The following is a 56317-nucleotide window of genomic DNA, read 5'->3' as shown; positions in this document are numbered from 1 at the left end:
CTGGAAGGCGGCGCGCTGCAGCTTCAATTCACTCAGGGCAAGACCGGTCAACGCGACTATGCCTGCGGCGAGATTCAGACGACCAAGCGTTTTGGTTACGGCACCTACGAGGCCCGCTACCGCACAGCAACTGGCCCCGGTCTCAATTCGGCGTTCTTCACCTATATCGGCCCGACTGACAAGCGGCCGCATGACGAGATCGACTTCGAGGTTCTCGGCAAGAATGCAGGGCAAGTCCAGGTCAATCAGTACATAGCCGCCAAGGGCGGTAACGAGAAACTGGTTCCGGTCCACGGCGGCGCCGATCAGGGCTTCAACGACTACGCCTTCGTCTGGGAGAAGGATCGGCTTCGCTATTATGTGAACGGCCAGTTGGTCCAGGATGTCACCGATCCTTCGAAAATACCGTCGCATGCCCAGAAAATCTTTTTCAGCCTCTGGGGCACGGACACGCTGAGCGGCTGGATGGGCAAGTTCGCCTATGGCGGCAGCCCGGCGACCATGCAGATCAAGCGCGTCGCCTTCACCGCGGAAGGCGACAAGTGCCAGTTCCCAGAATCGATCGCCTGCAAGCTGAACTGAAACAGTCCGGCTGCGAAGTAACTTTCGCGGTCGGGCAAAACGCTGTGATGCGACACCAACGAAACGCTGGGCTCCGGCCGGGCACGAAAACGGAAGTCTGAATGCTGCATATTCTCTACTTCGTCCACGATCTTGCCGACCCTGCCGTCCGCCGGCGGGTGTTGATGCTGCAGGCGGGCGGAGCACGAGTGACATTGGCGGGCTTCCGGCGTGACGCTAACGCGCTGGCGGCCGTGCACGGTATCGAACCGATCGAACTTGGACGGACGCGCGACGCGCAGTTCACGCATCGTATCGCGGCCGTTGCAAAATCCGCGCTGAAACTGCGCGGCTTGTTGCGTTCGATCCCAAAGCCGGATGTGATTATCGGCCGCAATCTTGAAATGCTGGCCTTGGCCAAGCGCGCGCGATCGATCTTCGGCGGCGAAATGCCTGTCGTCTACGAGTGTCTGGACATTCACAGGCTGCTGCTGCGCAAGGATGCTCTGGGCGGCGCCCTCCGTGGTGTAGAGCGGTATTTCGGTGTGGATGCCGCGCTGTTGCTCACCAGTTCGCCTGCTTTCGTCGAACGCTATTTCCGGCCTCGTTCCGGCCTCGATCTGCCGATCGTGCTTCTGGAAAACAAGGTCCTGGCGCTCGATGGCCTCGATGATACCGCTGCTCCCTCTCCCCGATTGCCGGCCAAGGGCGAACCCTGGAAGATCGGCTGGTTCGGCGCGCTTCGCTGCCGCAAATCGCTGGCGCTGCTCGACGAGTTTTCACGCCGGATGGACGGGCGTTTCGAGATTGTCCTGCGCGGGCGGCCGGCCTATTCGGAGTTCGACGACTTCGATGGCATCGTACGCGACGCACCTTTCATGCATTTCGCGGGACCCTATAAGAACCCGGAGGACCTCTCGACGATCTATGGCGAGGTACAGTTCTCCTGGGCGATCGACTTCTTCGAAGAAGGACTGAATTCGAGCTGGCTGCTGCCGAACCGTCTCTACGAGGGCGGCCTATACGGCGCCGTGCCGATCGCCATGGACGGTACGGAGACCTCGCGGTTCCTCGCGAGCCGGAAGGTCGGCCTGCTGCTCGACAAGGCGAATCCCGCCCATCTCGTCACGCTCATGAGCGACATGAACGAGGAACGCTATCTCGCCGCTTTCGACGCTGTGGCCGCGCAGGACCGCAGGCAATGGATGACCGATCGCGCCGACTGTCAGAGCCTGGTGCAGCGCCTGGCATCCCTGACCCGCACCAATGAGCAAACCGCCGAATTACAGGCACTCCCACAACTGCATCGCAATAGAGGTGGATTGCAATGAAAACTGGAGACCCCAAGCATATGCGTTGCCTGATCGTCATCCCCTGCCTCAACGAAGAGAAGCATATCGAGCCGCTGATCGCCAAGCTCGGCGGCGCTCTGGACGAGCTTGACGCCAGGATCGTGGTTGCCGATGGCGGCAGCACCGACGGGACGCGCGAGATCGTCAACGAGATCGCCAAGGCCGACCAGCGCGTTCTCCTGCTCGACAATCCGAAGCGGCTGCAGAGCGCTGCGATCAATCTCGCCGTCGAGACCTTCGGCAACGATTACGACTATCTCATTCGCATCGACGCCCATGGCGACTACCCCGCCGATTATTGCCAGAGACTGGTCGAGGAGGCCGACGCGACCGAAGCGGATTCGGTCGTCGTCGCTATGCGTACCCAGGGTTTCAGCGCCTTCCAGAAGGCGACGGCGGTGGCGCAGAACTCCAAACTCGGCAATGGCGGCTCGAAGCATCGCGAGGGCGCCAAGGGCCATTGGGCCGATCATGGTCATCATGCGCTGATGCGCGTCGTCGCCTTCCGCGCCGTCGGCGGCTATGACGAGACCTTCAGCCATAACGAGGACGCCGAGCTCGACTACCGGCTGCGCAAGGCCGGCTATCGCATCTGGCTCACCGACAAGACGACAATGACCTATTATCCGCGCGCCAGCATCCCAACGCTGTACCGGCAGTATCTCGGCTACGGTCGCGGACGGGCGCGCAACATCCTGAAGCATCGCAGCATGCCCAGCGTTCGTCAGATGCTGCCGCTGGCCGTGGTGCCGATCTTCATCGGCGCCTTCCTGGCTATCCTCAACTGGATCGCGGTAATCCCGGTCAGCCTCTGGGCCTTTGCCTGCATCGCCTATGGTTTCTGGATCGCGCTTGGCCAAAAAAATCCCTACGGACCGCTTGCCGCCATATCGGCCATGGTCATGCATTTCGCCTGGTCGATGGGCTTCTGGTTGGAAGTCCTGAAGTTCCGCGGACGCAAGGTGGTGTCATGACGCAAAGCGTTGATAACCCACAGGTAAAGATCGATATCGCGGTGTGCACATATCGGCGCGCCGAGCTTGACCAGACCTTGCTGTCGCTGGCGGTCCTGACCGTGCCGACCGGCGCCCTCGTCCGCATTATCGTTGCCGACAACGACGTGACACCGAGCGCGCGTGATCGGGTCGAGGCCATGCGCTCTGCCGTACCCTTCGAGATCGCCTATGTGCATTGCCCGGCCTCGAACATTTCCATTGCCCGCAATGCCTGCCTGGAGCATGCGAACGGCGATTTCGTCGCTTTCATCGACGATGACGAGACGGCATCGAAGGATTGGCTGACGGAACTTCTGGTGGCGGCGGATACGACCGGAGCCGACGCGGTCTTGGGACCTGTGCGCGCCGTCTATGCGAACGTGGCGCCGGGCTGGATGAGCCGTGGCGATTTCCATTCAACCCTACCAGTCTGGGTCGCGGGCGATATCCGCACCGGCTACACCTGCAATGTGCTTTTGCGACGCAAGGCGCCCTCGCTTGCCGGCCGCCGCTTCAACCTCGCGCTCGGACGCAGCGGCGGGGAAGACACGGAATTTTTCGCCCACATGCATCAGGCGGGTGGGCGCATCGCCTTTGCCGAGGATGCCTTGGTCTATGAACCCGTGCCGGGCGCGCGCGCCACGGTCTCTTGGCTGTCGAAGCGCCGTTTCCGCATGGGACAGACGCATGGACGGATGCTGTTGGAGGGAGCGGCGGGCCTTGGCCGTTGGAAGGCAATTGCCGTTGCAGGTACCAAATCCGCCTATTGCTTTGCCGCCGCCACGCTTCTTTCCCCCTTGCCGATACAGCGCCATCGCTACGGCCTGCGCGGCATCATGCATGCCGGCGTCGTCAGCGGCCTATTCGGCGTTCGTGAAATCGAGCAATACGGAAATCTGGAGAAGGCGCCGCAATGACGGATTTCATCCCTGATGTCAGTTTCGTCATCGCAGCCTACAATGCCGAGGAGACGCTCGAGCGCGCCATCGACAGCGCGCTGGCGCAGGGTGCAGTCAGCATGGAGGTTATCGTGGTCGACGATTGCTCCAGTGACAGCACCCCGGATATCGTCCGCAATCACCCGGACCCGCGTGTGCGCCTTGTTGCCATGCCCCATAACGGAGGCCCAGGTGCGGCGCGCAATGCCGGACTGGATGCGGCGCGCGGCCGCTGGGTGGCCGTGCTCGATTCCGACGATGCGCTCCGCCCCGACCGCACGGCGCGGTTGATTGCTCGGGCCGAAAAGGCCGAGGCGCAGGTCGTGATCGACAATCTCGATGTCATCCGGGGCGAGAACGAGGCCGTCGGCACCATGTTCCCCGAAGCCATGCTTGCGCGCATACCCTTGCTGACGCTCGCGAAATTCATCACGTCGAACATGATTTTCCAGTCCGAGCATAATCTCGGCTACACAAAGCCGGTCTTCGAGCGGGCTTTCCTGGAAAAACATCATCTGCGCTTCGAAGAAACCCTCCGGATCGGCGAGGACTACATCTTTCTTGCCTCAGCCCTGGCCAGGGGCGGCGTCTGCGCGGTCGAGCCGACCGCAGGCTACCTCTATTACATCCGCGACGGTTCGATCTCGCGGGTGCTGAAGCAGCAGCATGTCGAGGCGATGATCGCCGCCGATGCCAAGTTTTTTGCCGAACATCCTTTTGGTGCCGCCGCCCTCGCCGCACAGCGGCGACGGACGCGGAACCTGAAGGACGTACTGTCCTTCCTGATGCTGATCGACAGCCTCAAGGATGGCGCCCTACCGGCCGCGCTGAAGATTGCATGCCGCAATCCACGCGCGACTCTCCACCTGCGCATGCCGATTGCAGCTCGCTTTCGACGTCTCGCCACCTCTCTTCGGGGTCGTGGCGAAACGGCCGTCCTGACGGGCGGTGAAGTGGCGGCGGCCCCGCAAATCTCCTCCTCCCTCCCCAGTTTGGGCGCAGGCCCTCACTCTAACAAAGGATAGAGCCATGGACCGTAAGCTTCCTGTGAGAAAAGCAGTCATTCCGGTTGCCGGCAACGGAACCCGTTTTCTGCCCGCCACCAAGGCAATGCCGAAGGAAATGCTGACGATCGTCGATCGTCCGGTGGTGCAGTATGCCGTCGATGAAGCCATCGAAGCCGGCATCGAGCACATCGTCTTCGTCACCAGCCGCAACAAGACGTCGATCGAAGATCATTTCGACGACACGCCGGAGCTGATTTCCTCGCTGAACAGGGCAGGCAAGACAAAGCAGGTTTCCGAACTGGAGCGCCTTCTTCCGCGCGCCGGCTCCGTCAGCTTCACCCGCCAGCAGGCGCCGCTGGGCCTCGGTCACGCCGTCTGGTGCGCTCGCGACCTGATCGGCAACGAACCCTTCGCGCTGCTATTGCCCGACATGGTCTGCCATGGCCTGCGAGGCTGCACCGCCGGGCTGATGGATCTCTATAACGAAGTCGGCGGCAATGTCGTCGGTGTCGAGGAATGCTCACCGGAAGAAACGTCGAGCTACGGCATTATCGGCAGGGGAGCGCCGGTTCGCCATGGCTTCGGTGTGACCAAAATGGTTGAAAAGCCGCATCCTTCGGAAGCGCCTTCTAACTTTTACCTTAATGGTCGTTATATTCTACAGCCCGAAATCTTCGATATCCTGGCCCGGCAAGAGCGCGGCGCCGGTAATGAAATCCAACTCACCGACGGCATGCTGCGCCTGTCTGAAACACAGGGGTTCCATGCTCAGGCCTATAATGGACGGACTTACGATTGCGGATCGAAGCAAGGCTTCATCGAGGCGAACGTCGCCTTCGCGCTCGCGCGCGCCGATATTGGTGGTCTCGTCTATGACTCGATCCGAAACCTGGTTCTCTCGCACGAAGCGCAGATGAACGCAGCTTAAACCAACACCCTTCCGCCTGCGGCCCTGGCGGCCGCAGGCCCCGAGCCGTCATTCAATTAGGCTTCTCCGACAAGGTGGTCGCCATGCATCAGAAGAATTTCACTTTCCACAGCGCTACCCCCAAAACGGAGGAGCAGGATGGCTTCATTGACCTCGATCGCCTGATGGCGGTGGTGATCCGCCGCATCCGCACCATCATGCTCGGCGTGGCCGTCTTCGTTGCGCTGGCGGTCGCCTATCTGCTGTTCGCCACACCGAACTATACGTCAGCGACGCAGATATTGCTCGATGAAACCATGACCAAATACGCGGAGGACCAGCCGCCGCCGACCAGCGGCCAGCAGGCTGACATGGATATTGCCAGCGCCGTCGAAATCCTGAAATCCAACGAGATGGCATTGCGCGTTGTCGATACGGCCGGTCTCATCGACAATGACGCGTTCGCCAATCCGCCGCAGTCGCCAGTCGCTTTAATCAAGTCCGGCGTGACGCTGATTGCCAGCGTCTTCAAACCCGCCAAGCCCCCCTTGACGCCTGCGGAAGCACGCGAGGCGAAACGTCAACAGATTGCAGCCATGCTGCAGAATGCTCTCAAGGTCGAGCGCGTCACCCGCAGTTCCGTCGTTCTGGTGTCCTTCAGCTCGACCGATCCGCTGCTGGCGGCAAAGATCACCAGCGCCTATGCCGACTCCTATCTGACCGATCAGCTCAACGCCAATTTCGATGCGACCGAGCGCGCGTCCGTCTGGCTACAGGAACGGCTCAACGACCTGCGCCAGCGCGCGCAGATGGCATCGCTCGAAGTCGAGAAGTACAAGGCCGACAATGGCCTGACCTCGACAGGCGGCGAGCTGATGTCGGAGCAGCAGATTTCCGATCTGAACAAGCAGCTGATCATTGCCCAGGCCGACACCGCCAGCGCCTCCGCCCGCTATAACCAGTACAAGTCGATCATCGACCAAGGACCGGACAATGCGGTGAAGAACGCGACGATCTCGTCCAGCCAGTCCGGCAACAGTGGCTTACAGGACCTGAAGACCCGCTATCTCGCCGTGCAGAAGCGCGAACAGGATGTGACGCAGAATTTCGGTGCCGATCATCCCCAGGCCGTGGCTCTGAAGGCGGAGCGTCAGGATATCACCCGTCAGATCTATGAGGAACTCCAGCAGCTGACGGCGAGCTACAAGAACGAGTATGACGTAGCGCAATCGCGCGCGTCATCGCTGCGTGACAGCATCGAGGGCATGGTTGGCAAGAACTCGGAGGCCAACAAGTCCCTGGTGCAGCTCAACGAACTGAACCAGAAGGCGACGGCGCTGAAGACGCTGTATGAATCCTATCTGGGCCGCTTCGAGGCCGCGGCGCAACAGCGCTCCTTCCCGATCGCCAAGGCGCGCGTCATATCCGCGGCTGGCGTTCCGACCGCGCCGTCGAGCCCGAAGAAGACGCTCGTCATGGCGCTTTCGATCATTCTCGGCTTGATGGCCGGTGGCGCTTTCGCCGCATTCCAGGAATTCCGGGATCGCTTTTTCCGCGTCGAGGCCGATGTGCGTGCAGCGCTCGGGCTCAAATTCCTGGGCTACCTGCCATTGCTTGGCCAACAGGGCTTCCCGAAGAAGAAGAATGGTCGCAAGAGCAAGACAGGTCCGGTGCCGGCAATGGCGACGGCCGCGGCCGAAGAGGGCGAAAACGGTGTGGCCTTCGAACGCATCATGCGTGTCTCCGTCGAGGCGCCGCGTTCGATGTTCGCCGAGACGCTGCGAAACGCCAAGCTTGCCAGCGATGTCATGCTGCAGGGACGCGCCGACCGAGTGATCGGTGTCGTCTCGGCGCTGCCCGGCGAAGGCAAGTCGACGACGGCCGCTAATTTTGCCGCCCTGCTCGCCAGCAGCGGCAAGCGCACGCTGCTGATCGACGCCGACTTGCGTAATCCGGGCTTGAGCCGCACGCTGAGGACGCCGCCGCAAGTTGGACTTATCGAGGCAGCACTCGGCGAAGTCCCCTGGGCAAGCGCCGTCAAGGTCGATCCGCGCACCAAGCTTGCCATCCTGCCGGTGGTACTGCGCGATCATCTGCTCCACACCAGCGAGCTTCTATCCTCGCAGGGCATGATGAACCTGATGGAGAATGCACGGAAGATGTTCGACTATATCGTCGTCGACCTTGCGCCGCTCGGACCGGTCATCGACGCCAAGGCTTTCGCACCGCAGGTTGACGCCTTCCTGCTCGTTGCCGAATGGGGCGCGACGCCGACCAGTCTTGTCAGGGATTTGCTGGAACAGGAGCCGCAGATCAACTCGCGCGTCCTCGGCGTTATCCTCAACAAGACCGACATGTCGGAACTGGCACGCTATAGCGAGTTCGGCGCCACCGAACGCTACCGGCAGAAGTATGTCAGCTACTACACCGAAGACCATCCGAAGACTCAGGTAGACGCGTAAAAGCCTCTACCGACCAGCACCCTTCGACCGTGACTTGGCCAGGGCATTTTCACGCCAGATCGTGAAGATGCCCGCGCCGACGACGATGACGGCCCCGATGATCATATTGATCCCGAGCGTCTCGCCGAAGATCGCAACACCAATGATTGCGGAGAAGACGAGCTGCAGATAGGTGAGCGGCTGGATGACCACCGCGTCGAGAAGATCATAGGCGCGGATGAGGAAATAGTGGCTCGTCATGCCGGTAAGGCAGAGCAGGCCCATGAAGACCCAGTCATGCGGTAACATCGGCGCCCAGAAAAACGGACCGATCGTGCTCATCGCGACCGCGCCGACGACGCCTGTATAGAAAAAGCTCGTCATCGACGAATCCGTGCGGCTGACATAGCGGGTGCTCACGACATAGAGCGAAAACACCAGGGCGCCCGCGAGCGGCACCAGGAAGCGGATATCGAAGACGCCGCTTTCTGGCTTCAAAATCAGTAGCACGCCGATGAAACCGATCGAGATCGCCAGCCAGCGCCGCCAGCCGACCTTCTCGCCGAGGATCGGCACGGACAACAGCGCCACCATCAGCGGTCCCGACGAGAATATCGCCTGCGAATGCGCAAGACCGACCATGACGAAGGACGAAATGGCGATGACGATCTGCAAGGCGAGCAGAAGCCCTCGAATGATCTGCAGGCCGGGCTTCTTTGTATGGATAGCCGCACGCAATCCGCCCGGCGATCGAGCCGCCAAAGCAATCGCAAACAGCATGAAGCCCCAATAGCGTATCATCGCCACGAAGAGCGGCGGATAGGCGCTGACCAGATGTTTGGAGATGCCGTCCTGAATGGCGAATATGCTGATCGCCAACAGCGTGAAGACATAACCGGCAGTGTTGGATTTCATTTCGGCTCAAAGGAAGATTGTATGCGGCCCCGGGAGCGCCTGGCTGACTCGACGCTGCCAACGACAATAGGCCATCCGATCTTTCAATCATAGGCTTTGGAAATGGTCTCCACACACGAAATGCGCGGATCAGGTGTTTTTCGTGCCCTCGACAAAGGCAGAAAATCCCTCGATGAAAGCGGCGAGGTTATGCTTCACTTTCTCGTCGATAATTTTACCCTCCGCATCGAAAACGCTGCCGGCGCGTGAGACCATCAGCCGCCCACCGAACCAGGGATTGGTGCCAAGCGTTCGCAGCACCGGCAGCCAGGCATTCTGGCTGAGGATCGTCCCGAAATTGCCGGGCGAGGCACCGAGGATGGCGACAGGCTTTGCCTTGAAAATGCGGGCAATATCGTCCGACGGCCGGCTCATCCAATCGATGGCGTTCTTGAAGACGCCGGGAAGCGAGTTGTTGTATTCGGGCGTGAACAGAATCAAGCCGTCAGCGGCGGCCGCCAGTTCCTTCAGCTCGGTCACCTTCTCCGGAATGCCTTCGGCCGTCTCGAGATCAGCATCGTAAAGTGGCACGCCATGGATGGTCGCCGCGATGAACTCAACACCCGCCGGCGCCAGTTCGACAGCGGCATGCAGCAGCGCCGTGTTGAAGGAGCCCTTGCGGAGGCTACCCGATATGCCGAGAATCTTCATCGTATCCCCCTGATGATTGCATGGAGAGAGTTTGCCGTTCCGAGCCGTTCGTCAAGGGTAGTCCGGGTGCTTGGGTTCGGGTCAGGCGGCCAGAAGCGATTTCAGTTTGATATGGCTCGCCGTCAGCGCCTCGGGATCTGGGTGCGCGCGGGCGGCGATCAGCATTTCGGCAAGGCGGATATCGCGGGCAACCGCGTTGCCATGGCCGATGCCGCTCGCCGCAAGAAGCCGCCCGGTATCATCGAGATGAAAGAGGATGAAAGCCCCGTCGGAGAGATCGCGCCTGAGCATTCTCGTCGCCCCGTCGGCGAGGCCGGCGATCTGCAAGGTCAGATCATATTGATCGGACCAGAACCAGGGCACGGCGGAAATGCTGTTCCCTTCGCCGAGCATGTTGCCCGCGGCCAGCGTTCCCTGTTCCTGCGCATTGCGCCAGGACTCCAGCCGCACCCGCCGCCCGCCATAAAGCGCCAGCGGGAAAGAGCAGCAATCTCCGGCCGCAAAAATATCGGCCTCGGACGTCTCCAGCCACTCGTTGACGGCAATGCCGTTGTTGATCAAAAGGCCCGCTTTTTCTGCCAGCGCGACATTCGGCAAGGCGCCGATGCCGACCAGGACGAAATCGGCGGAAATGGTCTTGCCGCCTGCCAGGTGGATAACCGCGCTATCCGCTCCCTCCTCGACGGCAACAATAGTCTCGCCGCAGCTTATATCGACGCCTTCCTGCCGATGGCGCTCTGCTATCACCTCGGCAATCTCCTCCGGCACGCCTCGTTCGAGGACGCGCGGCAGGCCCTCGATGACAGTAGCCGCCGCGCCAAGCTTGCGCGCCGTGGCCGCCAGTTCGAGACCGATGAAACCGCCGCCGATGATGGCGATGTGTTGGCCGGGATGGAGCGCCGATCGCAAGACGCAAGCGTCAGTGTGTGTGCGAAGCACACGAATACGTTCGCCAGCTCCCGCAATACCGGGAAAGGCGCGTGCGGATGCCCCTGTTGCCAGCAGCGATTTGTCATAGCTAAGCTCTTCGCCGTCAGCGAGCGTGACCGCCTTGCCAACCGGATCGATATCGATCACATCTGTTGCCAGCCGCAAGTCGATGCGCTGTTCGGCGTAACGCTCCCATGCGGCCACGAATTTCGGTTCGGCTGCGTGGGCAAGACCATCCTTCGAGAGCGGCGGGCGCTCGTAGGGTGCGACGGGTTCAGTGCCGATCAGGGTGATGTCGCCTTCAAAGCCCTTTTCTCTCAGCGCAAAGGCGGCGCGCGCGCCGCATTCCCCTGCCCCGACGATAACAAAATGCGGCATGGCTTTCTCCTTACACCGCAATGAAGACGGTGCCGCCTTCAACCTTGACCGGATAGGTCTTGAGGTTGACGCAGACGGGCGCACCCTTGGCTTCCCCGGTCCGGTAGTCGAAACGACCATTGTGCTTTGGACATTCGATGATGTTATCCATGACCAGCCCGTCGGCCAGATGGATCTGCTCATGTGTGCAGAGACCATCGGTGGCGAAGTAATCGTCTTCCGGACTGCGATAAATGGCGAAAGTCCGTCCGCCATGATCGAAGCGCATTACATCCTCTTCGTCTATCGCATCGGCCGCGCAGACCTCGATCCAGTTGTCGCTCATTCTTGCCTCCCTGTTTGTAGTTCTCTGCCGGTTATTGTGCCGCTTCGGGCAATGCACCGTGGAATTCTTCCCGATAGGGCCGCGCCGTCGGCGGCAGCTCGCGCTTCAGGAAATAATCCTCATTGCGAAGCTGGCGAAGAAAAGCCGGGATCATTTCGCGATAACCCGACCAGATGGACGGATTAGGCTGTGGAAGGTCGTGCTTGATCATCGCATGCAGCTTCGGCAGCGCATGATAGGGTACCATCGGAAACATGTGATGCTCGACATGATAGTTCATGTTCCAATAGATGAAGCGGCTGATCGGATTCATCAGCACCGTGCGGCTGTTCAGCCGGTGGTCGATGACATTGTCCGCAAGCCCGCCATGCTGTAGCAGGCCGGTCAGCACATGATGCCAGGCGCCATAGAGCCGCGGCAGGCCGATCAGCACCAGCGGCAGGATCGAGCCTGTATAAATAGCCGCTGCAATGGTCAGGGCGTAGATAGCGGCCCAGATGCGGGCGATACGGATCGCCTTCGGCTGCTCCTGTTCGGGAATGAAGGTCTTTTCCTCGGCACTGACGATACCGGCGGCATTGCGGATCATATCCAGCATGCCATAGGCCGCATCTAGAATACCGAAGAAATTTAGAACCAGGCGCAGGAGATCCGGCGGCCGCATGACGGCAATTTCCGGATCACGGCCGACGATGACGGTATCGGTGTGGTGTCGCGTATGGCTCCAGCGCCAGGTCACCGGATTGCGCATGATCATGAAGCAGGCGATCTGATAGACCGCGTCATTCATCCAGCGGGTCTTGAAAGCCGTGCCATGGCCACATTCGTGCCAGCGGCTGTCGGAGGCGGAACCGTAGAGCACGCCGTACGCCAGGAAGAAGGGAACCGAGAGCCACGAGCCCCAGAAATAGATGCCGAGCCCGGCGAGGACCGCCATGCTGCCCAGCCAGATGGTCGTGTCGCGAATGGCGACCTTGTCGGAGCGCTGCATCAGCGCCTTCATCTCCTTGCGGGGGATCTCCGTGTGATACCATTCCGCCGCCGCCAGCCCGGTTTCGACGGCCCGCTTGCCGCTCGGGCCAAGCAAGCTGTAATCGCGTTTGATTCTCTCAGTCATCTCTTCCTCCCGCGATACGCAAAAACAGCGCGCCGCACCTCATGCCGAGAAGGATAGGCCTAGTTTTTTCTTGCCTCAATGCAGGAATGATGGAATCTATCAAAAGCAATCATTCTAGCATTTCATTATTGATAGAACACCTCAGGAGCCGATATGCGCCGCCCCACCATCTCCGACCTCGCAAAAGCATCCGGCGTCAGCGTCGCGACGATCGATCGCGTACTCAACGGGCGACATCGCGTCCGGGAGGAAACGGCCCGGCGCGTCTATGAGGCTGCGCAATCGATCGGCTATCATGCGGTGGGCCTGCTGCGGCAACGCGTTTTCGAGGACCTGCCGCAATACCGGCTGGGCTTCGTGTTGCAGAAGCCGTCGCAGCCCTTCTACCAGGCCTTCGCCAAGGAGATTGCTGCGACGGGACAGACGGTCACCACCGCTCGCGTCCACGCGCAGGTTGATTTTGTCGCTGCATCGACGCCGACGGCGATCGTCGAGAAGCTGAAAGCCATGGCTGCCCGGACACAGGCCGTTGCGCTTGTCGCACCCGATTATCCGGCGGTTACCACCGCAATTGAGGAACTGAAGGAAAAAGGGATCCCCGTCTTTTCGCTCCTATCCGACTTCGCGACGGGCGTGCGCGAAACCTACATCGGCGTCGATAATCGCAAGGTCGGGCGCACGGCCGCCTGGACCATCGCCAAGTCGGCGGATCGCCCGGGCAAGGTCGCCTGCTTCGTCGGCAGCCATCGTTTTCACGGCCATGAACTGCGCGAGATCGGCTTTCGCTCTTATTTTCGCGAGAATGCGCCCGATTTCGAGGTGCTGGATACGCTGATCAATCTCGACACCGCGGAAATCACCCATGAGGCAACATTGAACCTCTTGCAGAAACATCCCGATCTCATCGGTTTCTATGTTTGCGGAGGCGGCATGGAGGGCGCGATTTCCGCCATCCGTGAGGAAGGGCTTGCCGGTAAGCTGGTCGTCGTCGTCAACGAACTGACGCCGGAGTCGAAGGCGGCGCTTGCGGATGATGTCGTCACCATGGTGATCGGTACGCCACTCCCCTCGCTCTGCAAAGAGCTGTTTAGCCTGATGATCGGCGCCGTCGAGCGCGGCGAAGCGGCCATGCCGGGGCAATCCTTCCTGCCCTTCGATATTTTCATCTCGGAAAACATCTAGCCGAAAATGATGGAATCTCCTCATTGCACGGATATTTCTATCATCAATGATGGCCGATGCTCGCGCTCGGCGATAGATCGGCCGCGCGATTCTGGGTAGTCATCTGTGGCATGTACGGCCGAGCAAATGTCCCGCCGGCCGACGAGGAGGAATACCCGCATGAGTTCCATTCGCTTCGCGCTCAATCACATGTGCGCGCCATCCCTGTCCCTTGAAGCCTTCTTCTCCGCGGCGAAAAGCCTCGGTATCGACAGCGTCGAAATCCGCAATGACCTCGCCGGCAACGCGATCATCGACGGCACGCCGGCGGCGGCCGTCAAGGCGCTTGCGGCACAGTATGGCTTGACGATCATTTCGATCAACGCGCTGCAGCGCTTCAACGCGTGGAATGAGGTCCGCGCCCAGGAAGCGGCCGAACTTATCGACTACGCACGCGATTGCGGCGCCAAGGCGCTGGTGCTCGTTCCCGCCAATGATGGCAGCGGGCGTGAGCCGGAAGTGCGCCGGCAGAACCTCCAGACGGCGCTAACGGCGCTGAAGCCGATGCTGGATGAGGCCGGGATCATCGGCCTGGTCGAGCCGCTCGGTTTCGAGATCTGCTCGCTGAGCTCGAAGACCGAAGCAGCCGCCGCAATCAAATCCCTCAGCGCCCAATCCACCTTCCGTCTCGTCCACGACACGTTCCATCATCACCTCGCCGGCGAGACGGCTACATTTCCGGAACTTACCGGCCTAGTCCATATTTCCGGCGTCAGCGATCCCACAGTTTCAGTCTCCGATATGCGCGACCCGCATCGCGTCTTGGTGGATGCAAGCGACCGCCTCGACAATGCCGGCCAGATACGGGCGCTGCTGTCCGCTGGCTATGCCGGCCCCTTTTCCTTCGAGCCCTTTGCAGCAGACGTGCATGCGCTGAAGGAGCCTGTAGACGCGCTGAGGCAAAGCATGGCCTATTTGTCCGCGCAGGTCTGATGGCAGCGACGCGAGAGTCCAATCGGATCTCGCCAATCAATCGTGTGAATGTGGCCCATGATCATGTGGGCCATGTTCCGACGGGATGAGATGCAAATTCCCGAAACGCACGCCGCGCTGGGTCACTACGCTATCGGCGAAGGACTTGATTTCGCCGACCGTACCCTTCAGCACAGAGACCTCGAGGCAATCGTGGCCGTCGACATGGACATGCAGCGTCGAGACCGAAAGGTCATGGTGATGATGCTGCGTTGTCGTCAGGCGACGTGAAAGATCGCGGGTCTCGTGTTCGTAGACGTAGGTCAGCGTGGCGTAACATTTCGTTTCGCTGTTGACGGCTGCTTGTTCGCGGGTGACGGCGTCGCGCACGAGATCGCGCAGCGTTTCCGAGCGGCTGGCATAGCCGCGCTGTTCGCTGATCTTGTCGATCGTCTCCAGAAGATCGTCATCGATGGTAATGGTGATGCGTTGCATCTCTTTCCCCTTTTGCGAATACGCCAACTAGAGAAAATTTGAGCAGGAATTGCAACGGCATCCGCCGCCCATCATTCCCTGCCTCGGAAGCGACGCTGATAGGCGGGATCGTAGAGCGAGCTTTCTCGGAAATCGTCGACGGTGAGCGACGGGCCGACGAAGATCAGTGCAGTGCGCTCGATCGGCTCGGCAGCGATCTTGGCCTCGATCGTGGCGAGCGTGCCGCGCAGGATGCGCTCGTCCGGCCAGGAGGCCTTGACGACGATCGCGACCGGGCAATCCGCGCCATAAATCGGCGTCAACTCCTCGACCACCTGCCCTAGCGCATGGATCGCCAGATGAATGGCGAGCGTCGAACCCGTTGCGCCGAATTTCGCCAATGTCTCATCGTTCGGCATCGGCGATGCGCGGCCGGAAACACGGGTAAGAACAAGGCTTTGCGCAATGGCCGGAATGGTCAGCTCGCGCCCGAGCGCAGATGCTGCTGCCGCGAAGGCGGGAACGCCGGGGGTCAGCGTGTAGGGAATATCGTGCTTTTCCAGGCGGCGGATCTGTTCGGCAACCGCACTCCAGACCGAGAGATCGCCCGAATGTAGGCGCGCGACATCCTCGCCAGATGCGGCGGCTTTCAGATATTCGGCCTCGATCTCGTCCAAGGACATTGGCGCGGTGTCGACGATGCGAGCTCCGGGCGGGCAATATTGCAGGAGCTCCGGCGAGACGATCGAGCCGGCATAAAGGCAGACCGGGCATTTGCCGATCAAGTCCCTGCCGCGCACAGTGATCAGGTCAGCCGCGCCCGGTCCTGCTCCGATGAAATGCACCGTCATTCCGTTCCCTCATTTCTCATTCTTTGACCCAGGACCACTGCGTCACCGGCATAGCCGGCCGCCAACCGGTCATACTGCCGATGGGTGCGGCGCGGGCGATGTCGATGCGGATCAGCGAGCCGCCGCGCCGGGCATGTTCGGCAAGCAGGATCGCCTCCATCTCGGTCGTCACCGCATTGGCGACGAGCCGCCCACCCTTCCTCAAGCCGCCGATGGCCGCTTCCATGAGGCCGGCATCGCTGCCACCACCGCCGATGAAAATCGCATCGGGCGTGGGCAGCTCGGCAAGGGCATGCGGCGCCTGTCCTTCGACAATGGCAAGCCCCGGAACACCGAAGCTTGCCGCATTGCGGCGAATGCGGGCAGCGCGGTCACTGTTGGATTCGATGGCAATGGCACGCATGGAGGGATCGGCGAGCATCCATTCGATGGCGATCGAGCCCGAGCCGGCACCAATATCCCAGAGCAATTCACCCCGGCGTGGCGCAAGCGCCGAGAGGGTCATCGCCCGGATTTCCCGCTTGGTGATCTGGCCATCATGCTCGAACAGATGGTCGTCAAGCCCGGCTGCGAGCGGCAGGATACGCGCACCCTCTCCAACCACAACGTCGATGCCGCAAACGTTCAAATCATTGATGCCGGAAAGCGCAAAATCGGCGGCTTGCTGCGTGGAGACACGCTCATTCGGCCCGCCCAGGGCTTCTAGAACTGTCAGCATCGATTGGCCGAACCCGCTTTCCTGCAACAAGCGGGCAAGATCGGCCGGCCCCTGCCCGTCCGAGGTCAAGGCCAGGATCTTGCGGCCCGGATGCAGATGCGGGCGGAGAAGGTCAAGCGATCGGCCATGCAGCGAGAGGATAGTGACATCCTGCAAGGGCCAGCCGAGACGCGAGGCGGCAAGACTGAAGGAAGATGGCGCAGGAACGATGATCATTTCCGAGAGGGGGATATGTCGTGAAAGCGTCGCGCCGACGCCATAGAAAAAGGGATCGCCGGAAGCAAGCACGACTATCGGTGTCCCGCGCCGCGCCAGTACAGCTTCGATCGACTTTTCAAAGGGGCTCAGCCAGGCATGCGCTTCGCCCTTGATCAGGGGCTGCATGAGGTCGATATGGCGCGCTCCGCCGAAGACGGCGGGGGCGGATGCTATCAACCGCTTGGCCTCGTCGCCGAGCCCCGCTGGACCGTCCTCGCCGATGCCGATAAGAGTGAGCCAGCGTTGAGCGGAAGGTATCTCAGACATGGGCGGAACCCGCATTCTGATCTTGGGCGGCACGACGGAAGCCCGCCGGTTGGCGGCAGCGCTGGCGGCCCGCGCCGATCTCGATGTCATCCTGTCGCTTGCGGGCCGCACCATCGATCCGGCTCCGCAGCCGGTTCCCGTTCGCACGGGTGGCTTCGGCGGCGCTGAGGGGCTTGCCCGCTATCTGAAGGACAAGCAGATCAATCTGCTGATCGATGCGACCCATCCTTTCGCCGCTCGCATTTCCGCCAACGCCGTTGACGCCGCCGGCCGCAGCGGCATAGCCGCTTTCGCCCTCCGTCGGACCGCCTGGTTGCCGATCGAAGGTGATCGCTGGCGCGCAGTGCACAGCGTTGCCGAGGCGATTGCGGCGCTCGACCCTTCCCCTCGCCGCGTCTTCCTGGCGATCGGCCGGCAGGAGGCTCATCGAGCCAATGATGCGCCCGTCCATCACTATTGGGTGCGTAGCGTCGACCCCGTCGAACCGGTGCTGACGGTGCCTGATGTTACCTATATCCACGCCAAGGGTCCGTTCCGCCTGGAAGACGAACTGGCGATGCTGCGGGAATACCGTATCGATGCGGTTGTCGCCAAGAACAGCGGTGGCGATGCCACCTATGCGAAGATCGAGGCGGCGCGGCAATTGGGTATCGAGGTGATCATGGTCGAGCGAGCGCAGGTCGCCGGCTTGCCGGCTGTCGAAACTATCGAGGCTGCGCTGCACCGTATCGATCATCTCGCCTCTTCCTTGATGAAGCGCGGCGTGTAAACCAGATCAGGCTTTCCGTCCCGGACAATGACGCGCGTTTCGGCGGAGCCGATGATCACGCAGGTCGCCATGTCCGCATCCGCAGCTTCGGCTTCCGCCAACTGCGCAATCGCAATGCGTTCATCCGGCCGCCCGGCAGCGCGGCCGAAAATGACCGGCGTTGCGGCAGGCAATACCTCTCGCAATATCTCGAAAGCCTTGCCGAGCTGCCAGGGGCGGGCCTTGCTGATCGGGTTGTAAAGGGCAATCACCAACCCCGCCCGAGCAACAGACCGAAGCCTGTTTTCGATGATAGTCCAAGGCTTCAGGTTGTCAGACAGCGAAATGGCACAGAAATCGTGCCCGAGCGGCGCGCCGATGCGCGCGGCAACGGCAAGCATCGCGGTAATGCCCGGGACCACGACGAGATCAACACTGCGCCATGCGTCCGGCCCATTGTCGATCGCCTCGCACACCGCCGCCGCCATGGCAAAGACACCGGGATCGCCGCCGGAGACGACGCAGACATTGGCACCCGCCACGGCGCGCTCCAGCGCTGCCTTGGCGCGGTCCAGTTCCTCGCGATTGTCGGAGGCGTGGCGGATCTGATCCGCGCGCAGCGACAGGCGGTCGAGATAGGGACCATAACCGAAGAATTCGGCGGCATTTGCCGCGGCGGCCCGCGCCTCCGGCGTCATCTGCTCCGGATTGCCCGGACCTGTGCCGATGATCGACAGACGCCCGCTCATGGCTTTCCTTCCCAACCGGGAACGAGGATCAGCGAGAAATAGGGCGCCTCGATATCCCCTCGGCTGGCAAGCGGCGTCATTGCGCCGTTCATCATCGTGCCACGCTCGACATAGATGGCCTCATCGAGACGTCCAGCGGTTTCGAGCGCACGACGAATTTTCGGCAAGTTGCGGCCGACCTTCATGATCACAGCCGCCTGGGTATCGCCAAGACGGCGGGCCAGCTCGCCTTCCGCCATGGTGCCGGGCAGAACGGAGAGAACATCGTCCCCCTGCACCATCGGCAAACCGGCAAGCGACCAGCAGCCGGACATGGCCGTCACGCCCGGAATGACCTCGGTCGGAAAACGGTCGGCAAGACGCACATGCAGATGCATGTAGGAGCCATAGAAAAGCGGGTCGCCTTCGCTCAGCACCGCGACGGTTTTCCCGTCCCTCAGATGCGCCGCGACGATTTCGGCCGAGGCGTCGTAAAAGGTGGTGATCTGGCGATTGTATTCCGGGGCGTCCTTATCGATTTCCGTGGTCACGGGATAATAGAGCGGCAGGAGCGTCACATCGGCTCGCAGCAGATCCTCGACGATGGCGCGGCCATTGCCGCCCCTTCCCTGCTTGGCGAAATAGGCGACAACGTCAGCCGCCTCCAGCGCTTTCACGGCCTTGACGGTCAGCAGATCCGGATCGCCGGGGCCGGTGCCGACACCGATCAGCCGGCCGGTGGAATGTGCGTTCATAGGCCGGGCCTCGCCAATGCATTGAGGGCGGCCGCCGTAATGGCGCTGCCACCAAGCCGGCCACGAACGATGGCATAGGGAACGCCATAGGAGTTCTCCGCCAGCGCGTCCTTCGATTCCGCAGCCCCGACGAAACCGACCGGCATACCGATGATGGCGGCCGGCTTCGGCGCTCCATCGCGCAGCATTTCAAGCAGATGGAACAGCGCCGTCGGCGCATTGCCGATGGCGACGACGGAGCCGGCCAGACGATCGCCCCAAAGATGCATCGCGGCAGCCGAGCGGGTGTTACCGGTCGTCTTCGCCAGCTCCGGCGTGCGCGGATCATGCAGCGTGCAGATCACCTCGTTGGCCGCCGGCAGGCGGGCGCGGGTGACGCCATGCGCCACCATCTCGGCATCGCAGAAGATCGGCGCGCCACGCGAGAGGGCTCCGCGTGCGGTGGCGACGAAATCGGGAGAGAAGACGAAATGTTCGGATGCCTCAACCAGGCCGCAGGCATGGATCATGCGAACGGCGACATCGGCCTCCGCTTCTGAAAAGCGCGACAGATCAGCCTCGCTGCGGATGATCGCGAAGGAGCGCTCGTAGATCGCATTCCCCTCGCGGATATAATCATAATCTGGCATTCCTACCCCTGTCGTAGCGCTGTAACGACCGCATCGGCGCCAAGCCGTGTAAGACAGTCCTCCGCCGATTCGCCAGCACCTTTATTGTTCCGTACCAGCCGGTTCATCCGCGCGAGTACCGATTTCAGCTCTTGTTTTCCGATGTAGGCCATGGGCTCGCTCAATGCGGACCCATTTACGACAATCCCGTAGCCCGTTGGCGCACCGACAATGGTGATGGCTGCCTTGCCCGGATGGGCGCAGCCTTTGCGGCAGCCGGAGAGATGCACAGCCAGCGACCCGTCGAGCAAATCCGGTGCCTTGTCGAGCACATCCGCAGCCGCCAATTTCGTGGGATAGAAGGCGGAAGCACAGGCTCCCGCCCCGGAACAGACGTCTATGTGGTTCGACGGATCATCCGCTCGCGTTCGAAAGCCATGCTTGGCCGCCATCAGCTGAATATCCTGAGCCGCTCGGCCATCAAGGCCTAGCACCAGCAGGGAATGCTCCGGCGCGGTCCGTATTTCATTCGCTCCGGCAGCTTCAGCAATGTCGAGGAAGTCCAGAATATCTCTGGCATGGATCTGTCCGAAGGATGGGCGCAGGCCAAGAACGAGGTTTTTGTCGCCAAGACGATGAATGCCGATAGGCGAAAGATGCTGACTGACAGCCCCGAATGTGCGGTCCTGCCTCGAAGGAAATCCTGCCCGCAGGCTGGCCGCATCGAGATCGCGGCCGCGTGCGTTCGGCCCAATGTGTGCCAGCGTTTTCAGCAGCTCGATAACTGTCGTTACTGATTGCTCGGTGGACAGAGATGCAAGAATTTTCGCTGTCTGCGCCGTTCCGCCTATGGACAGGCTCCATACGATCGAACCGCTGTCGGCTCTCGTAGCCTTCAACCTTATATCCGCTGACATCGCATCCAGCACCAGCCGCCCGCCGCCATCGATGATGATGGTCAGCTTTGGAGCCAGTACTGGCTGAGAATCAAGCGCGGCGATCTCCCGGCGAAGCCGTATGGCCAGATCCCGGGCATCGGCGACCTCCAGCGGGTCCAGCCCGCTGAGCGGCGGAACCTCGATGGCAACACCGCTCTCCGGCACGATGCCGGCACGATCGATGTCCGCCGCGAGACCGGCCATGCTGTCGGCAGTCATACCGCGTAGTTGAAGATTGCCGCGCGCTGTGATCTCGATCAGCCCGTTGCCATGGTTCGCAGTCGTCTCGGCGAGCGCCCGAAATTGCGCGACTGTCAGGCCCGGCGTTGTCGGGCGCAGGCGCACAAGCAATCCGTCGCCGGTCACCATCGGCACGCTGAGTGACGGACAGGCGCCACGGGCCATGGACGGTGCATCCGCAACACAGGCAAGGCTATCGGCCGCCTGCCGCGAGACGACGTCGTGCCTTTCCATCCTGTACCTGTCGGCTAGCGCCATGAGACAATCCTTATGAAGGACATGTCCTGACATAATCCGCATCGGCGGGCAAATAATTTGGCACCTTGTGCCACCTCATGCCGGGTCGTCGAAATCCTGGCCCTTGCGGAGCAGATAGATATCCATGATCCAGCCATGCCTTGTCCGCGCTTCCGCCCGGGTCGCCACGATACGATCCGACACATCGGCAAGCCGGCCGGCAATGGTGATCTCATCCTCGGTGCCGAGATAGGCGCCCCAATAGATATAGGCATCTGGATCGTCGATCTTGCCGAAGGCCTGCTCGCCGTCGAGCATGACGACGGCGGTTTCGACCATGCCCGGAAAACTCTCGGCCAGCCGGCGGCCCGTGGTGATCTGGACAGGCTTTCCAACAAGGTTGAGCGGAATGCGATGGCTCGCCGTCAGCGCCTGGATGCTGGTGATGCCGGGAACGACGCTATAGTCGAGGACAACCTGTTTGCGCGCACTGACCCGCTCGATGATGCGGATCGTGCTGTCGTAGAGACTCGGATCGCCCCAGACCAGGAAGGCGGCACTGCCGTTCTCCTGGATATGCTCCTGAAACAGTCGTTCGTAGGTTGCCGAAAGCTCCGAGTGCCAGTCATCAACACTCTGGACGTAGCTGCGATCCGCCGTCTGGCGCACCGGCACGGCATAGTCGATGACGCGGATGGCCTCGTTCGTCACATAGCGCTGGCAAATCCCCCTGCGCACCTCGGCAAGCTCTGCTTTGGACGCGCCCTTGCTGGGGATGAAGATGACATCGACTTTGTTCAGGGTATTGATCGCCTGCACGGTCAGATGCTCGGGATTTCCCGTTCCGATACCGACAATATAGATGTGCCGCATGTCCACGCCCTCGTTCCATGGGCTGTTTGCCGGAAGCGGGGGATTATTTCAAGTGTGGCGATCGTGCAGTTGGCCACGGTCTCCCGGAGGCTGTGATGCCCCGATAATTTCGCCTTTCAGACATTTGAACGATCCCGCGATGGTATCGAACAAAACTCAACCTACCCGCCGGGCCGCAGAGCGTCCCGCGGCACGTCCGGAAAACAGGCAGCCGCCCAGGAAAGTGCCTTCCAGTGCCCGGTAGCCATGCATGCCCCCGCCGCCAAAGCCAGCGGCCTCCCCGACCGCATAAAGGCCGGGAATGATGTCGCCGCGGCCGTCGAAAACGCGGGCTTCAAGATCGGTTTCCAGGCCACCTAGGGTCTTGCGGGTGAGAATATTGAGGCGCACCGCAATCAGCGGACCGTGGGCAGGGTCAAGGATCGGATGCGGCTTGGCGGTCCGTCCGATCTTGTCGCCCAGATAGCTGCGGGAATTGTGAATGCCCATGATCTGGGCATCCTTGGAAAAGCGGTTCTCGATCTGACCGTCGCGGGCGCGGATCTCGCGGTCTATCTTTTCCACCTGCAGCAGTTCCGATTTGGCAAGGCGGTTCATGCCGGCCACGAGATCCGGCAGGCTGTTGGCAATCACGAAGTCCTCGCCATGCTGCTTGAACGCCTCCACCGGTGCGGGTGCCGTCTTGCCGAGGGCGCGGCGTATCACCAGCTTCCAGCTCTTGCCGGTGAAATCCGGGTTTTGCTCGGATCCGGAAAGCGCGAACTCCTTGCGAATGATGCTCTGGTTCAGGATGAACCAGCTATAGTCATAGCCGGTGGACATGATGTGTTGCAGGCTGGTCAGGGTATCGTAGCCGGGGTAGTTGGGCTGGGGCAGCCGGTTGCCTCGGGCGTCGAACCACATCGACGATGGGCCGGGCAGAATTCGGATCCCGTGGTTCGGCCAGATCGGCGCCCAGTTCTTGAGGCCCTCGGTATAGTGCCACATCCGGTCACGGTTGATGAGGCGGCCGCCGGCTTCCTCAGCGATTCCGATCATCCTGCCGTCGACATGCTTCGGAACGCCCGAGACCATCATCTGCGGCGGCTTGCCCAGTCTTTCCGGCCAGTTCTGGCGCACAAGATCGAGATTGCCGCCGATGCCGCCGGACGCCACGATCACGGCACCACCGGTCAGTTCGAAATCGCCCACTTCCACCCGCGAGGTTTCCATGCCGCGACTTGCATCGCTGTCCTCCAGAATGGCGCCCGAAACGCCCGTGACACTACCATTGGTGATAGTGAGCCTATCGACGCGATGCCGCCATAAAAAGCGGATCAGGCCCTTCTCCGCCGCCGCTCGGGCACGCCGTTCGAACGGTTCGACGACCCCTGGTCCCGTTCCCCATGTGATATGAAAACGCGGGACGGAATTGCCGTGGGACGTTGCGCTGGCCCCTCCGCGCTCCGCCCATCCGACGATTGGGAAGATGCGATGGCCCATGGCGCGTAGCCAGCTGCGCTTCTCACCGACCGCGAAGTCGACATAGGCTTCCGCCCAGCGTCTCGGCCAATAGTCCTCATTGCGATCGAAGCCTGCCGTGCCCTGCCAATCCCGCCATGCGAGATCGCGCGAATCCTTGATGCCCAGCCGCCGCTGCTCCGGTGAATCGACGAGAAACAATCCCCCCAGCGACCAGAAAGCCTGCCCGCCGAAATTCTGCTCGGGCTCCTGCTCCACGACGATCACTTTGCGGCCCGCATCCGCAAGTTCCGTCGCGGCAACGAGACCCGACAGGCCGGCTCCCACGACAATGGCATCGGCAGACAATTTTTCCATCGCATCCTCCCAAAACGCGAATTTCTCTTACTATAGTTGTATCGTGGCGAGAACTCCGCGAAAGCAAGATCGATGGCAACCAAGCCGGTATGTTCGATTAGGGTAGGGTGTTCCCACAGATAATCGCCGCGCCTTAGGACCAGCTTTCCTTGACCGCCTGCATGACGACATTGGTCGAGGTGCTTGCCACGAATGGCAGGCTAGAGATCTTTTCGCCGAGCACGATCCGGTATCGGCGGATATCCGAGGTTCTGACCTTGAGAAGATAATCGAAGCGGCCAGCGATCATGTGGCACTCTTCTATTTCCTTGATCTTTTTGACGGCATTGTTGAAGCTGAGCAGAGCCTGCTCACGCGTATCCGTCAGTTTCACCTCGGCGAAGGCGACATGATCGAGGCCGAACTTGGCGGGATTCAGAATTGCCTTGAAGCCATCGATGTAACCGGTGTCGATCAATTTTTTCAATCGCGCCTGGCAAGGAGTCTTGGAAAGGCCAACCCGCTCGGAAAGGTCCGTGATCGACATGCGGCCGTCTTCCACGAGCGCATCGAGGATCTTCTGGTCGAACTGGTCTATTTCACTGGTTTTTGTCATTTCTATAGGCAATCCCATTTGAAATCGAATGTATTGAAGTTCAATATGACTGAAATCTCGCAAATTCAAGGCAGAACGACCTTTGCGGCTAAGATATAATCTCTCGAAGCAGTTGGAGCGTCCCTCCAGCCAAACGACAGACGCCTGACAGGCGATCGGCATTTCAGACCATTGCACCTCGAGGTAACCATGACAGCCACCGCCAAACTCGCCGATCAGCCGACCTCCCCTACCACCCCGCCATTCGCGCAGTTCGCCCCCCCGATCCGCGAGCAAGGGCCTCTTCGCCGGGCGATCACCGATGCTTACCGGCGCCCGGAGACGGAATGCCTGCCACCGCTGCTCGAGGCGGCGACCTTGCCGGCGGCCGTCCGGAATGCCGTCAAGGAGACCGCCCGGATATTGATCGAGGCTCTTCGCGCCAAGCACAAGGGAACGGGCGTCGAGGGTCTGGTGCACGAATATTCGCTGTCGAGCCAGGAAGGCGTGGCGCTCATGTGTCTCGCCGAAGCCCTGCTTCGCATTCCGGATACCGCCACGCGCGACGCCCTGATCCGGGATAAGATCGCCGACGGCGACTGGAAGTCGCATCTGGGCGGCGGTCGCTCGCTGTTCGTCAACGCCGCAACCTGGGGACTGGTCGTCACCGGGAAGCTCACCTCGACCGTGAACGACAGAGGGCTGTCGGCCGCGCTGACACGATTGATCGCGCGCTGTGGAGAGCCGGTCGTTCGTCGTGGTGTCGATATGGCCATGCGGATGATGGGCGAGCAGTTCGTCACCGGCGAGACGATCGACGAGGCCCTGCGGCGCGCCCGTACGCTCGAAGCCAAGGGCTTCCGCTATTCCTACGACATGCTGGGCGAAGCCGCGACGACGCAGGCTGACGCCGAGCGTTATTATCGCGACTATGAAGCCGCTATCCACGCGATCGGCAAGGCCTCGGCGGGCCGTGGCATTTACGAAGGCCCCGGCATTTCCATCAAGCTTTCCGCCCTGCATCCGCGCTATGCGCGTTCGCAGACCGAAAGGGTCATGGGCGAACTCCTGCCGAAGGTGAAGGCGCTCGCAGTCCTTTCCAAGAGATACAATATCGGCCTCAACATTGATGCCGAGGAAGCCGACCGGCTTGAGCTGTCGCTCGATCTTCTGGAGGCGCTTTGCCTCGATCCCGATCTTGCCGGCTGGAACGGCATGGGCTTCGTGGTCCAGGCCTATGGCAAGCGGTGCCCCTATGTCCTCGACTTCATCATCGATCTCGCCCGCCGCTCGGAGCACCGGCTGATGGTGCGTCTAGTGAAAGGCGCCTATTGGGATGCCGAGATCAAGCGTGCCCAGCTTGACGGCCTCGCCGGCTTCCCCGTCTACACCCGCAAAGTCTATACCGACGTTTCCTACATCGCCTGCGCCAAGAAGCTGCTGGCGGCGACCGATCTGATCTTTCCGCAATTTGCCACGCATAATGCGCAGACGTTGGCGACGATCTACCAGATGGCCGGCAGCGGCTTTTCCGTCGGCAAGTATGAATTCCAATGCCTGCATGGCATGGGCGAGCCACTGTACGAGGAAGTCGTGGGCAGCGACAATCTCGATCGCCCATGCCGAATCTACGCGCCCGTCGGTACGCATGAAACGCTGCTTGCCTATCTCGTCAGGCGCCTGCTTGAAAACGGCGCCAATTCGTCCTTCGTCAACAAGATCGCCGACCCCGCCGTTCCGGTCTCCGACCTGATTGCCGATCCCGTCGAAGTGGTGCGCGCGATGAAAGTCGTGGGCGCCCAGCACGACAAGATCGCCCTTCCAGCCGACCTCTTCCATGACGTCCGCAGGAATTCGTCCGGCATCGATCTGTCGAACGAAACATCGCTCGCAGGCCTTGCTGAGCGCCTGCTCGCATCGGCGGCAATGGAATGGGTCGCCAAGCCCCTGCTCGCGGATAGGTCCGAACGCGGTGAAACCCGGCCGGTCCCCAATCCCGCCGATCATTCCGATCTTGTCGGTCATGTCACCGAATTGGGCACCGACGATGCGGCCATCGTGATGCGTCTCGCCGCTGAAGCGGCTCCGGAATGGGCTGCCGTCAGCCCGACAGAAAGAGCAAGCTGCCTGGAACGGGCTGCGGACCTGATGCAGACGGAGATGGAAACGCTGATCGGCCTGGTGATGCGGGAGGCCGGAAAATCGGCCGCTAACGCCATCGGCGAAGTCAGGGAAGCCATCGATTTCCTGCGCTATTATGCCGAGCAGGCGCGCAAGGTGCTGAAGCCCGACAGCGTTCCGCTCGGTCCGATCGTCTGCATCAGCCCGTGGAATTTTCCGCTGGCGATTTTCACGGGCCAGATCGCAGCCGCGCTCGTCGCCGGCAATCCGGTCGTCGCCAAACCGGCCGGCGTCACGCCGCTGATTGCCGCGCAAGGTGTTCGCATCCTTCATGAGGCGGGAATTCCGCGCGGTGCGCTCCAATTCGTGCCCGGCAGCGGCCGAACGGGCGCCGCCCTTGTGGGCGCGCCGGAGACATCAGGCGTGATGTTCACCGGGTCGACCGAAGTGGCCCGGCTCATCCAGGCGCAGCTTGCGGAGAGATTGTCGAAATTCAACAGGCCGATCCCGCTGATCGCCGAGACCGGTGGGCAGAACGGCATGATCGTCGACTCCTCGGCGCTCGCCGAACAGGTCGTCGGCGATGTCATCGCCTCGGCTTTCGACAGCGCCGGACAGCGCTGCTCTGCGCTTCGCGTTCTCTGCTTGCAGGAGGAGATCGCGGATCGGACGTTGACCATGCTGCGCGGCGCGCTCGGTGAATTGTCGGTCGGCCGCACGGATCGGCTGGCGGTCGATATCGGCCCGGTCATCGATGACAACGCCAAGCGGGGCATCGACGATCATATCGAAAACATGCGCAAGCTGGGCAGCAAGATACAGCAGATCGACCTTCCGCCCGCCGCTGCAAAGGGAACATTCGTCGCCCCGACGATCATCGAGCTGAAGAACCTGGCAGATCTCAAGAAGGAAGTGTTCGGGCCGGTGCTGCACATCATCCGCTACCAGCGCAAGAAGCTCGACAAGCTGATAGATGCGGTGAATGCCTCGGGTTACGGACTGACCTTCGGGCTGCACACGCGGCTTGACGGCACCATCGCGCATGTCACCGGGCGCGTGAAGGCCGGCAATCTCTACGTCAATCGAAACATCATCGGCGCGGTGGTGGGTGTACAGCCATTTGGCGGGCGCGGCCTTTCCGGCACCGGGCCGAAGGCCGGCGGCCCCCTCTATCTTCGCCGGTTGGTCGCCTCCCCGACCGAGCCGCTCCGGGATGCGAGCGTCAAGACGGATCAGGCCGTAAGCGATTTCCTCACCTGGCTCGACAGCAAGGGAGTGCCGCAGGCGGCCGGGCGGGCGCGCGCTATCGCCAGTGGGTCATCGCTGGGTCTCGCCATAGAGCTGCCCGGCCCTGTCGGCGAGCTGAACCTTTATCAACTGCATCCTCGCGGGAAGATATTGCTCGTGCCGCAGACGGCGCTCGGTCTCTACGTTCAGCTTGCCGCAGCCCTTGCCACCGGCAATTCAATTGTGGTGGACGCCTCGTCGGCGCTTCAGGACGAGCTTCGCGGCCTGCCGGAAAGGGTCGCAAGCCGCATCGCTTGGTCGAACGACTGGGCAGCGGATGGCCCCTTTGCGGGCGCGCTGATCGAAAGAGATGCGGACCGGATCAAGGCAGTGGTGCAGGCCATAGCAGCTCTTCCGGGACCATTGGTTCTCGTACAGGGCGCATCGAGCGACGAGATTGCGAAGGGACCCGATGCCTATTGCCTCAACTGGCTGCTGGAAGAGGTGACGACCTCCATCAACACAGCGGCGGCGGGCGGCAATGCGAGCCTGATGTCGATCGGATAGTGCGCGTTTATGCGCCGATCAAGCAAGGCGATCACGGACCATCTCGATGTCCGTGATCGTGTTCGCTAGCGGAGCCTCAGCCCTCGACCGTCTCGAAGCGGATTGACTGTGCGCCTTCCCACAGGGTCAGGCGGCCAAGTTCGGGCAGCTTGTCGAGGTTGGACGTTACGGTGATGAAGTGATTGCCGGCGAGCTGGCCCATTTTCGACGAGAAATCGACGCCGCCATAGGCAAGCAGGATTTCGGTTTCGCTGATACCGCCCGGATAAAGGATGATATGCCCCGGTGCCGGGTGGCTGGTGTGGTTTTCATATCCAACACCGAAATCGAGGTCACCGAGCGGAATCCAGACGCCCTCGCCGGACCAGCGAACATGCACGATCTTTCCTTCGAACGGCATCTGCTTCAGGAAAGCCTCCGAGGTCTTGGGAGCTTTTGTGGTTTCAAGCACGGCATCGAATTCGAAGGGGCCGGCGGTGATCTTCAATTTCATCGGATGTCTTTCCTTGCGTTGGTAATGTCGTTTGTCGGTCCCACCTTTGCGGAACAATATTTGCCATGCCCCTTGGGGCCGGTAAGGACGCCGTCATCGACCATGATCTTGCCGGCGACGATGGTGGTGACCGGCCAGCCATTTATCTCCATCCCCTCATAGGGCGAGTAATCGGCACCGTCATGCAGATCCGCGTGCCGGATCGTGCGGGTGATGGCGGGATCCCATATGGCGATATCAGCGTCCGCACCGACGGCGATCGTGCCCTTCTGCGGATAAAGGCCGTAGGTCTTGGCATGGTTCGTGGAGGTCAGTCCCACGAAGCGCGGAAGATCGATGCGGCCCGTCATCACGCCCTGCGAGAACAGGATGGGAAGGCGCGTCTCGACACCGGGGATACCATTCGGAATATGCCGGAAATTGGTGCTGCCTTTCGGGTTCAGCTTGCCGCGCTCATCCTCGTAGCGAAACGGGCAATGATCCGAGGAAAAGAGCTCGAACACACCGGTCTCGATCCCGCGCCAGCAATCGGCCTGCGCCGCCTCGTCGCGCGGCGGTGGCGAGCAGACGAATTTGGCGCCTTCCCAGTCCATTCCGTCGAGATCCTTGGCGGTCAGCGTCAGATATTGTGGGCAGGTTTCGCCGATCACCTTGATGCCGCGCGCCCGCGCCCGCATGATCTCTTCCATCGCTTCGCCATTCGAAACATGGACGATGACGATCGGGACGTCGACGATCTCGGCAAGCGACAGTGCGCGATGCGTGGCCTCACGTTCGACGGCGATCGGCCGCGTCGAGGCATGGGCGCGCGGGGCGACATCGCCCGCCAGCTCGTGCTTTTCGATCAGGAAGCGTATCGCATCTTCATTCTCGCAATGGACCATGACGGTGGCGCCGGTGCGCCGCGCCACGTCGAGCGTTCTCAGGATCTCCCCGTCGCTCAACCGCAGGCCTTCATAGGTCATGAAGACCTTCAGCGATGTGTAGCCATCCGCCACCAGCGCCGGGATCTCCTGGCCGAGAACCGCCTCCGTCGGATCCGAGACGATCAGGTGAAAGCTGATATCGGTATAGCATTCGCCTTCGGCGAGCTTGTGATAGGCCGTCAGCGCCTCACGCAGCGACATGTCCTTCTGCTGCAGGCAGAACGGCATGAGGGTCGTGTTGCCGCCGAAGACCGCCGACAGCGTGCCGCTGGCAAAGTCATCGGCCATGACGATGCCGTCGCCGGACGGCTGCGAGATATGCACATGGCTGTCGATACCACCCGGCAGCACATATTTTCCCGACGCGTCGATGATGCGCTCAGCGCCTGAAAGGTTTTCACCGATCTGAACGATCTTGCCGTTCCGGATGCCGATATCGGCCTTGAACACGTCGGACGCGGTTGCAACCGTGCCGTTCTGAATGATGAGATCGAAGTCGGACATGGATCGCTTCCTCAGTGTTGCAGGATCTTCCCGAGGAACGCTTCGGTCCTCGGATTGTGCTTGCCGGCGAAGAACTCTTCGCTCGGGCGGTCCTCGACAATCTCGCCCTGGTCGATGAAGATCACGCGGGTGGCGACGCGGCGGGCAAAGCCCATCTCATGGGTAACGACCATCATCGTCATGCCGTCCTTCGCAAGGCCGGTCATGACGTCGAGCACTTCGGAAATCATCTCCGGGTCGAGCGCCGACGTTGGCTCATCGAAGAGCATCGCCAAGGGGTCCATGGCGAGCGCCCGCGCAATGGCCACGCGCTGCTGCTGGCCGCCGGAAAGCTGGCTCGGATATTTGTTGGCATGGTCGGCCAGCTCGACGCGGTCGAGAAGCTGCATCGCCTTCGTCTTTGCGATCGTCTCGCTGCGCCCGAGCACGATCTTCTGGGCCAGCATCAAATTGTCGATGATGGTCAGATGCGCGAAAAGCTCGAAATTTTGGAAGACCATGCCGATGCGGGTACGCAGGTTCGGCAGATCCGTCTTCGGGTCCCCCACCTCGATCCCGTGGACGCGGATGGAGCCCTTCTGGAAAGGCTCCAGACCGTTCACGCATTTGATCAGAGTCGATTTGCCGGAGCCGGACGGGCCGCAAACCACGACGACCTCGCCGCGATCGACATTGACGGAGCAGTTCTTCAGGACTTCGTAGTTGCCGTAGAATTTGGAGACGCCACTGATTTCGATCATAAGCGGCCTTTCGCGAAACGATTGATGGAAAAGGATTGCAGCGCCCTGCCGGTTTCGCGGCCAAGGACGAGCTGCGCGGTCAACTGGCCGACGATCGGGCCGAGCGTATAGCCGTTGGACGTTACGGCGCTGAAACAGCCGGGTTGAAGCGGATGCTCACCGAGGATCGGCGCGCCATCGATATTGATGTTCATCGCCGCCCAACTGCGAATGACATGCAGTTTGCGCAGCGCCGGGACCACATGCTGGGCAACCCAGAGATTGCCCTCGAGGCTCGATAACAGCGGCCTTGGATGCTGATGTACCGGATCAAGACCTGCCGTCCAGCCGCCGCCGATGATGAAATTGCCGTTGGCCGCCTGCTTCAGTGTCAGATGACGATCGGCGTGGGCGACGAGGCAGGAGATCAGCGGAGCAGCTGCCTCCGTCACCACCATCTGCAAAGGCGCACCGAAGACGGGAATGTCGAGACCAAGCATCGATCCGATACGCGATGAAAACGCGCCGGCTGCATTGACGATGCGTTTTGCCCGGATCGTGCCGCGCGATGTCGTGACCTCAAAGCCAGCCGGACCGGCCACGATGCCGAGGACCTCGCATGTTTCGAAGATACGGGCGCCCTTCGCTCGTGCTGCTTCTAGAATATGCTGCGTGGCGATCAGCGGATTGATCTTGCCTTCCTGCGGGCAATAGGCGGCACCGACAAAATCCGGCGACAGGGCCGGTTCCAGGGCTCGCAATTCCTCTTGGCCAATCAGCCTGCAATCGATGCCGGATCGCTGCTCGACGCCGACTTTCTCAGCGAGGAAGCGCATATGCGCCTCGGTCTCGGCAACCATCAGGCCGCCCGTCACCTTCATTTCGAAATCGCAGCTAAGCTCATTCTGGAGAGCGGCCCAAAGGGCGATGGAATCGCGCTGCAAAGGCAACGTCTGTGCCGCCGCGCTACCACCGCCTTCGGCGCGGGCGCCGTGATCGAAGGACAGAAGCTGCGCATGCAGACTACCCGCATTGCCGCCCGAGGCCAGCGAGTTCGGAAAGGCGCGCTCCAACACGGTGACCTCTTCGCCTTCGCGGGCAAGAAAGAGGGCCGTCGACAGCCCGGCAATCCCTGCCCCGATGACCAGCGTCGAGGTCTGCGACAGCGGCAGCGGTTCACGGCTTTCCAGCGGCGGCTTTTCGGGCAATAGCGCCCGCTTGTGGCCACCCCATTCCGGCTTTTCGACCGCAAGTGCTGCCAGCGGCACCGGCCGCAGCGGCATTTGCGGAGCAAGAAAGCCGCGTGTCTCTCCGGATGTGCGTTTCTCTCCCGCAACGGCCGCGATGGCGTGGCCGCAATAGCGGCTCTGACAGCGCCCCATCCCGGCACGCGACAGTCGCTTCAGTGTCGCAATGTCCCTGGCGCTGTGTTCGCCAAGCGCCCTCAGCGCGCCATAGGTCACGCCTTCGCAGCGACAGATGACAGTATCATCCGGAGGCAGTTTATCGCCCATCGGGCGAGCCGATTTGAAGACGGTCCAAAGCATCGTCTGAAAGGAGCGATGCCGCGCCAGCCTGCGTTCAGCGAGCGGATCGGGCGTGACGTTGAAGCCCAATTTGCGCGCCACGGCAATCCCGGCGAGCCGGCCCTGCGCCATGGCAATATGCGCCCCGCCAAAGCGCGCGGCTTCTCCGACCACATGGATATGGGCAAGCGTGGTCTCGCCATCATCCTTGGTAGTGGCGACGAGATCGCCATCGATGACCTTATGGCCGCAACCGAGCAATCTGGAAAGTTCGTTCGAGGACGCAAAGCTGCCGCCGATCAGAACGGTATCGGCCTCAAGCCTGCTTTCGCCGTCCGGTCCAGTGACCGTGATGGTTTCGACATCGGCATGCCCGTCTATCGACGCAACTCGGCTTTCCCAGAGGATCGGAATGCCGGCTGAGCGCAAGGCCGCCACCTGCCGCAATCCGCCTATTGCAAGCGCCTTGTCAGCGGCCAGAAGCTTGAGCGCCGCCAGCGGTTGCTTCCACGGCGCGAGCGCGGTTTCCACCAGCGCGACGACGGAACCGCCGGCTTTGCGGACCTCATTGGCGACCTGGATATTGAGGGGGCCGTTGCCAGCGATGACGATCCGTCCGCCGGACACCGTGCCGTAGCTTCTCAGCAGCGTCTGTGCCGCGCCTGCCGTCATGACACCAGGGCGTGTCCAGCCCGGTACGGCCGGCGGCCGCTCATAGGCTCCCGTCGCGATCACAATCATTCGCGGCTTGCAGTAAAAGGCACCTTGCGGACCGTAACAGGCAATCGTCGCGCCGCTCTCGCCATTCTCCGCACCCCAGACAAGCGTTCCGCCGATCATCGACACGCCCGCAGTCTGGGCGCGCCGGATCAAGTCGGCACCCGATCGAGCCTGCTCGTCATCGCTGAGACGCAATGCCGCCTTCGACGTCGAGGGCTGCTTGAAATATTGCCCGCCAGCAATAGCGCGCTCGTCGACCAAGGTCACGCTCGCCCCCGCAGTCGCCGTGACCTCGGCAGCCGCCAGGCCGGCAGGCCCCGCGCCGATTACCAGCACGTCCATCTCGAGACAGGGGATCTCCGCCGGCACCTCCCAAAGGTCGGCGTGGTCCGCCGTGGGCGCCGGCTTCGAAGCCGGCCGGCGAACCTGCATTCCTTCCTTGACCGATGTCATGCAGGCGCGCTGGCTCACCTTGCCGTCAACCGTGACAAGGCAGTCCTGACATGTGCCCATGCCGCAGAAGAGCCCACGCGCTTCTCCCTTGACGCCCCGTGAAAAATCATGCCGTCCGCCCGCCTCGATCGCCGCGGCAATCGTCATCCCGCGTTCGGCATGGAAAGCCACGCCGTCGACGAAGAACTCGACGGCTGGTTCCGATCCGGAATTCGGGTTGGCATGCGAGGCGGACATTTCTCGATCCTCAGGCGCTGAACGTCAGACCAAAATCCGAAACCAGCTTTTTCATGGCTGCGTCCTGTGAGGGCGGCAGCGGCAGGCGCGGCGGCCGTGGCGTGCCGGCAGCAAAACCCATATGCGTCAGCAGCGACTTCGAACCGGCAACGTAAGCCTGCCCGCCCACCGCCTGGATGATCGGCAGCCACTTCAGGTAAAGCGCGCGTGCTTCATCGGTCTTCTTTTCATCGGCAGCGAGCTCGAAAATGCGGACCATCGGCCCCGGCGCCACGTTCGAAGCGACGGCGACCCAGCCTTCCGCTCCCATCACGAAGGATTCGAAGCCGAGAATACCGCCGAAGACGGTCATATTGTCGCCCGCCAGGCGGATGATGTCACGCACCCGTGTCACTTCGAGGGTGGATTCCTTGATGTAATCGCAGCCCTTGATCTCGGCGATACGCTTCACCAACTCCGGCTTCAGATCGACATTGGCCGTTGCCGGGTTGTTATAGACCATGATCGGGATGGAGATCGCTTCGGCCACCGTGCGGTAGTGATGGACCAGTTCGTCATCCGTTGGCGTGGAATAGAAGGGCGGAATGATCATGACCCCATCAGCACCCATGGCTTCCGCCTTTTGGCTCAGACGAACGCATTCGCGCGTATCTTCCGCGCCGGTGCCGATCAGTACCGGAACGCGGCCGGCGACGGTTTCGATCACTGTCCGTGCCACGCCATCGCGTTCCTCTTCGCTCAGCGACAGGAATTCGCCGGTCGAGCCGAGCGGGATGAGGCCATGAATGCCCTCCCGCACCTGCCAGTCGGTAAAGGCGGCCAGCGCCTTCAGATCCACGGCGCCGTTTGCATCCAACGGCGTGATCATCACGGTATAGACACCGCGAAACTTCCTAGTCATGTCAGATATCCTGGTTCTAGCGCTTTTCGGTGACGGAAAGCCGGGAGTTGGTGGCTTGACCGAAGCGCTTCTCGATATGGTTCTGGACGAAATCCCAGAGCGTGGTCAGAAGAAGGTAGTAGATGGCCGCCACCGCGAAGAGCTCCAGCACCATGAAGTGCTCCTGGATGAGCACCTGGGTGCGCCTCAGAAGTTCCTCCATCGAGATGACCGAGGTCACGGAGGTCGTCTTCAACAGGCCGTTGACGGAGTTTCCGAGCGGCGGAATGATCACCTTGAAGGCTTGCGGCATGACGATGTGGCGCATGATCTGCCGTTCCGTCATCCCAAGTGCCCGGGCGGCGCGGGCCTGCCCTTCCGGGACAGCCTCGATGCCGGCGCGGATGATTTCCGCAAGATAGGCGGCTTCGTTGAGCGCGAGCCCGATCAAGGCCGCCTCGATCACGGTGAAGCGTATGCCGAACTGCGGCAGCGCCGTGTAGAGAGCAATAAGCTGGACGAGCAGCGGCGTGCCGCGAAACAGCCAGATGTAGATCTTAGCCAGGGTCTTGGCCAAGCGGAACGGCGATCGCCGCATCAAGGCAAGGACAAATCCAAGGATAAGACCCGCCGTCAGCGACACGACGGTCAGCCAGATGGTCGTGAAGACCCCACCGAGGATGAAGGGATTAAACAGGTATCCGAAGAAACCCGACCAGCTCCAAAGCGTCATGAACGTAACTTTCTGCTCAAGGCGAGCGCGGAAGATCCGCGCATCGCCATTCCGATGGACCGATCAAACCGATCAGCGGCCAGGGCCCTTCACGGAATAATCGCCGGACACCATAGGCAATCCGTACTTGTCGAACAGCGCCTTCAGCGATCCGTCAGCCTTCATCTCCTTGAGCGTCGCCGATACGGCATCGGCAAGCGCCGGGCTCTTGAAGGCGACGGCCACCGGTGCGGGATAGAGGCCGCTCAGAGCGCGTTTGAAATCGCCGCGCGCGTCATAGTCCTTGGCAACGGCATCGATCGACACCACGCCATCGACTTGGCCCGCACGCAGGGCCTGATAGGCGAGCGCGAAATTGTCGAAGGTCTGGATCGTCAGGCCCTTCTTGCCGGCATCGCGCAATTCCTTGTCGAGGAGGCGCGTCTTGGTTTCTTCGAAACCGCCGATCTCGACACCGATCGTCATGCCGGCGAGATCGTCCTTGCTGGCGACCTTCTTGTCGGATTTCGGCGCGATCGATACGCTGATCGCCTGATCCTCATAGGGGATCATCTGCATGATCTTGGCGCGTTCCTCGGTGAAGAAGATACCGGTGTTGATCATGTCCCAGCGGCCGGCCTGCAGGCCAGGCACCATCGCGGAGAACTCGATCCGGACATATTCCGGCTCGAGGCAGAGACGCTTGGCGATCTCTGTGCCGAGCTCGACGCGCATGCCCTTCAGATCGCCGCTGGAGTCGATGAACTGCAAGGGCGGCAGCGTCGGATTGGTCGACATCACCAGCTTGCCCGGCGTGATCAGCTCGCCGGCCGCGACCTTCGGCGTGCAGGATTGAGCAAGGGCGAACGATGTTGAGAGCGCTAGGAACGATGCGGCGAGAACGCCGCGGGACAATTGAATTCTGAGCATGATGACCTCTGGAGCTGGTTTTCTTATTGGCGTCCCAAAGTTTGCATTCATCTGGGATCCCACTTTTATACAAAATTTCTTCGGCGATGCAAGAGCTGCTGCGACGACCCCTCAGTAATTTGTCAGAACGCCCTGTCGAACCGCCTCGAGATGGCGCGCCATCGCCCGCCGCGCCGCATCGGAATCATGTGCCGAAAGTGCGGCCAGGATCGCCCGATGCTCAGCGACACCGGGTTTTGCCCGAACCACCGCCATCTGCCTTTCAAAGATCGTCGTATAGCGCCGCATTTCGCCGATCGTGGCTGCCATGAAGGGATTGCCACTAGCGGCGGCGATGGAGCCATGCAGTGCATCGTCGAACTGCCAGACGAGCTCCGGGTCCGGATCCGGCTCGGCCTCGATCGCATCCAGAATCACCGAGAGTGATTTCAACTCCTCCTCGGTCATATGCGAAGCTGCCAAGGCAATGGCGCTGGGCTCGAGCAACATCCGCATCGCCAGGCTGTCGAGATAGTCCTTCAGCGTTATGACCCGGACGCAAAGCACCCCCTTGTCATTGCGGACCAGCAGCCCCTCTCCTTCAAGGCGGCCGAGTGCGTGGCGCATCGGAGAGCGCGACACGGCATGCTTGCTTGCAAGCCGCCTTTGCTGCACCACCGATCCGCCCACCAGCCGGGCCGAGAGAATGTCAGCTAAAAGCAGACGATAGGTTTCGTCGGCAAGGCTTGCCTCTCCCTCGTCGTTCAGGCGATCGTCCATGAGTTCCCTTTTTGCTTCTTTGCGAGATCGGCTATCATATGTAACAGCTGCCTGTACGAAGAAAGTGCGTTGTCGTGCGAAATGCGGGCAGCATGGGAAATGAGGTAAGGGTGACAGATATTACAATCATGCCGGCGACGCCGTCGTCCACGGGCGGACAGCACAATCTTGCCTCGCTGACCTACAAAGCCGTTTCCGACATGATTCGCCATCGCAGGCTGAAGGGCGGACAGGTCATCGTCGAGGCAAGGCTCGCCGAAACCCTCGGCATTTCCCGCACCCCGTTGCGGGAGGCGCTACAGCGGCTGGAAGGCGAAGGCTTGGTGCGCAAGGGCGACGGCCGCAACTACGTCGTGCGCCAGGTGGATATCGGCGAATATCTGCAAAGCCTGCGGCTACGATTGCTGATCGAGCCCGAGGCGGCCGTCCTGGCGATCCCCAATATTCCGCGCCGGCAACTGATTGCCGTGCGGCGCGAGATCCATGAACTTCTCGACGCGACCGCCTATCATACCGACGCGCACTGGGTCTCCGACGACAACCTGCATAACCTGATCATCGATCACTGCGGAAATACCGTCATGGCGAAGGTGCTACGGGAGCTGCGTGCCACCACGCGCCTGTTCGAGATCGATCGCCTGAAGGACCGCCTGAAGCCTGATTCCACCGAGCACCTCGTCATCATCGAGGCCGTGGAACGCGGCGATGCGGGCCAGACCCGCGACGCCGTCGCCCTCCACATAGAAAGCCTGATCGCCTTCACCCGCCAGCATCTGGGCGTCGCCTGACGATAATCGCGTGCACCGCCTGGCTCACCCGGCCATCTGATCGGTCGGCGACGCGATCTCGGATGCGAGGGTGACGATGTCCTCCAGCGTGTGCCGATCGGGCGTCCCCAGCCACGCCGCGACGAATTGCAGATCCGGAAGGCTTGCCGGCGTATTGAGTTCGACAAGGCGCCCCGCCGCAACTTCGGCGGTTACGATGGCCGTCGGAATGACGGCGACGCCAATACTATCGAGCGCCATACGTACAAGGGTCGCCAGTGAAGAACTTGCGTAGATGCGTGGCGATGGCAGCCGCGGATCGGAAAAGAGTTCGACCACCTGGACGTAGGGTTGAGTATTGCGCGCAAAAGTCAGGATCGGCCAACGCGAAATCTCCTCAAGCGAGATTTCAGTCGCATCGGATTTCAGGGCGGAGCTCGTAAAGAACCTGACCGGAAAGCGGCAAAGCGGTCGCTGGAGAACGGACGGTGCGCTGAGAGGCCCGACAAGAAAGGCGAGGTCGATCTCCTGATGCAAAAGACGCTCGCGGAGATTGGTCGAGATATCCACCTCGATCTCCAGCGCCAGATTGGGATAGATGCTGCTCATCCGCTCCAGGAATGCCGGTAGCCAGGTATGGACGATGGTTTCCGCAACCCCAAGCCGGAAAGTCCCCTGCATCCTCGATCGATCGGCGATGGTGTGAAGCATCTCGGCCCGGAGGCGCAGCAGGCGATCGGCATAGTCGAGCACCTGCCGGCCGGTGGGCGTTACCGAAACGGTACGGCCCGATCTGTCGAAGAGCTGGCTTCCCAGCTCCTGTTCCAATTGCGCGACCCGCACGGAGATGGCCGGCTGCGTGGTATTCAGCTTCTCCGCAGCGGCTCTGAAGCTTTCCAGGCGCGCGATCCACACGACCGTTTCCAGTGCTTTGAAGTCTACCATCCGCCGCCTCCGCGATAAATTATTTCTATCAATCTTCATAAAAAACGACAATTTGCAATTATTGAAATTCTTGGCGAACCTTCAAGCATAGGAAATGTGAGAGGTTGATCATGCATGCCGTTGCCGGTCGTGAGCTCAGGTCGTTTCAATCGCCACAGGCGGTTCGTCTTCAATGCCGATCCGGCGCGCTTGCCAAGGATACCAGCGGCGCGGCGCCCGGCTTCGTGCAGGCCAATCTCGTTATCCTGCCAAGCGATCTAGCCAGCGACTTCCTGCGCTTCTGCGTCCGCAACCCGAAGTCCTGCCCTCTTGTCGGCGTTTCGGAAAAAGGTTCGCCACTGATCCCCGATCTCGGAGCTGATCTTGACATCAGAACCGACCTGCCGCGCTACCGCGTCTGGGAGGATGGCGAACTTGCAGCCGAGCCGACCGACATCACACGATACTGGAACGATGATCTCGTGGCCTTTGCGATCGGCTGCTCCTTCTCCTTCGAGGAGGCATTGATCGCCGATGGCATCCCGCTTCGCCATATCAACGAAGGGCGAAACGTGGCGATGTATAGGACCAATATCGCCTGCGCACCCGTCGGGTCGTTCTCCGGTCCCATGGTCGTCTCCATGCGGCCGATGAAACCGGCCGATGCGATCCGCGCGGTCCAGATCACATCGCGCCTGCCGGCGGTGCACGGCGCGCCCGTTCATATCGGCCTTCCGGCACTGATCGGCATCGATGACATCATGCATCCCGACTACGGCGATGCCGTCGCCATCGCCGCCGACGAGCTGCCGGTCTTCTGGGCCTGTGGGGTCACGCCGCAAGCAGTCATCCGTGCCGCCAAACCGAAATTCGCAATCACCCACGCGCCTGGCGCGATGCTGGTTACGGACAAGAGAAATACAGCACTTGCCGCCTTCTGACCCTCCCATCCGAAAGGCAGAGTCGCCGCGATAGAACTGGGTATCGCGGCGACAAACATTCCAAAGAAAACAAAGGGGAATGCAACAATGACAGATAGTTTGGCCGAAACGGCGCAAGCCGATAAACGAAGCTGGTACGGCGAATTGTCGCCGCCCGGAAAACGCACTTTCTGGACATGCTTTCTGGGCTATGGCCTGGATGCCTTCGACGTTCAGGTCTACAGCCTCGCCATCCCGGCAATTATCGCGACGCTGTCGCTGACCAAGACCGATGTCGGCATGATTGCAACCGCGACGCTGTTGGCGTCAGCTCTCGGCGGCTGGCTCGCCGGTATTCTCGCCGATCGCTTCGGCCGAGTGAAGACCCTGCAGATTACCGTCATCTTCTTCGCTTTCTTCACCTTCCTCAGCGGTTTCGCGCAGGATTTCGAGCAGCTTCTTGTTTGCCGCACATTGATGGGTCTTGGTTTCGGCGGGGAATGGTCGGCCGGTGCCGTGCTGATGGCCGAGGTGATTGGGGCGAAGCATCGCGGCAAGGCGGTCGGCATGGTGCAGAGTGCCTGGTCCGTCGGCTGGGGGGCCGCGGTGCTTCTCTCGACCATCCTCTTCAGCCTGTTGCCACAGAACGATGCCTGGCGCATACTCTTCTGGGTCGGCTTGGCGCCGGCCGTGCTCGCCATATTTGCTCGCCGGTTCATCAAGGAACCGGAGATCTATACGGCGACCCGCGAACAGCTCACAAAAAGCGGCGAGAAAGTTGGGATTACCGAGATTTTCGCGCCGTCGCTCCTGCGCCGCACGCTCCTCTGCTCACTGCTTTCAACCGGCGCGCAAGGCGGCTATTATGCGATCGCGACCTGGCTGCCGAGCTTCCTAAAGACGGAGAGACAACTCACCATCATCGGCAGCGGCGGCTATCTTGCCGTCATCATTATCGGCTCGTTCGCCGGCTACGTGACCGGCGCCTACCTCGCCGATATCATCGGACGCCGCAACAAATTCATTCTCTTCGCATTGGGCGCCGCGGTAACCGTCGTCGTCTACACCTATCTGCCGATCAGCAATACGCTGATGCTCTTCCTCGGTTTCCCCCTCGGCTTCTTCTCGTCCGGAATTTTTGCCGGCATGGGCGCTTTCCTGACGGAGAACTATCCGACGCGCACACGGGCAGCCGGCCAGGGCTTCACCTATAATTTCGGCCGGGGCATCGCTGCCCTTAATCCGACCCTCGTCGCCGTAGCGACGGCGTCCATGCCACTCGGCCAAGCCATCGCCATCTTCGCAGTCGTTGCCTATGCGCTGGTGATCCTCGCCGCACTCGTACTGCCCGAGACGAAAGGCAAGGAGCTGTCCGCCGGCTGATCGATTGGGCGGACCGAGAAAGTCATGCGGCTTTCCCGGTCCGCAATTTCCTAGCCGCCGATCATCAGCTTGACGACTTCCTCATGCGTGGTTTCGCTGATCTGGCGCTCGCCCGCGACGATACCGCGCCGGAGGACGACGATGCGGTCGGAGACGGCAAAGATGTCCTGCAAATTATGCGAGATGAAGATCACGCCGCGTCCCTGCGCCTTCAGCGACTTGATGAGCGCCACGACCTTGCGCTGTTCCGGCACGCCAAGGGCTGCCGTCGGCTCGTCCATGATCAGGATACGGGCGTTCCAGTAGACTGCGCGCCCGATTGCCACCGCCTGACGCTGGCCGCCGGAAAAGTTGCTCACCGGCGCGTCAAGCCTTTTCACATGGAAATCGAGCTGCGCCATCGTCGCGCGCGCGGCCTCCGCCATCGCCTTCCGGTCGATGACCGGCAAGAAGCCGAAGAGCTTCTTCATCGGCTCGCGACCGAGAAAAATATTGGCGCCGATCGTCAGATTGTCGGCAAGCGCCAGATCCTGATAGATCGTCTCGATCCCCTTTTCCCGCGCATCCTGCGGCGAGGAGAAGGTGACGGGCTTTCCTTCGATCAGGATTTCGCCCGAGGTCGGCGGATAGACGCCCGAGATCGCCTTGATCATCGTCGTCTTGCCGGCGCCATTGTCTCCCGCCAGCGCGACGACCTCGCCGGGGCGGACGACCAGGGAGCAATTATCCAGGGCATGAACGGCGCCAAAATAACGCGACAGGTTGCGGACTTCGAGAAGGGGCGTTGCGCTATTCATCCTGTTTTGCTCCGCTGAACCGGCGCTGCGCCTGATCGATAAGCACCGAAATGATGATGACGATGCCGACGGCAATAAACTGCCAGAAAGGCTCGACATTCATGAAAACCAGACCGTATTGAATGACGGCAATGACCAAGGCCCCGGCAACAGTGCCGATGATCGTCCCCGAGCCGCCGAACAGGCTGGCGCCGCCGATGACGACCGCGGCGACGCTGTCGAGCAGCAGCGGCTCACCGGCCTGGGCCGCCCCAGCCGTGAAGCGGGCGGCGTAGAGCGCGCCGCCAAGGCCGGCGCAGACCGCCGAGAGCATGTAGAGCCGCAGCAGATGCGACTTGATATCGATGCCGGCGCGCCGTGCCGCCTGCGCATTGGCACCGATCGCGTAATTGTGCTGACCGAAGCGCGTCTGGCTCAGCAGGTAGTGCATGATCAGCACGAAGATAAAGGCGACAATGACGAGATAGGGCACGCCATAGAAGCGACCGTTGCCGAGTTCGGCGAAATAGGAATTCTTGACCGGAACGGTGGTGCCGCCGGCCAGCAGAAAGGCCGTGCCGCGGGCGACACCGAACATGCCGAGCGTGCCGATGAAAGGCGGCACCTTGAGGCGGGAAATCAAGAGGCCGTTGATGAAGCCGGGCACGGTGGCGGCGAGCATCGCGACGAGAATGCCAAGCACCATCGCCATCGGCAGCGGCATGTAGAGACCGGCGATATTGGTGACATGCGCGGCAACGACCGCCGCAAGACCCATAATGAAGCCGGTCGACAGGTCGATGCCGCCGGATATGATGACGAAGGTTTGACCGATCGCCAGCAGCAGTGGCGCCACGGCAAAGACCGCGACCGACTGCCAGTTGAAGGACGAGCCGATAAAGGTGCCGCCGAAATCGACGCGCGCCCAGATCTCGAACGTCACGATCAGCGCCGCAAGGAACAGCCATGCGCGCAATTGCGCGATATAGTTGATGATGGTTTTCGCCTGATCGCCGTGGTCCGCCTGTGGCGCCACATGCTGGTCCGCCTTGCGGGCCTCGGTATCTTCGGTAGTCATGGATGAATCCAAACTCGAGCGAGGACGTACAGAAGTCGTCACGCCATTTCCTCCATTTTGATCAGAGACGTGCCCCGCCCCTTGGACGAGGCACAGACTTCATCCGATTAGTCGGAGTAGATGAACTTCGCGACGTTCTTGTCGGCGACGTTCGATTTGTCGATGACCGTAAAGCCGGTGCCGATGGCGGTCGGGATCGAGTTGCCGGTCAGGTGGGCATAGGCCGCCATGACGCCGAAATAGCCGATTTCGGCCGGGTGTTGGGCAATCGCCAGATCAACGAGGCCGGAATTGATGTTGTCGACGATGGTGGTCGGCGCATCGAAAGCGACAACGCGGATCTTGCCCGTTTGGCCCGCCTGCTGGACGCCGTTAGCCGCACCGAGGGCGGAAAACAGGTTGGCGCCGAAAACGCCATCGAGGTCCGAGTTGCGGGCAAAGACGGCCTGCAGCTGCGACGCCGCCTTGTTGGCATCGTCGTCATTATACTGCGTGTCGAGAACAGTGATGTTCGGAAATTTCTTCATCTCTTCCTTGAAACCCTGCTCGCGCTGGTCGGTGGTCGAGATGCCGGGCTTGACGTTCGAAACGTAGACCTTGCCCTTTTCGCCGACGGCCTTGGCCAATGCGCGCGCTGCGATCGCGCCGCCCAGCAGGTTGTCCGAGGCGATATAAGAAAGCGGAAAATCGGCATCGCCGCTTCCCGTCTGGTAGACGCCGCTTCCGATGAAGGTATCGACCGTGATGACCGGGATACCCGCATCCGCTGCCTTCTTCAGCGGCTGGACTAACTGATCCTTGTCGGTCGGCGCGATCAGGATCGCGTCAGGCTTCTTGGCGATGATCGCATCAAGAACCGGAACCTGCGTAACCGGGTTGAAGTCCGGCGCACCCTGGAACACCAGCGTCGCACCCACTGCCTTGGCGGCAGCTTCGGCGCCCTTGCGCATCGTGATGTAGAAGGCATCCGTCGTCAGACCCGGAATGAGGGCGATGGTAAACTTCTTGTCCTGCGCCTTGGCGCCTCCGGCAACAGTCGCCACGCCAGTGGCAAGCGTCGCAACGGCACTCGCCTTGAGAAATGAACGTCGTTCCATAATTTCCTCCCTTGAAAGCCGAACATCTCCCTTGTCCGGCGAAATGGATAATCAGTGGCTTATAGCGGGCCGTCAAGTAATATTTTTCTGCAACGAATTTCCGCCATCTATTTGAAATAGCTTGCCAATCAGGAGGATCGGCAAAGCGATGCGCTTCGTCGGCAACGGAGCGTTGCGCGACGTTTTGAAGTCATATCAAGCTTTCATCTGCCGCCGGGACGGCGGCTACTTTCATGCCTGGCCAAACACCTCTGAAATCCAGGCGGTTATACTGTCCATATCCAGCTCTTTCGTCTGGTCGACCGTCCTCAGAGCGCCGCATGCCATGGGCTCGGCACGATCGGCAAGCATCGCGAGTTCGGCGACATATTCGGCGCCCGGATGGCCCGGCAGCCTATCTTTCAAGCGGCTGGCATAGCGTTCCGCCGCAACCGCGCCTGGCACCTTGCACCAAAGCTCCGCGACACGATCGACACCGGCATCCTTGATATAAGTTACAAGCAGCGCCTTCGGCTGGAAACCAAACCATGCATCGACGATGAAGGTGGACCCAGCCGGCGCCTCACGGATGAACGACCAGATCGCCTGGTAGCTCGCCTTTCCCAAAGTCCGATTGAAATCCCGGTCGACGGGGCCGATGTGTTCCAGGAAAGGATTCTTGATCCCATCAAGGGAAAGGATCGGCCAACCTGTGCGTTGCGACAGCGTTTTTGCCAGCCGGCTCTTTCCCGAAGCCGGAACGCCGTTGACGAGCACGACGCGCTTTTCAGCGGAACTGCCAGCATTCGCGAATGTCGACAAGGCCGCGCCGATTACGCCGGCGTCGTCCCCGAGTTTCGCGGGCAGGATCGTCGGCCGGAACCATGGCGCCACCGCCGGAAGGTCGGCAAGGGCACGCGCCGCGTCGCAGCCGAGCCCCCCTCCCAACAAAATGACGTCCGGATCCATTGTTGCCGCAATATTATCGAGGGCGGTGCGCAGCGGGGATGCCCATGCACGCAAGACCGCCCTTGCCGTACCATTTCCCTCGGCGGCCATTTCAAAAATCTCGCCGATGGAGGCGGCCGAAAGGCCGGCCTCATTCATGTACCGGCGCAACGCCGTTCCCGAGCTGAATGTCTCCACGCAACCGCGCCGTCCGCACGCGCAAAGCGGACCATCCTGCAGCACGGAGATATGGCCCAGCTGCCCGGCCGTCATATGGCCGTGATAGATGCTGCCATTATGGGCGACGGCACCGCCGATGCCCGTTCCGATCGTCAGCATCGCGACGCTCTGGTATCCCTTGGCGCCGCCGACACGCATTTCGGCGATGAGCGCCATGTTGCAATCATTTTCGATGACGACCCGCTTGCCGAGGCGTGTCTCCAGCCGATCGGCAAAGTCGATGCCAGCCAGATTGAGGATACCGCCAGAGAGGATCGTGCGGCTGGCCGCATCGACACGACCGGGAATGCCGACACCTATGCCGGCTGCTCCCGTCGCATCGAGTTCACTGACCATCGTCACGACGCGCTCGACCACATGCAAGGGATCGGTGGGTGTCCGCTCCGATAGCTTCTTCAGAATCTCGCCTCGATCGGAGACGAGAGCGGCACGAATATTCGTGCCGCCAATGTCCACGCCGATGGCTGTCTCAGGCATGTTCTTTCTGTCCCCGGCCGACGGTTTCAGACCTGCTACCCTTGAAATGGGTGGCGATCACAGCCTGAATTTCGCGAAGACGCGGAACCGCGACAGTTTCCAGTCTATCCCTTGTGACGGCGCGGTCGAGCGAAATGCAATCCTTCCACAGAGAGCGGCCGGCGATGACGCCGGAAGCACCGTTGCGCATCGCGTCTTCGACCTGCTTCAGGAAGGTCGAATGGTCAACGCCTGCGGACAGGACTGCCCAGGGAACGTCTCCCGCAAGCTTAGTGACTTCTGCACAGGCCTGCGGGCTTCCCGGATACGGAATCTTCAGAACCTTCGCGCCGTAATCCAGGCAAATCCGGCTTCCGCCGACGATCAGGGACGGGATCTTCGCCTTATATTCGGCTTCATCCTCATCATCGAACCTGTAAGTCAGGAACTCGACGACAAGCAACAGGTCTTCGCGGGCGAAATCCTCGATGCATTGGTGCAGGATCTTGATGTTATGAACATTGGCTTGATCCCGGTCCGAGCGCAGATAGACCATGATCTTGCCGCCGGTCGCCCCGAGCTGGCGCACGCGACGAGCCGTGATGCCGGGAACCAGCTTGGACAGGCGATATCCCTCCGGAGACGTATCCCAGCCGGAGGCGTCGAGGCCGATCAGCAGTGCCGTGTCGCGCTGGATGATGCGGTCGTCGACCAGAGCCGGAACGGCGCAGATCGGATCGACCAAGACGCAGGAGGCCTTGCTGGCAAGAAACCGGGCGATATCAGCCTTGGTGTCGCCGAGGGTCTTATCGGAGATCGCGGCCTGCGCCTCCGGTTCCTTGGCAAGCAGGCTGCGCATGCCGCCGCGCTGATCGCAAGCGATCACCATCATGGCGCCATCGCTCCCGCAAATCTGCTGGTAGCCGCGCATTTCGGCGGTGGTTAATCTGGACATATATGCTCCTCCCTATAGCGTGCCCGAAACGGGTTGCTGAACGTGCATCCCGCTCCAAGGTTCGGAAGGGATGACCAATGAATGTTGAGAGCTCTCCTCCGCCGCATAACCGTTGCGAAACCGGCTATTTTGAGCGATAACTCCCTCAGCGCCCAAATGTGTAACACATTGCAGAAAGGAATTTCAACCTGAATTCGTCTCAGCCGCAGGAGCCTGCAACAAACCGTGCATTGCTGCATATGGTTGCAAAGTTGCACTATCAATCCGACATGTCGCAGGTCGACATTGCTAAAAAGCTAGGATTATCAACGGCTACGGTTTCACGCCTGCTCCAGAAAGCTCGGCTGGCCGGTATCGTGCGAATTGAGGTGATTGACCTTTCTCCATCGGAAGACCTGAGTGCGGCACTGATCGACGGCCTGAAACTGCGCAACGCCGCCGTGATCGATACGCCGTCCTCCAACGTTCTGAGCGCACTTGCCCCTCCGGTCGGCTCCATGCTGCAACAGGCGGGGCTTCACTCCGGCTCGACGCTCGGCATCGGTTGGGGACGCGCCGTTCGAGAGGTTACCCTTGCCGGCCTGCCGCAACTCCCCGGCATCGTTACCATCGCCCTCAATGGCGGCATGCAGCAGGCAGCAGCCCATTTCCAGACCAACGAATTCGTGCGCCAGGCGGCCGAGCAGATGGGCGGATTGCCGCATTTCCTGCACGCCCCATACATTTCGTCCTCCGAGCTGCGCGATGCTTTCCTCGCCGACCCCACGGTGCAGCAGGTCACCGCGCTCTGGAACAAGCTCGATGCGGCGATCGTCGGCGTCGGCCTGACGCATGCGGCCAATCCGTCCGAAGCGACGGCGGCGCTTCCGGGAGAAAAAGCTCTCAGCCAAGCGTCGGGCGACGTGTTGCGGCACTACGTCACCGAAGCCGGCGAGATCCTGCATTGGGACGGCGAGGAGCGCATGATCGCCGCCACTCCCGAGCAGTTGCAACGGGTTCCCTTGTGCATCGCGGTTGCCGCGACACCGGCCAAGGCGCCCGGCATCATCGGCGCGGCGCGGTCGGGCATGATCAATGCCCTTGTGACGGACGCCAATACGGCGCAGGCGATCCTCGATCGCCTGTCCGTCGCTCCCCAGAAAAGCTAAGAAAGAATTCTCAAAAATGGCCCTGCCCCTGCACCCCGATCGCTCCTTCGGCGCCTTCCTGTTCGATATGGATGGAACCGTGCTGAACTCCATCGCGGTCGGTGAGCGGGTCTGGACGGCCTGGGCCTTACAGCACAATGTCGATGTCGAGAGCCTGCTGGCGATTGTGCACGGGCGCAAAGCGGCCGAAACGATCACACGGCTTGGCCTGTCCGGAATCGATCCAGTCGAAGAGGCCCGACTTCTGACACTCGCCGAAATCGCCGATGTCGCTGGTGTCGTACCGATCGCGGGCGCGATCGATTTCCTGAGCGCCCTGCCCAGGGATCGCTGGGCAATCGTCACATCCGCACCACGGGATCTGGCGGCAGTCCGCCTCAAGGCCGCGGGTATTCCCTGGCCGCCGCTGCTGATTGCCGGGGAGGATGTCCAAAACGGCAAACCCGCGCCGGACTGCTTTCTGCTGGCCGCAAAAACCCTAGGCCAGCCCACAGAGGAATGCCTTGTCTTCGAGGACGCTCCAGCCGGGATAGAAGCGGCTGAAGCAGCCGGTGCAGCCGTGGCCGTGATTAGCGCGACCCATAAGACCCTGCTGCCGACGCCGCATCCGAGCGTCGCGAGCTATGAGGAAATCGTGGCGGCTCTCACGCCTGCCGGATCCCTTCGGATTTCCGCCAAGCAAGGCTGAAGGCCGGGCACCGACCTCGCAAGCCAAAACCGTTACGAAGCCGACGCGATGGCGTCCGCATAGATGTCGAGCACGCGCGTGACGCTGGCAAGCAGCAACGCACGCGCCTGTGGCGCCACCGATCCGTCGGCCACCAGCGGCTCCAGATGACCGAGATACTGGCTGATCAGCGGGCGCGGGATTGTAACGCCCTGAAGAGTGGCCATCAGCTCGTCCACGGCCTTCTGCGCGTCCGGTACGGTCCAATAGTAGCGGATGCGGTCACTGAACGAATAATGCCGCTGCACATATTGCTCGTGGGCATCGCCGGGATAGTATTTCAGCCAATGCTGCGGCGACGACAGCATGACCCGCTCCATGGCGGCAGGAACGGCCTCGCTGACCGCGTCCGGCACCAGGATTTCGGCAATGGCACTCAGGCCATACAGGGCTTCGCGCAGGGCAAAGGTCAGCCAGGGACCGACTTTCAGGATTGCAAATCCATCGCTGACAAGATCGCGCAGCGCCTCGCCACTCTGATAATCCGTCGAATGAGCCTCAAACACGAATTGCGGCATCTCGTCCAATGTGGCGACGAGATCTCTTGCCGCCTCTCGCGCATAGGCAACAACATCGGCATTGCCGAATTCCACGCCCGGCTGGACGACGATGCCGATCGAGCGCTCAAAAGCCTCGTTCAGTCCGAGCCTGGAGAAGGCCGTGCGGTGAAGCTCCACCGTCGCACGCGCATCCCCAGGCGTCGTGACGTGCAGATGATCGAGCGCCTCGAACGCGCCGCCTGGAACGGGAACCTCGGTGCCGATAATGTAGCTCGGCGCCTGTGTTTTCGACTGGCGTATTCTTGCTTCCGAGATGGCGGCCAGCTCGGCTGCCCGGGATGCGATCGTCTCGTCAGGAAGAGCGGTCGGATCGTCGGCGCAGGCCATGCTCGTATCCAGATGCAGCTTGGTGAAACCGGCAGCCGCAAAGGCGTCGATCATTGCGCTTGCCTTGCGCATCGCCTCCCCGGACGGCAAATGCTTCCAGGGATTTGGACCGAGGTGATCCCCGCCGAGGATCAGACGATCCAGGGGGAAGCCGACCGTCACCGCGATCTTTTCGACGAAGGCGCGAAAATCGGCGGGCGTCATGCCGGTATAGCCACCATCCTGATTGACCTGGTTGCAGGTCGCCTCGATCAGCACATCAGCGTTTCGGCCCTTTGCATGTGATAGCGCCGCCTCGATGACCAGGGGATGGGCCGAGCAGACGGAGGTGATGCCGGATGGCAGACCGCTGCCACGACTTCTCGGCATATTTGCCAGTCGCTGCGTCGCGGAACTCATGACAGTGCCCTCGCGGTCGCGCCGGACAGAAAAGACTGTACCTCGGCAAAGGTGGCAATGCCCTCCATGGGACCTTTGCGCGTCACGGCCAGGGCCCCGCAGGCACAGGCCAATCTCAAAGCCTCCTCCGGCGCCGCACCCCGGAGCCAAAGGGAGACGAAGCCCGCGCCGAAGCAATCGCCCGCGCCGGTCGGATCGACTTCGTCGACGACGAAGCCGGATGCCACAACTTTGCGATGCCGATCGTAATAGACCGCACCCTCCGCGCCCTTCTTGACGATTACCGCCGAAATCCCGCGCTCGAGCATTTCCGCTGCCGCTTCTGCCTCGTCGGTCGCCTTGGTGAAGATGAACAGCTCCTCGCCGCTCGGCAGGAAAATATCCGTCAGCGCCAGAACCTGGTTCAGCGCTTCGCGCATGCCCGGCAGCTCGATCATCTCTTTGCGTATATTCGGATCGAAGGAAACCGTGCCGCCATTGTGCTTGATCGTCTCGATGCCCGCCAGAACGACAGAGATCGCCCTCTCGGAAAACAGAGAGGAGCCCATGACATGAAAATGATCGGCGCCGGCCAGCAGGGCTGTCGCGCCATCGCCGGTTTCGATCAATCCCGCCGCGCTGTTCTTGATGTTGAAGACGAAATGACGGGAGCCATCGGCGCGGTACGATACAAAAGCCGTGCCGGTCGCCTGCCCCTGATGAACCGTGATGGCGGAGACGTCCGCCCCCCAGTCACGCAATCTGTCGATGTTCATCCACCCGAAATCATCTTCGCCGACGGCGCTGATCAGACCGGCCGGCTGGCCGAGCCTTGCTGCCTGGGCAATGAAGATCGCCGGCGCTCCGGACGGGAACGGTCCGTGCAGCAATCCGGGCTGGGCCAGGCTTTGATCGAGCCGATCGGCCATAATTTCAACGACGATTTCCCCCGCGCTGACGAGCTTTTTCATGGCGATTTGAACTCACTCCCGAAGAAATGTTTCATCTTGACCGATGAGATCGGTCAATCGATCACGGTCTTTCTATGGTTTCAATTTTTATGCGTCAATTAAGAAATTGACGCATGTAATATTTTTGAGCAACTTAAGGCTCGAAAGAATTTATCCGGAACTTACCTCCATGGTTGCGCTTCCTGTCTTGTGAACGCATAACAATCCCAGATGGGAGGATCGACTCGAAAATGGTCGGCTTTTGATGGAAAAAATGACGCATAAGACGATGGAGGATTTCGCGAAATCCTGCGGCGTCTCCCGGCCCACCCTCTCCAAATATTTCGATGATCCGACGAGCGTCAAACCCGTGACGCGCGCGCTGATCGAGGCGGCACTCCGCTCGTCCGACTATCAGCCCAATATCTATGCACGCAATCTCAATCGGAAGAGAACCCGCAATATCGGCATCCTGGTGCCGGCCCTTACCGACCCCTTTTACGCCGAAATGGTCAACCGCCTGGAGTTGCGTCTGCGCAATGAGGGCTATTGGCCGATCGTGTTTTCCTCGCACGGACTGCCGGAGCTGGAGGCCGAAGCCGTCAGCACCATGCTGTCACTCAAGGTAGCGGGCACGCTTGCCGCGCCGCTGGGACAAAAATCCGACCCGCGCGCGTTCGAGAAGCTCGCGCAGAATGTGCCCCTCGTTTATTTCGACACTTATATCGAGGGAAACACGCCGTTCATCGGCAACAACAATTATCAGAGCGTCGCGACAATCGTCGAATATCTCTGCCGATCTGGAGAGTCGCCGGTCTATCTCGACATTCCCCATGTCAATCACAACTCGCCGGAGCGACTGGCGAGCTATATCGCCACGATGGAGGCATCGGGCTACGAGCCGGTGGTGATCAAGACCAATGCCACCTATACGTGGGACTTCGAACACATCGGATATCAGCAGATGGACGAGATGCTGAACGCAAAGGCGCTTCCCGGCAAGACTATCCTCTGCGCCAACGACCGTCTCGCCTTCGGCGTGATGGCGGCCGCCTTTGCGCATGGGCTGAAGGTCGGGCGCAAGAAGGGTGACGATCTCCGCGTGGCCGCCCATGACGACCATCCGCTCAGCCGCTACACCTGCCCGCCGCTGACGACAATGGCGCAGGATTTCGCCGCGATGACGGCAAATAGCGTCGACACGCTTTTGACGCTGCTCGGTGACACGGACACGCCGGTTCAGACGATTGCCCACAAAGTCAGACTCGATGGGACGCTGGTCATGCGGCAATCGGCATAGGAGCACGATGCTTTCCGTTTACTCGGGAGCACCTTCGAAACTGCGCCATGCCTCCACGGCCTCCTCCACAGCCTGGCGCGCGGCCGGTATATATCGTCCCATCGACACGAAGCCGTGGATCTGGCCGGGCCAGTGGCGGAGCACCACGCGCACGCCCTCCCGCTTCAGCCGCTCGACATAGGCCAAGCCCTCGTCCACCAGAATATCATGCCCAGCGGTAATCACGAAGGCCGGCGCAACCCCGGCAACACTCTCAGCTCGTAGCGGCGAAACCCGCCAGTCGGCGATATCGGCCTCGGTGGGGATATAGTGATCGCGAAACCACTTCATCGCCGATGCGGTCAGGCCGTAGCCTTCGCCATAACGACGATAGCTGTCGGCCGTCTGCGCGGCGTCCGTATTCGGATAGATGAGCAGTTGCCCCGTAAGCTTTGGGGCGTCACCGGAGCGCGCCATCAGCGCCAGCACGGCGGCGAGATTGCCACCGGCGCTATCGCCGGCGACCGCGATCCGCTCGGGATCAATGCCAAGATCGGCGGCGGATTCCGCCATGAAGGCCAGTGTAGCGGCGCAATCCATCAGCCCGGCCGGGAACTTGTGTTCCGGCGCCAGGCGATAATCCGGGCAGACTACCGTGCATTGCGCGAGATTGGCGAACCAGCGGCAGATCTCATCGTGCGAATCGAGATTGCCGATCACCCAGCCGCCGCCGTGAAGATAAAGGAGGCTGGGACCATTCTTCAATCGTGCGCCGATGCCGCGATAGATACGCAGGATGATCGGGCCGTTCGGACCGTCGATCTCTCGATCCTCCACCGAGGCGACCGTCTCGCGCGCGCCCTGAACGGTTGGGCAGCCCGCGTCATAGTCAATACGGGCCGCCTGAGGCGTACCGGTTTCAAACGGCCGGGCATTCGACCGATTGCTCATGTCGAGAAGGCGCCGGGTGCTCTCATCGAGCTGTTCTGTCATGTCGTCTCTCCCTTCGGCAATCAGGCGAGGAGGCTGCGGGCTTCGTCTTCGCCAAGAAGCGGCGGACGGACCAAATCTCCACCGATGCGGACCGACTGGCCGCTTTCGCCGGAGGCGAGAATGGCCTCCATGATTTCAAGCACATGCAGGGCGAGCTCGCCGGATGCGCGCGGCGCCCTCTTCTCCTCCAACGACCGCGCAAGATCGGCGACACCGAGCATACGATAATTCGCACGATCGGGGGCAGCGAATGGCCAGTTCCTCTTGCCGTAAAGCTCGCTGTCGCTGTCGAAATCACGCCAGTCGGCGCCACGTTCCGACAGCGAGACCGTGCCGCCGAATGTATCGGGATCCGGCAGGCGAAGGGAGCCTTCGGTGCCGTGCAGTTCGATCGGATGGTTGGAATGGCGGAAGACGTCCCAGGATGCGCCGAAATTGACAGCCGCGCCGGACTGGAATTCGAGCAAAGACAAGACATTGGTCGGCGTACCGACCTTGAAGGTCGTGTTCTTGAACGGACCGTCCGCGGTGATCAGGCGCTCCTCCTGACCCTTCGTCGCCATCGCCATGACACGCACCACCGGGCCAAGCAGGTTCACCATCATGGTCAGGTAATAAGGCCCCATATCGAAAACCGGGCCGCCGCCCGGCTGGTAGTAGAATTGCGGATTGGGATGCCAATGCTCCATGCCGCGTCCCATCATGAAGGCGGTGCCGCTGACCGGACGGCCGATTGCGCCTTCCTCCATCAAACGCCGCGCACGCCTGCCGGCGGCACCGAGGAACGTGTCGGGTGCCGAGCCCAGAAGCAGGCCGCGTGTCTTCGCCTCGGCCACAAGGGTCCGCCCTTCGGCGGCCGAGGTCGCCAGCGGCTTTTCCGTGAAGACGTGCTTGCCCGCGGAAAGGGCCGACATGGTAACGTCGAAGTGCACGGCCGGAATGGTGAGGTTGAGAACGAGATCGACTTCGGGATCCGCGAGCAGTTGATCAACACTCAGCGGTCGAATGCCATATTCGCGGGCACGAAGAGCCGCCGCATCGGCGGAAATATCGGCGCAAGCGCGCAGTTCGATACCGGCAAACAGCGCTGCGTTGCGCAGATAAGTCATTGAAATATTGCCGCAACCGATGATACCGATGCCCAGCTTTGCCTTTGTTTTCTCAGTCATATGTCTCAATCCTCCCTCAATCTGACAGCTTGCGCGTCGCCGACAGCCTTATCCTCCCGACGCGTCCCGAAGCGAGTTAAAGCATCTTATTTCTTGACGCGCGACAATTTTTTATGAAACATACGACAATACTGGCGCGGAGATTTTGGAGGTCGCCAGTTTTCCTGGGAGGGAAATCATGTCTGATATCAAGAAGACGCCGGCCGGCTCAAACGCGGCCGTATTTTCCACACTGCTCGATCGCCGCCAGATGTTGATGGGTGCTGCGAGCGCCGCAGTCGGCGCGGCGACCCTTGCCGCCACAACGGGACTGGGCATGCGCCCTGCGCGCGCCGCCGATCGCACCGAGATCAGCTTTGCCAGCGCCAGTTTCTTCGGCAAGGAAGGCCTCGGCGATCTCGTCAAGGCCTATAATGAATCGCAGGACCGGATCACGGTCAAGTTCATCGAACTGCCGCCGCCGAGCTCGTCGACTGAGGTCTATCAGGGCCTTGTCCAGCAATTGGCCCGCCGCAACGGAACCCCCGACGTTTTCACTCAGGATGTGGTCTGGATCGCCGGCTTCGCGTCGGCCGGCTGGGCGTTGCCGCTCGACGAATATTTCCCGAAGGAAAAGCGTGCCGATTATTTCCCCGGAACGGTCGCTGCCTGTACCTACAATGAAAAGCTGACCGCGCTTCCGTGGTTCGTCGATTCCGGCATGTTCTACTACCGCAATGATCTGGTGGAAAAGCATGGCGGCAAGGTTCCCGAGACCTGGGATGACATGGCGACCATGGCGGCAGCCGCGCAGAAGGCGGGTGACGCCAAGTTCGGCTATCTCTGGCAGGGCAAGCAGGCCGAAGTCCTGATCTGCGATGCCGTGGAAATCATCACCTCGAACGGCGGCTCTATCCTCGCGCCAGACGGCAAATCCTCTGTCATCGGTGACAAGGCGGCGGTCGAGGCGATTCAGTTCCTCTACGATACGATCAACAAGACCAAAATCAGCCCGCAGAACGTTCTCTCGTGGGACGAAGAGCCGTCACGCCAGCCCTTCACCTCCGGCGAAGCGATGTTCATGCGCAACTGGTCCTATGTCTATCCGATCGCGCAAGACCCGAAAGCCTCGCATGTGGTCGATAAGGTCGCCGTTGCGCCGCTGCCGCATTTTGCCGGCGGCAAGAGTGCTGCCTGTCTCGGTGGCTATCAGCTCGGCGTCAACGCCAATTCCAAGAAGCGCGAAGCGGCAATCGAGTTCCTGACCTGGATGTCGTCACCGGAAACGCAGACCCGCCTTGCACTGAACTTCGGTCTTGCACCGTCGCGTCCGGCGATCTTCCAGGATGCGAAACTGAAGGCCGAGCAGCCGTTCATGGCGAGCCTGCAAAGCGTCTTCACCGGCGCCACGCCCCGGCCGATCACGCCGCAATATGCCAAGGTGACGCTGGCGCTGCAGTCGAGCATTTCCAAGGCGCTGGTCAGCGGCAATGTTCAGGCCGAGCTGAAGGCCGCCGCCGACCAGATCGACAAGATCGTTGCCTGATATGGCTGCCGCAGTCACGGTCCCCCTGTCCGACCGAACCCCGAAAACGACGAGGGCGCTCCCAAGCGCCCTCTGGCCTTGGCTCCTGCTGTTGCCGGCCTTCCTGTCGCTTGCATCGGTGTCCTTCTACCCGATCGTCAATGGCGTCTATCTCTCCTTCACCAATCGGTCCCTGATCACACAGGACA

At 61.2% G+C, this 56317-nt stretch carries 52 protein-coding genes (2 of these 52 only partly in view); 19 read left to right on the top strand and 33 right to left on the bottom strand.

Going from position 1 to position 56317, the window contains the following annotated elements:
* The 7 genes from AB6803_RS01020 to AB6803_RS00990 all read left to right on the top strand — a co-directional run.
* Positions 1–582, top strand: partial view of a glycoside hydrolase family 16 protein gene (locus tag AB6803_RS01020; RefSeq protein WP_371107112.1) — the 3' portion only. 237 nt of this gene lie to the left of the window's left edge; 582 of the gene's 819 nt are visible here — the last part of the coding sequence; its start codon lies off the left edge, out of view; it ends in the stop codon at positions 580–582.
* A 101-nt stretch (positions 583–683) separates the two neighbouring features.
* The gene (locus tag AB6803_RS01015; RefSeq protein WP_371107111.1) at positions 684–1892 is read left to right on the top strand and encodes a glycosyl transferase family 1; all 1209 of its coding nucleotides are present in this window, start codon (positions 684–686) and stop codon (positions 1890–1892) included.
* A complete protein-coding gene (locus AB6803_RS01010) occupies positions 1889–2887 on the top strand; it encodes a glycosyltransferase family 2 protein (RefSeq protein WP_371107110.1) in 999 nt (332 codons plus the stop codon). The genes AB6803_RS01015 and AB6803_RS01010 overlap by 4 nt, the downstream gene beginning before the upstream one ends.
* The gene (locus tag AB6803_RS01005) at positions 2884–3825 is read left to right on the top strand and encodes a glycosyltransferase family 2 protein (protein ID WP_371107109.1); all 942 of its coding nucleotides are present in this window, start codon (positions 2884–2886) and stop codon (positions 3823–3825) included. The genes AB6803_RS01010 and AB6803_RS01005 overlap by 4 nt, the downstream gene beginning before the upstream one ends.
* The gene (locus AB6803_RS01000) at positions 3822–4871 is read left to right on the top strand and encodes a glycosyltransferase family 2 protein (RefSeq protein ID WP_371107108.1); all 1050 of its coding nucleotides are present in this window, start codon (positions 3822–3824) and stop codon (positions 4869–4871) included. Before AB6803_RS01005 ends, AB6803_RS01000 begins: the two co-directional genes overlap by 4 nt.
* A 4-nt stretch (positions 4872–4875) precedes the next feature.
* Complete coding sequence (locus tag AB6803_RS00995) at positions 4876–5781, top strand: UTP--glucose-1-phosphate uridylyltransferase (protein ID WP_371107107.1); 906 nt, start codon at positions 4876–4878, stop codon at positions 5779–5781.
* A gap of 83 nt (positions 5782–5864) precedes the next feature.
* Complete coding sequence (locus tag AB6803_RS00990; RefSeq protein WP_371107106.1) at positions 5865–8222, top strand: polysaccharide biosynthesis tyrosine autokinase; 2358 nt, start codon at positions 5865–5867, stop codon at positions 8220–8222.
* 6 nt (positions 8223–8228) lie between these two features.
* Here AB6803_RS00990 and AB6803_RS00985 read toward each other — a convergent pair whose 3' ends face one another.
* From AB6803_RS00985 to AB6803_RS00965, 5 genes are all read right to left on the bottom strand, one after another.
* Positions 8229–9116: a DMT family transporter gene (locus AB6803_RS00985; RefSeq protein ID WP_371107105.1), complete on the bottom strand. Its 888-nt coding sequence runs from the start codon at positions 9114–9116 to the stop codon at positions 8229–8231.
* A 129-nt stretch (positions 9117–9245) separates the two neighbouring features.
* Positions 9246–9806, bottom strand: coding sequence for an NADPH-dependent FMN reductase (locus AB6803_RS00980; protein ID WP_371107104.1), 561 nt, complete (start codon positions 9804–9806; stop codon positions 9246–9248).
* Between the two features lie 81 nt (positions 9807–9887).
* The gene (locus AB6803_RS00975) at positions 9888–11114 is read right to left on the bottom strand and encodes an NAD(P)/FAD-dependent oxidoreductase (RefSeq protein WP_371107103.1); all 1227 of its coding nucleotides are present in this window, start codon (positions 11112–11114) and stop codon (positions 9888–9890) included.
* A gap of 10 nt (positions 11115–11124) precedes the next feature.
* Positions 11125–11439, bottom strand: a complete 315-nt coding sequence (locus AB6803_RS00970; RefSeq protein WP_371107102.1) for a MocE family 2Fe-2S type ferredoxin — start codon at positions 11437–11439, stop codon at positions 11125–11127.
* Positions 11440–11470: 31 nt separating this feature from the next.
* A complete protein-coding gene (locus AB6803_RS00965; protein ID WP_371107101.1) occupies positions 11471–12556 on the bottom strand; it encodes a fatty acid desaturase family protein in 1086 nt (361 codons plus the stop codon).
* A gap of 153 nt (positions 12557–12709) precedes the next feature.
* Here AB6803_RS00965 and AB6803_RS00960 point away from each other — a divergent pair, with 153 nt between their 5' ends.
* Together AB6803_RS00960 and AB6803_RS00955 are read left to right on the top strand one after the other, a co-directional pair.
* Positions 12710–13738, top strand: coding sequence for a LacI family DNA-binding transcriptional regulator (locus tag AB6803_RS00960; protein WP_371107100.1), 1029 nt, complete (start codon positions 12710–12712; stop codon positions 13736–13738).
* Positions 13739–13897: 159 nt separating this feature from the next.
* On the top strand, positions 13898–14710 hold the full coding sequence (locus tag AB6803_RS00955; RefSeq protein WP_371107099.1) for a TIM barrel protein: 813 nt from the start codon (positions 13898–13900) through the stop codon (positions 14708–14710).
* Positions 14711–14746: 36 nt separating this feature from the next.
* Here the strand turns inward: AB6803_RS00955 and nikR are convergent, their stop codons facing one another.
* The 3 genes from nikR to cbiE form a co-directional block, all read right to left on the bottom strand.
* Positions 14747–15184 carry a nickel-responsive transcriptional regulator NikR gene (gene nikR, locus AB6803_RS00950; RefSeq protein WP_174165062.1) on the bottom strand — a complete coding sequence of 146 codons (438 nt, stop codon included), beginning with the start codon at positions 15182–15184 and terminating at the stop codon, positions 14747–14749.
* A 71-nt stretch (positions 15185–15255) separates the two neighbouring features.
* Entirely contained in the window at positions 15256–16014 is a 759-nt protein-coding gene (gene cobM / locus AB6803_RS00945) for a precorrin-4 C(11)-methyltransferase (protein ID WP_371107098.1), read from the bottom strand.
* A 16-nt stretch (positions 16015–16030) separates the two neighbouring features.
* On the bottom strand, positions 16031–17257 hold the full coding sequence (gene cbiE, locus AB6803_RS00940; RefSeq protein WP_371107097.1) for a precorrin-6y C5,15-methyltransferase (decarboxylating) subunit CbiE: 1227 nt from the start codon (positions 17255–17257) through the stop codon (positions 16031–16033).
* On the opposite strand from cbiE, the gene AB6803_RS00935 reads away from it, so the two are divergent.
* Complete coding sequence (locus AB6803_RS00935) at positions 17256–18026, top strand: cobalt-precorrin-6A reductase (RefSeq protein WP_371107096.1); 771 nt, start codon at positions 17256–17258, stop codon at positions 18024–18026. The genes cbiE and AB6803_RS00935 overlap by 2 nt on opposite strands.
* Here the strand turns inward: AB6803_RS00935 and AB6803_RS00930 are convergent.
* The 7 genes from AB6803_RS00930 to AB6803_RS00900 all read right to left on the bottom strand — a co-directional run bounded on the left by AB6803_RS00930 (position 17990) and on the right by AB6803_RS00900 (position 24797).
* A complete protein-coding gene (locus AB6803_RS00930; protein ID WP_371107095.1) occupies positions 17990–18754 on the bottom strand; it encodes a precorrin-3B C(17)-methyltransferase in 765 nt (254 codons plus the stop codon). The two genes, AB6803_RS00935 and AB6803_RS00930, sit on opposite strands and share 37 nt — an antisense overlap.
* Positions 18751–19488 carry a precorrin-2 C(20)-methyltransferase gene (locus AB6803_RS00925; RefSeq protein ID WP_371107094.1) on the bottom strand — a complete coding sequence of 246 codons (738 nt, stop codon included), beginning with the start codon at positions 19486–19488 and terminating at the stop codon, positions 18751–18753. Before AB6803_RS00925 ends, AB6803_RS00930 begins: the two co-directional genes overlap by 4 nt.
* Entirely contained in the window at positions 19485–20117 is a 633-nt protein-coding gene (locus AB6803_RS00920; RefSeq protein ID WP_371107093.1) for a precorrin-8X methylmutase, read from the bottom strand. Before AB6803_RS00920 ends, AB6803_RS00925 begins: the two co-directional genes overlap by 4 nt.
* A 2-nt stretch (positions 20118–20119) precedes the next feature.
* Positions 20120–21532 (bottom strand): precorrin-3B synthase, encoded by a 1413-nt coding sequence (gene cobG, locus AB6803_RS00915; protein WP_371107092.1) that lies wholly within the window; start codon positions 21530–21532, stop codon positions 20120–20122.
* 75 nt (positions 21533–21607) lie between these two features.
* Positions 21608–22384 (bottom strand): precorrin-6A synthase (deacetylating), encoded by a 777-nt coding sequence (gene cobF, locus AB6803_RS00910; protein ID WP_371107091.1) that lies wholly within the window; start codon positions 22382–22384, stop codon positions 21608–21610.
* A gap of 156 nt (positions 22385–22540) precedes the next feature.
* Positions 22541–24202: an FAD-binding dehydrogenase gene (locus AB6803_RS00905; protein ID WP_371107090.1), complete on the bottom strand. Its 1662-nt coding sequence runs from the start codon at positions 24200–24202 to the stop codon at positions 22541–22543.
* A 133-nt stretch (positions 24203–24335) separates the two neighbouring features.
* Complete coding sequence (locus AB6803_RS00900) at positions 24336–24797, bottom strand: Lrp/AsnC family transcriptional regulator (RefSeq protein ID WP_015917880.1); 462 nt, start codon at positions 24795–24797, stop codon at positions 24336–24338.
* 189 nt (positions 24798–24986) lie between these two features.
* On the opposite strand from AB6803_RS00900, the gene putA reads away from it, so the two are divergent.
* On the top strand, positions 24987–28691 hold the full coding sequence (putA, locus tag AB6803_RS00895) for a trifunctional transcriptional regulator/proline dehydrogenase/L-glutamate gamma-semialdehyde dehydrogenase (protein WP_371107089.1): 3705 nt from the start codon (positions 24987–24989) through the stop codon (positions 28689–28691).
* Between the two features lie 76 nt (positions 28692–28767).
* Here putA and AB6803_RS00890 read toward each other — a convergent pair whose 3' ends face one another.
* From AB6803_RS00890 to AB6803_RS00855, 8 genes are all read right to left on the bottom strand, one after another.
* A complete protein-coding gene (locus tag AB6803_RS00890) occupies positions 28768–29184 on the bottom strand; it encodes a DUF3830 family protein (RefSeq protein ID WP_371107088.1) in 417 nt (138 codons plus the stop codon).
* Entirely contained in the window at positions 29181–30614 is a 1434-nt protein-coding gene (hydA, locus tag AB6803_RS00885; protein ID WP_371107087.1) for a dihydropyrimidinase, read from the bottom strand. The genes AB6803_RS00890 and hydA overlap by 4 nt, the downstream gene beginning before the upstream one ends.
* An 11-nt stretch (positions 30615–30625) precedes the next feature.
* Entirely contained in the window at positions 30626–31354 is a 729-nt protein-coding gene (locus tag AB6803_RS00880) for an amino acid ABC transporter ATP-binding protein (protein ID WP_371107086.1), read from the bottom strand.
* Positions 31351–34269, bottom strand: a complete 2919-nt coding sequence (locus AB6803_RS00875; protein ID WP_371107085.1) for an FAD-dependent oxidoreductase — start codon at positions 34267–34269, stop codon at positions 31351–31353. The genes AB6803_RS00880 and AB6803_RS00875 overlap by 4 nt, the downstream gene beginning before the upstream one ends.
* Positions 34270–34279: 10 nt before the next feature.
* Positions 34280–35170 (bottom strand): 4-hydroxy-tetrahydrodipicolinate synthase, encoded by an 891-nt coding sequence (gene dapA / locus AB6803_RS00870; protein ID WP_371107084.1) that lies wholly within the window; start codon positions 35168–35170, stop codon positions 34280–34282.
* 16 nt (positions 35171–35186) lie between these two features.
* Positions 35187–35882, bottom strand: coding sequence for an amino acid ABC transporter permease (locus AB6803_RS00865; RefSeq protein ID WP_015917887.1), 696 nt, complete (start codon positions 35880–35882; stop codon positions 35187–35189).
* Between the two features lie 72 nt (positions 35883–35954).
* Positions 35955–36791, bottom strand: a complete 837-nt coding sequence (locus AB6803_RS00860; protein WP_371107083.1) for an ABC transporter substrate-binding protein — start codon at positions 36789–36791, stop codon at positions 35955–35957.
* 111 nt (positions 36792–36902) lie between these two features.
* Positions 36903–37550, bottom strand: a complete 648-nt coding sequence (locus AB6803_RS00855) for a GntR family transcriptional regulator (RefSeq protein WP_371107082.1) — start codon at positions 37548–37550, stop codon at positions 36903–36905.
* A 128-nt stretch (positions 37551–37678) separates the two neighbouring features.
* Between AB6803_RS00855 and AB6803_RS00850 the strand changes: the two genes are divergently transcribed.
* A complete protein-coding gene (locus AB6803_RS00850) occupies positions 37679–38338 on the top strand; it encodes a GntR family transcriptional regulator (protein WP_037219753.1) in 660 nt (219 codons plus the stop codon).
* A gap of 24 nt (positions 38339–38362) precedes the next feature.
* Here AB6803_RS00850 and AB6803_RS00845 read toward each other — a convergent pair whose 3' ends face one another.
* Positions 38363–39262 carry a LysR family transcriptional regulator gene (locus AB6803_RS00845; RefSeq protein ID WP_371107081.1) on the bottom strand — a complete coding sequence of 300 codons (900 nt, stop codon included), beginning with the start codon at positions 39260–39262 and terminating at the stop codon, positions 38363–38365.
* Between the two features lie 110 nt (positions 39263–39372).
* Here AB6803_RS00845 and AB6803_RS00840 point away from each other — a divergent pair, with 110 nt between their 5' ends.
* Both AB6803_RS00840 and AB6803_RS00835 read left to right on the top strand, forming a co-directional pair.
* Positions 39373–40182, top strand: a complete 810-nt coding sequence (locus AB6803_RS00840) for a putative hydro-lyase (RefSeq protein WP_371107080.1) — start codon at positions 39373–39375, stop codon at positions 40180–40182.
* A gap of 87 nt (positions 40183–40269) precedes the next feature.
* Positions 40270–41544 (top strand): MFS transporter, encoded by a 1275-nt coding sequence (locus tag AB6803_RS00835; RefSeq protein ID WP_371107079.1) that lies wholly within the window; start codon positions 40270–40272, stop codon positions 41542–41544.
* A gap of 50 nt (positions 41545–41594) precedes the next feature.
* Here the strand turns inward: AB6803_RS00835 and AB6803_RS00830 are convergent, their stop codons facing one another.
* The 5 genes from AB6803_RS00830 to AB6803_RS00810 all read right to left on the bottom strand — a co-directional run bounded on the left by AB6803_RS00830 (position 41595) and on the right by AB6803_RS00810 (position 47073).
* A complete protein-coding gene (locus AB6803_RS00830) occupies positions 41595–42341 on the bottom strand; it encodes an ATP-binding cassette domain-containing protein (protein ID WP_007695124.1) in 747 nt (248 codons plus the stop codon).
* Positions 42334–43398 (bottom strand): ribose ABC transporter, encoded by a 1065-nt coding sequence (locus tag AB6803_RS00825; protein WP_371107078.1) that lies wholly within the window; start codon positions 43396–43398, stop codon positions 42334–42336. Before AB6803_RS00825 ends, AB6803_RS00830 begins: the two co-directional genes overlap by 8 nt.
* Before the next feature lie 107 nt (positions 43399–43505).
* On the bottom strand, positions 43506–44495 hold the full coding sequence (locus tag AB6803_RS00820) for a substrate-binding domain-containing protein (protein WP_371107077.1): 990 nt from the start codon (positions 44493–44495) through the stop codon (positions 43506–43508).
* Positions 44496–44726: 231 nt separating this feature from the next.
* Positions 44727–46139: an ROK family protein gene (locus AB6803_RS00815; protein WP_371107076.1), complete on the bottom strand. Its 1413-nt coding sequence runs from the start codon at positions 46137–46139 to the stop codon at positions 44727–44729.
* Positions 46132–47073, bottom strand: a complete 942-nt coding sequence (locus tag AB6803_RS00810) for a tagatose-bisphosphate aldolase (RefSeq protein ID WP_371107075.1) — start codon at positions 47071–47073, stop codon at positions 46132–46134. Before AB6803_RS00810 ends, AB6803_RS00815 begins: the two co-directional genes overlap by 8 nt.
* Positions 47074–47312: 239 nt before the next feature.
* Here AB6803_RS00810 and AB6803_RS00805 point away from each other — a divergent pair, with 239 nt between their 5' ends.
* Both AB6803_RS00805 and AB6803_RS00800 read left to right on the top strand, forming a co-directional pair.
* Positions 47313–48221 carry a sugar-binding transcriptional regulator gene (locus AB6803_RS00805; RefSeq protein WP_371107074.1) on the top strand — a complete coding sequence of 303 codons (909 nt, stop codon included), beginning with the start codon at positions 47313–47315 and terminating at the stop codon, positions 48219–48221.
* Between the two features lie 16 nt (positions 48222–48237).
* On the top strand, positions 48238–48909 hold the full coding sequence (locus AB6803_RS00800) for an HAD-IA family hydrolase (protein WP_371107073.1): 672 nt from the start codon (positions 48238–48240) through the stop codon (positions 48907–48909).
* Positions 48910–48941: 32 nt separating this feature from the next.
* Here AB6803_RS00800 and AB6803_RS00795 read toward each other — a convergent pair whose 3' ends face one another.
* Positions 48942–50234 carry a D-tagatose-bisphosphate aldolase, class II, non-catalytic subunit gene (locus AB6803_RS00795; RefSeq protein ID WP_371107072.1) on the bottom strand — a complete coding sequence of 431 codons (1293 nt, stop codon included), beginning with the start codon at positions 50232–50234 and terminating at the stop codon, positions 48942–48944.
* Positions 50231–51184, bottom strand: a complete 954-nt coding sequence (locus tag AB6803_RS00790; RefSeq protein WP_371107071.1) for a sugar kinase — start codon at positions 51182–51184, stop codon at positions 50231–50233. Before AB6803_RS00790 ends, AB6803_RS00795 begins: the two co-directional genes overlap by 4 nt.
* A 244-nt stretch (positions 51185–51428) precedes the next feature.
* On the opposite strand from AB6803_RS00790, the gene AB6803_RS00785 reads away from it, so the two are divergent.
* Entirely contained in the window at positions 51429–52463 is a 1035-nt protein-coding gene (locus tag AB6803_RS00785; protein ID WP_371107070.1) for a LacI family DNA-binding transcriptional regulator, read from the top strand.
* Positions 52464–52481: 18 nt separating this feature from the next.
* Here the strand turns inward: AB6803_RS00785 and AB6803_RS00780 are convergent, their stop codons facing one another.
* Both AB6803_RS00780 and AB6803_RS00775 read right to left on the bottom strand, forming a co-directional pair.
* Positions 52482–53435, bottom strand: coding sequence for an alpha/beta hydrolase (locus AB6803_RS00780; protein WP_371107069.1), 954 nt, complete (start codon positions 53433–53435; stop codon positions 52482–52484).
* 20 nt (positions 53436–53455) lie between these two features.
* The gene (locus AB6803_RS00775) at positions 53456–54604 is read right to left on the bottom strand and encodes a Gfo/Idh/MocA family protein (protein ID WP_371107068.1); all 1149 of its coding nucleotides are present in this window, start codon (positions 54602–54604) and stop codon (positions 53456–53458) included.
* A gap of 178 nt (positions 54605–54782) precedes the next feature.
* On the opposite strand from AB6803_RS00775, the gene AB6803_RS00770 reads away from it, so the two are divergent.
* Both AB6803_RS00770 and AB6803_RS00765 read left to right on the top strand, forming a co-directional pair.
* A complete protein-coding gene (locus tag AB6803_RS00770) occupies positions 54783–56129 on the top strand; it encodes an ABC transporter substrate-binding protein (RefSeq protein ID WP_371107067.1) in 1347 nt (448 codons plus the stop codon).
* Position 56130: 1 nt separating this feature from the next.
* Positions 56131–56317, top strand: partial view of a carbohydrate ABC transporter permease gene (locus AB6803_RS00765; RefSeq protein ID WP_371107066.1) — the 5' portion only. The gene runs 746 nt beyond the window's last position; 187 of the gene's 933 nt are visible here — the first part of the coding sequence; its start codon is at positions 56131–56133; the stop codon falls past the right edge of the window.

The sequence above is a fragment of the Rhizobium sp. RCC_161_2 genome (assembly GCF_041355235.1).
Taxonomy (GTDB): domain Bacteria; phylum Pseudomonadota; class Alphaproteobacteria; order Rhizobiales; family Rhizobiaceae; genus Rhizobium.
Note: the sequence above shows the minus strand (reverse complement) of the source record. Positions and strands in the feature narration are given on the sequence as shown.

What these genes read in the sequence shown, in the direction of transcription:
- AB6803_RS01015 (WP_371107111.1), top strand. Translation starts at nt 684, where the DNA reads ATGCTGCATATTCTCTACTTCGTCCACGATCTTGCCGACCCTGCCGTC.
- AB6803_RS01010 (WP_371107110.1), top strand. Translation starts at nt 1,889, where the DNA reads ATGAAAACTGGAGACCCCAAGCATATGCGTTGCCTGATCGTCATCCCC.
- AB6803_RS01005 (WP_371107109.1), top strand. Translation starts at nt 2,884, where the DNA reads ATGACGCAAAGCGTTGATAACCCACAGGTAAAGATCGATATCGCGGTG.
- AB6803_RS01000 (WP_371107108.1), top strand. Translation starts at nt 3,822, where the DNA reads ATGACGGATTTCATCCCTGATGTCAGTTTCGTCATCGCAGCCTACAAT.
- AB6803_RS00995 (WP_371107107.1), top strand. Translation starts at nt 4,876, where the DNA reads ATGGACCGTAAGCTTCCTGTGAGAAAAGCAGTCATTCCGGTTGCCGGC.
- AB6803_RS00990 (WP_371107106.1), top strand. Translation starts at nt 5,865, where the DNA reads ATGCATCAGAAGAATTTCACTTTCCACAGCGCTACCCCCAAAACGGAG.
- AB6803_RS00985 (WP_371107105.1), bottom strand. Translation starts at nt 9,116, where the DNA reads ATGAAATCCAACACTGCCGGTTATGTCTTCACGCTGTTGGCGATCAGC.
- AB6803_RS00980 (WP_371107104.1), bottom strand. Translation starts at nt 9,806, where the DNA reads ATGAAGATTCTCGGCATATCGGGTAGCCTCCGCAAGGGCTCCTTCAAC.
- AB6803_RS00975 (WP_371107103.1), bottom strand. Translation starts at nt 11,114, where the DNA reads ATGCCGCATTTTGTTATCGTCGGGGCAGGGGAATGCGGCGCGCGCGCC.
- AB6803_RS00970 (WP_371107102.1), bottom strand. Translation starts at nt 11,439, where the DNA reads ATGAGCGACAACTGGATCGAGGTCTGCGCGGCCGATGCGATAGACGAA.
- AB6803_RS00965 (WP_371107101.1), bottom strand. Translation starts at nt 12,556, where the DNA reads ATGACTGAGAGAATCAAACGCGATTACAGCTTGCTTGGCCCGAGCGGC.
- AB6803_RS00960 (WP_371107100.1), top strand. Translation starts at nt 12,710, where the DNA reads ATGCGCCGCCCCACCATCTCCGACCTCGCAAAAGCATCCGGCGTCAGC.
- AB6803_RS00955 (WP_371107099.1), top strand. Translation starts at nt 13,898, where the DNA reads ATGAGTTCCATTCGCTTCGCGCTCAATCACATGTGCGCGCCATCCCTG.
- nikR (WP_174165062.1), bottom strand. Translation starts at nt 15,184, where the DNA reads ATGCAACGCATCACCATTACCATCGATGACGATCTTCTGGAGACGATC.
- cobM (WP_371107098.1), bottom strand. Translation starts at nt 16,014, where the DNA reads ATGACGGTGCATTTCATCGGAGCAGGACCGGGCGCGGCTGACCTGATC.
- AB6803_RS00935 (WP_371107096.1), top strand. Translation starts at nt 17,256, where the DNA reads ATGGGCGGAACCCGCATTCTGATCTTGGGCGGCACGACGGAAGCCCGC.
- cbiE (WP_371107097.1), bottom strand. Translation starts at nt 17,257, where the DNA reads ATGTCTGAGATACCTTCCGCTCAACGCTGGCTCACTCTTATCGGCATC.
- AB6803_RS00930 (WP_371107095.1), bottom strand. Translation starts at nt 18,754, where the DNA reads ATGAGCGGGCGTCTGTCGATCATCGGCACAGGTCCGGGCAATCCGGAG.
- AB6803_RS00925 (WP_371107094.1), bottom strand. Translation starts at nt 19,488, where the DNA reads ATGAACGCACATTCCACCGGCCGGCTGATCGGTGTCGGCACCGGCCCC.
- AB6803_RS00920 (WP_371107093.1), bottom strand. Translation starts at nt 20,117, where the DNA reads ATGCCAGATTATGATTATATCCGCGAGGGGAATGCGATCTACGAGCGC.
- cobG (WP_371107092.1), bottom strand. Translation starts at nt 21,532, where the DNA reads ATGGCGCTAGCCGACAGGTACAGGATGGAAAGGCACGACGTCGTCTCG.
- cobF (WP_371107091.1), bottom strand. Translation starts at nt 22,384, where the DNA reads ATGCGGCACATCTATATTGTCGGTATCGGAACGGGAAATCCCGAGCAT.
- AB6803_RS00905 (WP_371107090.1), bottom strand. Translation starts at nt 24,202, where the DNA reads ATGGAAAAATTGTCTGCCGATGCCATTGTCGTGGGAGCCGGCCTGTCG.
- AB6803_RS00900 (WP_015917880.1), bottom strand. Translation starts at nt 24,797, where the DNA reads ATGACAAAAACCAGTGAAATAGACCAGTTCGACCAGAAGATCCTCGAT.
- putA (WP_371107089.1), top strand. Translation starts at nt 24,987, where the DNA reads ATGACAGCCACCGCCAAACTCGCCGATCAGCCGACCTCCCCTACCACC.
- AB6803_RS00890 (WP_371107088.1), bottom strand. Translation starts at nt 29,184, where the DNA reads ATGAAATTGAAGATCACCGCCGGCCCCTTCGAATTCGATGCCGTGCTT.
- hydA (WP_371107087.1), bottom strand. Translation starts at nt 30,614, where the DNA reads ATGTCCGACTTCGATCTCATCATTCAGAACGGCACGGTTGCAACCGCG.
- AB6803_RS00880 (WP_371107086.1), bottom strand. Translation starts at nt 31,354, where the DNA reads ATGATCGAAATCAGTGGCGTCTCCAAATTCTACGGCAACTACGAAGTC.
- AB6803_RS00875 (WP_371107085.1), bottom strand. Translation starts at nt 34,269, where the DNA reads ATGTCCGCCTCGCATGCCAACCCGAATTCCGGATCGGAACCAGCCGTC.
- dapA (WP_371107084.1), bottom strand. Translation starts at nt 35,170, where the DNA reads ATGACTAGGAAGTTTCGCGGTGTCTATACCGTGATGATCACGCCGTTG.
- AB6803_RS00865 (WP_015917887.1), bottom strand. Translation starts at nt 35,882, where the DNA reads ATGACGCTTTGGAGCTGGTCGGGTTTCTTCGGATACCTGTTTAATCCC.
- AB6803_RS00860 (WP_371107083.1), bottom strand. Translation starts at nt 36,791, where the DNA reads ATGCTCAGAATTCAATTGTCCCGCGGCGTTCTCGCCGCATCGTTCCTA.
- AB6803_RS00855 (WP_371107082.1), bottom strand. Translation starts at nt 37,550, where the DNA reads ATGGACGATCGCCTGAACGACGAGGGAGAGGCAAGCCTTGCCGACGAA.
- AB6803_RS00850 (WP_037219753.1), top strand. Translation starts at nt 37,679, where the DNA reads ATGCCGGCGACGCCGTCGTCCACGGGCGGACAGCACAATCTTGCCTCG.
- AB6803_RS00845 (WP_371107081.1), bottom strand. Translation starts at nt 39,262, where the DNA reads ATGGTAGACTTCAAAGCACTGGAAACGGTCGTGTGGATCGCGCGCCTG.
- AB6803_RS00840 (WP_371107080.1), top strand. Translation starts at nt 39,373, where the DNA reads ATGCATGCCGTTGCCGGTCGTGAGCTCAGGTCGTTTCAATCGCCACAG.
- AB6803_RS00835 (WP_371107079.1), top strand. Translation starts at nt 40,270, where the DNA reads ATGACAGATAGTTTGGCCGAAACGGCGCAAGCCGATAAACGAAGCTGG.
- AB6803_RS00830 (WP_007695124.1), bottom strand. Translation starts at nt 42,341, where the DNA reads ATGAATAGCGCAACGCCCCTTCTCGAAGTCCGCAACCTGTCGCGTTAT.
- AB6803_RS00825 (WP_371107078.1), bottom strand. Translation starts at nt 43,398, where the DNA reads ATGACTACCGAAGATACCGAGGCCCGCAAGGCGGACCAGCATGTGGCG.
- AB6803_RS00820 (WP_371107077.1), bottom strand. Translation starts at nt 44,495, where the DNA reads ATGGAACGACGTTCATTTCTCAAGGCGAGTGCCGTTGCGACGCTTGCC.
- AB6803_RS00815 (WP_371107076.1), bottom strand. Translation starts at nt 46,139, where the DNA reads ATGCCTGAGACAGCCATCGGCGTGGACATTGGCGGCACGAATATTCGT.
- AB6803_RS00810 (WP_371107075.1), bottom strand. Translation starts at nt 47,073, where the DNA reads ATGTCCAGATTAACCACCGCCGAAATGCGCGGCTACCAGCAGATTTGC.
- AB6803_RS00805 (WP_371107074.1), top strand. Translation starts at nt 47,313, where the DNA reads ATGGTTGCAAAGTTGCACTATCAATCCGACATGTCGCAGGTCGACATT.
- AB6803_RS00800 (WP_371107073.1), top strand. Translation starts at nt 48,238, where the DNA reads ATGGCCCTGCCCCTGCACCCCGATCGCTCCTTCGGCGCCTTCCTGTTC.
- AB6803_RS00795 (WP_371107072.1), bottom strand. Translation starts at nt 50,234, where the DNA reads ATGAGTTCCGCGACGCAGCGACTGGCAAATATGCCGAGAAGTCGTGGC.
- AB6803_RS00790 (WP_371107071.1), bottom strand. Translation starts at nt 51,184, where the DNA reads ATGAAAAAGCTCGTCAGCGCGGGGGAAATCGTCGTTGAAATTATGGCC.
- AB6803_RS00785 (WP_371107070.1), top strand. Translation starts at nt 51,429, where the DNA reads ATGGAAAAAATGACGCATAAGACGATGGAGGATTTCGCGAAATCCTGC.
- AB6803_RS00780 (WP_371107069.1), bottom strand. Translation starts at nt 53,435, where the DNA reads ATGACAGAACAGCTCGATGAGAGCACCCGGCGCCTTCTCGACATGAGC.
- AB6803_RS00775 (WP_371107068.1), bottom strand. Translation starts at nt 54,604, where the DNA reads ATGACTGAGAAAACAAAGGCAAAGCTGGGCATCGGTATCATCGGTTGC.
- AB6803_RS00770 (WP_371107067.1), top strand. Translation starts at nt 54,783, where the DNA reads ATGTCTGATATCAAGAAGACGCCGGCCGGCTCAAACGCGGCCGTATTT.